Genomic DNA, 57,671 nt, shown 5'->3' on the forward strand with positions numbered 1-57,671 from the left:
CGTCCGTCGACGATGTCTGTGTCGATGAAGGGCGCTCAGCTCGGCCGGGCGCGCTTCGTGGGGGCGCTGGAGACCTTGGGGTCCACCAGCCGCTCCTTGCCCTGCAGGACGACGACGCGGGCGTTCACGGGCACGCGATCGTAGAGGTCGATGATGTCCTGGTTCATCAGGCGGATGCAGCCCGAGGAGGCCGCAGTGCCGATCGACTGCCATTCGGGCGTGCCGTGCAGGCGATAAAGCGTGTCCTTGTTGCCCTGGTAGAGGTAGAGGGCGCGGGCGCCGAGCGGGTTCATCAGGCCGGGCTCCATGCCCTTGCCGTCGCGGAAGCGCTCGAGGTCGGAGCGGCGGTCGATCATCTCCATCGGCGGAAACCATTTCGGCCAATGCTGCTTGTCGCCGATCTTGGCCTCGCCGGCCCAGGAGAAGCCCGCCTTGCCGACGCCGATGCCGTAGCGCATCGCCGTGCCGCCGCGCTCCAGCACGTAGAGGAAGCGGTTGGCCGTGTCGACGACGACGGTGCCGGGCTCGTAGTCGCCGGCATCGTAGACGACGCGCTGGCGCAGGAACTTCGGGTCGATCCGGGTGGCGGGAATGGTCGGAAGCTGGAAGCCGCCGTCCTCGAGAGCGGCATAGGCGGTGACCGGCGCCGCGCCGAACGTGCGGTCCTCGGCGGGCGAGGGCGAGGCATAGGCGGTGATGCGCGACATGATGGAGGGCGACACCTGGGACTGCGCGAGTTCCGCCCGGTTCGACGTCGATGCGCAGCCCGTCAGGAGGACGAGGGCGCCGAGCGCCAGGAACGAGGTCACGCGTCGAGATATCAAGGTCATAGTCGCCGGATCCAGCATTGCGGAGTGGGCGTCGGCCGGCGCTGCAAGGCACGGACGATCGCGGGAACTCCTTGAGAAGGCGTCCCCTTCGATAGGCCCCGCAGAGGCGGCTGACAACGCGAGCAATCTCTCCGAACATGGTTAATAAAATGCTTGTTGCGGAGGGGTCACAGTTGACGATGCCGCACCCCGCCGCATGTCCTTTGCGTGACATCGTTTCGTCCGACAGTGCGAGGACTTCTCATGAATATCGGGGAAGCGTCGCGGCGCTCCGGGCTGCCGCCCAAGACGATCCGCTATTACGAGGAAGTGGGTCTGGTCCGGCCGGCGCGGGCGCAGAACGGGTATCGCGACTATCGTGAGCGCGACGTGCATCTGCTCCGGTTTCTCCAGCGATCCCGGTCGCTCGGCTTCTCGATCGAGGAGGCGCGGCGTCTGCTCGCGCTCTACGCGGACGACCAGCGCCACAGCGAGGACGTCCGGCGGATGGCGAGCGGCCGGATGGCCGAGATCGACCGCAAGATCGAGGAACTGATGTCGCTGCGCAAGGCGCTCTCGGTCCTGGCCGAGCAATGTCCGGGCGACAGCGGTCCCGACTGCCCCATCCTGGAGGAGATCGCCGGCGGCGACACCGCCGCCTCCGCGCCCCTGCGCATCAAGACGCCGAAGTTCGACGGCTGAAGCCGCGAAAGGGTCTCTCCTTCATCAAGGCCGGCTTCCCGCAGGCCAGCCGGCGAGCCGATCCGGTGACGCCATCGGGGGTGACGGTCCCCGCGGTGAGACGACCCGCCGCGTCCTTCGTCGCCCTTTTGTTCTCGTTTTCTCTTGCGGCGAATCAAGCGGCGGCGTTACGACGTCCGCCATGCCGATCGTATCACCCTTCAAGCTCGAACCGCTCGTCGACGGCCGCCAGTCCGACCGGGCGATGCGGGTGCGCCGGGGCGTGCAGCGCCTGATGGCCGCCTGGCGCGTCGCTCTCCTGCCCGAAATGGCGCTCGCCTCCGGCCGTCGGGCCGATCTCGTGGGCCTGACCGACAAGGGCGAGGTGCTGATCGTCGAGATCAAGACCTCGATCGAGGACTACCGCGCGGACCGGAAATGGCCGGACTACCGCCAGCACTGCGACCGCCTCTATTTCGCGACCCATCCGGGCGTGCCCGTCGACATCTTTCCCGACGATTGCGGCCTGATCCTTTCGGACGGCTACGGAGCGGAAATGCTGCGCGAGGCGCCCGAGCACAGGATGGCCGGTGCGACGCGCAAGGCCTTGACCCTGCGGTTCGCCCGGGCCTCCGCCGACCGTCTGCAGCAGGCGGAATGGGCGGCCAATCCCTTCATGACGGCCCTGCCGGACGGGGAGATCGAGCCGGACGAAGGGACCTGATCGAAGGCCCGCCCCCGCCGTTCCCGCCAGGAGCGGACGGCGGAAGGCAGACGCTCTCGGCGTCCTCAGCGCGGGGCGCGCTTGGCGAGGATCCGCTGGAGCGTGCGACGATGCATCGAGAGGCGGCGCGCCGTCTCCGAGACGTTGCGCTCGCAGAGTTCATAGACCCGCTGGATGTGCTCCCAGCGGACCCGGTCGGCCGACATCGGGTTTTCCGGCAGTTCCGCGCGCGAGCCCGGAACGCGCATCAGCGCGGCGATGACCTCGTCGGCATCGGCGGGCTTGGCGAGATAGTCGATCGCGCCGAGCTTCACGGCCGTCACGGCCGTCGCGATGTTGCCGTAACCGGTGAGAACGATGACGCGGGCATCCGGGCGCGAGCGCTGCAGAGCCTCGATCACGTCGAGCCCGTTGCCGTCGCCAAGACGCATGTCGACGACGGCATAGGCCGGCGCCTTCGTGCGGATGGCGGCGAGGCCCTCGGCCACGCTGTCGGCGGTGCGAAGCTCGAAGCCCCGCTGTTCGAGGGCCCGCGACAGGCGCAGGAGGAACGGCTTGTCGTCGTCGACGACGAGAAGGGACCGGTCGCCCTCCGGGATGGCGATGCGGGACAGCGTGGTGGAATCGGTGTCTGCGAGCATGGGATCACATCCATCGGCCGCCGCGCCCCGGACGCCGAACGGCGGCCTCAAAGGGCGCGGACACAACCTTGCCCGAACGAAATGGCTCCGTTCCCGGTCCGTTCAAGCGCCCGCGGAGCCGCTGCCGGTCACTTCGTCGAGAGGACGCGGGATCGTCGTGGCGGACATCAGATCTCGCCGGGAGGCGTTCGGGACACGAAGGCCTCGCGCGGCCAGTGGATGGCGACCGATGCGCCGCTGCGGTCCTGCCGGTTGGTGACCGTGATCGTCGCGCCCGAACGCTCCAGGAGCGTCTTGGCGATGAACAGGCCGAGGCCCAGCCCGCCGCCGGCCTTGCGCTCCCGGTTCTCGCGCCGGCTCATATAGGGATCGCCGATCCGGCCGAGCATTTCCGGCGCGAAGCCCGGCCCGTCGTCGAGCACGACGAGATCGACCCCCTTCGCCGTCCAGCCCGCCTGGATCACGACCTCGCTCGCGGCGAAGTCCACGGCGTTCTCGACGATGTTGCCGAGCCCGTAGAGAACGCCGGCATTGCGGCGCATCACCGGCTCGGCATCCCCGCGCTCGCTCGCCTCCACCCGCACCGCGATGCCGAAATGGCGATGCGGCTCGGAAATCTCCTCGACCAGCGAGAGCAGCGGCAGGCGCGCCATGTGCTCCTCCGACGAGGACGAGAGCGAGGTCAACTGCCGAAGGATGTCGCGGCACCGCTCGCTCTGCTGGATCAGGAGCTCGACATCCTCGCGCTCCGGCGCGTCGGCCCGCGTCGTGCGCCCCATCTCCTTGGCGACGAGGGCGATGGTGGCGAGCGGCGAGCCGAGTTCGTGGGCGGCGGCGGCGGCGAGCCCGTCGAGGGCCGAGAGATGCTGCTCGCGCTGGAGGACGAGTTCCGTCGCCCCCAGCGCGTCGGCGAGCGCGCGCGATTCCGCCGCGACCCGGTAGACGTAGATGCCGGAGAACACGATCGTCGTCACGATCGCGTACCAGAGCCCGGCCACGTAGGAGGTCGGCAGCATCAGCTCGACGCCCGCCGGCCAGGGCAGGGGCAGGTGGAAGAAGGCCAGAAGGGTCGCGGCGAGGACCGCGAGGATGCCGAGCCCGATCGTGGTCAGCGGCGGCTGCGTCGCCGAAGCCATCAGGACCGGGACGATCAGGAACACCGCGAACGGGTTCTGGATGCCGCCGGTGACGTAGAGGAGCGCGGAGGGCTGGAGGATGTCGAAGGTGAGGATCCCGACGGCCGCCCAGGAGGAGATCCGCCGGCTTTTCGGATAGGTCAGTCCGAGCGCGACGTTGAGCGCGGCCGAGACGGCGATCAGCGCGAGGCAGATGCCGACGGGATAGGGATACCAGAGCGCCCAGGCGACGAAGACGCAGGCCGCCGTCTGTCCCGCGACGGACAGCCAGCGCAGGCGCGTCAGCGTCGCGAGCCGGAGCCGCTGGCTCTCGTGCATGGGAAGGTCGAGGCCCGGCAGCGCGAAGGAAAAGCCCGATCGCGTGATCTGTTCGCTCATGCCGTCTCCTTGGCGCGTCCGCTCCTGGCGACATCCGGCCGGGCGTACGGCCGGACCTCGTCGCAAGTCCTTGAAAGCATGTTGCCCTTTGGCGGATCGACCACCCTATAGCCGGCCCGTCCCAAGACAACTAGCGCGCAAGGCGTCCCGAGACATCGTGGCGCGGGTCATGCCGGTGGCATCAGCCGCCGCCACGCCGTTCGGCCTGGCCGGGGCCGCCGACATCAGCCGCGCGGTTTGGCTCTCGCCGTCGCTTCGGCCCGCGCGGGGTCTTCCGGCCAGACATGGCGGGGATAGCGGCCCCGGAGATCGGCCCGCACCTCCCGCCAGGAGCCCGCCCAGAAGCCGGGCAGGTCGCGGGTGATCTGGATCGGGCGGTGCGCCGGGGACAGCAGCTCCAGCGTCAGCGGCAACCGTCCCTCGGCCAGCGCGGGATGGGTGGTCAGCCCGTAGAGCTCCTGCACGCGAACGGCGAGAACGGGTCCGTCCGCCTCGTAGCGGATCGGCAGACGCGAGCCCGTCGGCGCCTCGTAATGCGACGGAGCGAGGGCCTCGATCCGCCGCGCGAACTCGGCCGGCACCAGCCCCGCCAGAGCCTCGCGCACCACGTCCGGCCGGATGTCGGAGAGCCGCACCACGCCGGGCAGGAACGGCATCAGCCAATCCTCCAGCGTATCGAGGAGGCGAAGATCCGAGAGGTCCGGCCAGGGATCGCCGAAGGCGTTCGCGAGGAACCGCAGCCGCAGAAGATAGCGCTCGCCGTCCGCGCCGAGCGGCAGGGATGAAAAGCCCTTCTCGCGAAGGCCGGACCCCAGGACCGCGGCGGCCTCGGGTCCGTGGGGCACGGGGATCGGCGCTTCGGAGAAGGTCGCGCGGCCGAGCCCCCGCCGCCGGCGCGCCCGCACTTCGCCGCTGCGGGCATCGAAGGCGAGACTGTCCTCGTCGACGATCCGTCCGGCGAAGATCGCCTCCAGCGATTCACGTGAAACGCGCGCGGCCGCCGCGATCTTCGCCGAGCGGGCCGACCCCAAGAGATCGGCGACGACGATGAAAGCTTCGGACGCGAGCCCCGACGAGGCGTCGAGCGCGCCGCCGCGCCCGTTCGCCAGCACGAAATGGCCCCGCGCGCCGCGCGCCGACGCGACCCGGTCGGGAAAAGCCAGGGCGAGGATGGCGCCGGGCTCGGCATCGCCGTCGATGCCGGGCGCCGGCGGAGCCTGGCGGCCTTGCCCCTCGATGCGCCGGGCGAGCGTCGCCGCGTCGCGGGCGCGCGGGCTTCGGTCGCTCCGCCAACGGCGCAGTCGATCCTCGAGATCGGGATCGGACCCGCCGAGGCCGCGCTCGGTGAGGAGGACGGCCAGGTCCGCGGCGAGGCGACGGGCGGGGCCGGCCTCCACCACCATCCGCGCCAGACGCGGCGCGAGGCCGACATCGCGCATGGCGGTGCCCGTGGCCGTCACCTGTCCCCGGGCGTCGAAGGCGCCGAGCGCCTGAAGAAGCGCGCGCGCCTCGGCCAAGGCCGGCGCGGGCGGCGGATCGAGGAAGGGCAGCGTGCCGGGATCGCCGACGCCGAAGCTCGCGCAGTCGAGAAGGAGGCCAGACAGATCGGCCGAGAGGATTTCCGGCCGGTCGAACGGCTCCAGTCCCTGTTCCTCGCGCCACAGGCGGATCGCGATGCCCGGCGCGGTGCGCCCGGCCCGGCCCGCGCGCTGGTCCGCGCCCGCCCGCGACACGCGCACGGTCTCGAGGCGCGACAGGCCCGTCGACGGCTCGAAGACCGGCTGCCGGCGCAGACCCGAATCCACCACGACCGTGATGCCGTCGATGGTGATCGAGGTTTCCGCGATCGAGGTCGCGAGCACGATCTTGCGGGTGCCCGGCGGCGCGGGCCGGATGGCGAGATCCTGCGCGGCTGCATCCATCGCGCCGAACAGGGGCGCGACGAGGAGGGAGGGGCCGGCGAGAGGGGCAAGGCGCTCGGCCACGCGCGCGATCTCCCCCTGACCGGGCAGAAACACGAGAAGGCTTCCCGTCTCCTCGGCGAGCGCCTCGCGCACGGCGCTCGCCACCGCATCCTCGATGCGCTCCGTGCCCGGCCGGTCGCGGTGCCGGACGTGGACGGGAAAGGCGCGGCCCGCGCTTTCGAGGATCGGCGTGCCCGGTCCCAGCAGTCCGGCGACACCGGCGCCGTCGAGCGTCGCCGACATCGCGAGGATGGAAAGATCCTCGCGCAGCGCGCCTTGCACGTCGAGGGCGAGCGCAAGACCGAGATCGGCGTCGAGCGAGCGTTCGTGGAACTCGTCGAAGATGACCAGGCAGACGCCCGGCAGGTCCGGCGCGCCGAGGATCTGGCGCTTGAAGACGCCCTCCGTCACGACTTCGATGCGCGTCCTCGCGGAGACCTTCGTGTCGAGCCGCATGCGCCAACCGACGGTCTCGCCGACCCGTTCGCCGAGGATCTCGGCCATGCGCCGCGCCGCCGCCCGCGCCGCGAGCCGCCGCGGCTCCACGAGGAGGATACGGCCCTTCTCGAAGCCGGGGGAGGCGAGGAGGTGCAAGGGCACGAGCGTCGTCTTGCCGGCGCCGGGCGGCGCGACGAGCACGGCATTGCGCGTGCGCGCGAGCGCTTCGGCCAGATCGGGCAGAATCGCGGTGACGGGAAGATCGGGGAGGAGGGGCGGGGTCATGTCCTGTCGAAGCGGCAGCCTGGGATGCCGAGGCATCCGCCTCTTCGAGGTTCAGCGCAAGTCTCCCCTGCCTCCCGGGACGCCGCAAAGACGCGAACGTCTGTGGCCTTCTCCCGCTTCGATGCTAAAGGAGAGGCTGAGAGGCGACTTTCGAAAGCGGCCTCGGGCGCGGCCGGCGGCACGGCTCGGCAGCGACGACAAAACCGACGATCGAGGATGGTGATGGCGATGGTAGAAGCGTCCGACACGCGCAAGACACTCGTCCTGACGGGCGCTTCGCGGGGCATCGGCCATGCCGCGGTCAAGCGCTTCTCGCGCGAGGGCTGGCGCGTCATCACCTGCTCGCGCCAGCCCTTCGCGGAGGACTGTCCCTGGCCGGCGGGTCCCGAGGACCACATCAAGGTCGATCTCGCCGATCCCGAGGATGTCGGCTTCGCGATCTCGGAGATCCGCCACCGGCTGGAGGCCAACGGCTCGCAGCTCCATGCGCTCGTCAACAATGCCGCCATCTCGCCGAAGGGCGAGGGCGGCTCGCGGCTCGATTCGATCCAGACGGCGATGCATCTGTGGCGCGACGTGTTTCAGGTGAACTTCTTCGCCCCGATCATGCTGGCACGCGGATTGTTCAAGGAATTGTCGAACGCCCAGGGGTCGATCGTCAACGTCACCTCGATCGCCGGCGGCCGCGTCCATCCCTTCGCCGGCACCGCCTATGCCACCTCGAAGGCCGCGCTTGCCTCGCTGACGCGCGAGATGGCCGCCGACTTCGGTCCCGCCGGCATCCGCGTCAACGCCATCGCGCCCGGCGAGATCGACACTGCGATCCTGTCGCCCGGCACCGACAAGATCGTCGAGAACATCCCGCTCCGCCGCCTCGGCAAGACCGCCGAGGTTGCCGACATCATCTTCTTCCTCTGCTCCAACCAGGCGAGCTACGTGACGGGTTCGGAGATCCACATCAACGGCGGCCAGCACGTCTGAGCCGCGCTCGCCGGGGGCCGGGGGCCGGGGGCGGCTTCGCGCCGACCGGGCGCGGGAAAGGCGGACGGCCTGTCTCGCGAACGTCCTCCAAACCCCACTTTTGCCGGCTTAGCTGCTCCATCCGCATTTTCGACGTGACGCCATGCAGTTCAAGCACTGGATTCCCGATCTTCCGCGCCTCAGCCCCCGCGAGCGCATCCGCTCGGCGGCGGGCGCGCTGATCGGCATTCTCGCCACGGGACTCGTCGCGCGCGCCGCGGTGGGCGAGGGCGCGGCGCTGCCCGTTCTGATCGCCCCGATGGGCGCTTCGGCGGTGCTGCTCTTCGCGGTGCCGGCGAGCCCGCTGGCCCAGCCCTGGTCGATCCTCGGCGGCAATCTCGTCGCCGCCTTCGTCGGCGTGACGGCGGCAAGGCTCGTGGCCGACCCGATGCTCGCGGCGGCGCTCGCGATCTCCGTCGCCATCGCCGCGATGATCCCGCTGCGATGCCTCCATCCGCCGAGCGGGGCCGTGGCCCTGACGGCCGTGCTCGGCGGGCCCGCGATCACCGGTCTCGGCTACGGCTTCCTCGCCTGGCCCGTCGCCGCCAATTCGCTTCTCCTCTTGGGAACGGCGCTCCTCTTCAACAACCTGACGGGGCGCACCTATCCCCATGTCCCGCCGCGCGAGGCCGCACGGCACGGCACGGCCGATCCGCCGCCCTCGACGCGCGTCGGGCTGGCCGCGGCCGATCTCGACGCGGTGCTGCGCGAGTTCGACGGCGTGCTCGACATCGGGCGCGGCGATCTCCTGTCGATCCTGAAGCTCGCGCAGATGCGGACCTACGGGCGCACGGCCGGCCGCGCGACCGCCTCGACGATCATGTCGCGCGACGTCGTCGCGATCGCGCCCGACGCCTCGCTCGGCGAGGCGCTGGAGCTCCTGCGCCGCCATCACATCAAGGCCCTGCCGGTGACGGACGAGAGCGCTCGGGTGATCGGCATCGTCACGCAGACCGACCTCCTGGACAAGGCGTCCTGGGACGGGAAGGGCCGGCCGCGCATCGGCCTGCGCCACCGTCTGCATCTCACGATGAGCCGGGCGCGGGCGCCCTACGGTTCGGTGGAGGACATCATGACGACGCCGGTCGAAACCATCCGGCCGGACCGGCCGATCGCCGAGATCGTGCTGCCGATGACCGATGCCGGCCTCCATCACCTGCCGGTGGTCGGCGCGGACGACCGCCTTCTCGGCATCGTCTCCCAGAGCGACCTCATCACGGCGCTCCTGGCGGAGGCTTCGGAGCGGGCGGAGGGCTAAGGCCGTCTGCCTTGGTCGATGAGAGCCATTCTCGGAATGTCGATGATTTCGGCTTGCTGCCCGTTGGCATAAACGAAATACTGAAGGTCGCTGCGGTTGAGGCCGACCTGTCGGAGCGCACGGCCGACAAAGGCTGTGCGGTTGGCGAATCTGAGGTCCTGGAAACTGTTAAAATGAGCAAAAAAGGGCAGCATGTCGTTCCGAACGGAACCAAATGGAGCGTACGTCGGACGGGTTCATCTCGGGCTTCAGGAACCTTCGAGACTCAAGGCGAAGCTATTCAACGCGCCAAGGATATCGCAAAAAACCAGAAGACCGAACTGTTCATACATGGGAGAGATGGGCGGATCCGGGAACGTAACTCTTTCGGCAGCGATCCGCATCCCCCCAAAGGATGACGCATGGCTTACGAGGAATGCGTTTTCATCAATTGTCCCTTTGACAAGGAATACGCCCCGCTGCTTCAGGCGATGCTGTTCTGCGTTATCTATCTTGGGTTTCGGCCACGACTTGCGACAGAGCGATCGGACGCAGCTGAAAACAGGCTTGCAAAGATATGTGAGCTGATCAAGGCCTCGAAATACTCCATCCATGATCTAAGCCGCTGCCAAGCTCTACAAGAAGGCGAACACTACCGTCTTAATATGCCGTTCGAACTTGGAATCGACTATGGCTGCCGGCAATTCGATGGCGGCGATAGAAGCGATAAGAAGATCCTCGTTCTTGAAGAAAAGCCTTATCGCTATCAGATTTCTTTGTCGGATATGGCCGGAAGCGACATTCAGGTGCATGGCGCGAAATTCGACGTCATCATCCGCAAAGTGCGGAATTGGTTGGTGAGCGAGGCCAGAATCGAGGCCGCAGGCGCCAGTCGGATATCCAATTCATATTTCGACTTTCAATCATGGTACTTCGAAAAGCAGATCGCTGCCGGATTTTCTGAAGAGGATATTCTCGACTATCCGACACATGAGCTGCTTGTTGCGATGACGGACTGGGTCGATCTCGGGCGGCCGGTCTAAGCGTCCGTACTCACAGTCACGGCACGTGGCGTCCCAGCGCTTGCGCGTGTTCCAGCAGCGTTTCCACGAGCCGGTCCAGCGCGAGGCGCGCGTGGTCGTCGGTAAGCGCGCCGTCCTCGGCGAAGGCCGTCGCGGCATCGCCGAGCGTCACCTGGGCCGAAAGAACCTCGGCGCCCAGCGACTGGCAGATCGGCCGGAGCGCCTGAAGGCCGCGAAGCCCGCCGAGACGACCGGGCGAGGCGGCGGCGAGGCCGACCACGAGCTCCTTGAAGGGCTGCACCGGTCGCCCCTTGATCTTGCGCACGCGGCTTGTCCAGTCGATCGCGTTCTTCAGGAGCGGCGAAACGGAAGCATTGTATTCCGGGCTGACGAGAAGCAGGCCATCCTGCATCTCGATCCGCTCGGCCAGTTGCACCGCCGCCGCCGGCACGCCCGCCGCCTCCTCGTGATCGCCGTCGTAGATCGGCAGCGCGTAGTCGGCGAGGTCGAGCAGCGTCACCTCGGCGGTCGTCAGCGTCAGGAGCCGCGCCGCCTCGTTGGCGAGGCGACGGTTGTGGGAGCCGGACCGAAGGGAGCCGGCGATGACGAGGATGCGCACGCTCATGGAGCCCGCGACCCCGAAGCCGCGGCCTGATCCTGCGCGTAGACCCAGACGCGGGCGGGCGGAATGTTCGACCAGACGATCGGCGAGGAGGTGACCGTGAAGACGCCCGGCACGGGCTTCACCGGCGCGGTCGGCAGATAGGAGAGCTGCGTCAGGTTTCCGCCGGGCAGGAGGTGGTCGAAATAGCGGGTGAAGAGCGCCTGGCGTTGCTCCTGCGACAGGTTGAGGATCGGAATCGCGAAGAGGATGGCGGCGAAGCGGCGGCGCGGCGTGGTGCCGAGCGTCCGGTCGAGATCGAAGCCGTCGCCCTCGACGACGTTCACCTCGGGGAACCGGCCCTTCAGGACGTCGGCGAAGCTCTTCTCGTATTCGATGGAGGTGATGCGGCCGGGCGAAACGCCCTTGTCGAGAAGCGCCCGCGTGACGACGCCGAGACCGGGACCGAGCTCGAGCACCGGCCCGTCGATGTCCGTCGTCGCCCGCTCCACCATTTCGCGGCAATAGGCCGGCGAGGAGGGCGCCACGGCGCCGAGCTTCAGGGGATGGCGGATCCAGGTCGCGAAGAAGCGCGCGACGTCGCCCGCATTGGAACTCTCCGACTTCATGGGGCGGTCCTTCGATAGACGATGACGCGGGCCGGCGGCAGGTTCAGCTTCACCCAGGGGCTGAGCTCCACCTGGGCGCCGAGACGTTCCGGCTTCACCGGCAGCGTCAGCGCGTAGGAAAACTGGATGAAGGGATGGCCCGGCGGGAGGGTGTCGAGGGCGCCGCCGATCAGCGTCTCGCGCATCGCGTCGGGCTTGGTGAAGAGCGGCAGGCTGGACACGATCGTGCCGAGCCGTCGGCCGCCGAGCGCACCCGGCTCCAAGGGCGCATAGGCATCGCCTTCCAGGATGGTCGCGCGGGGAAATCGCGCCTTGAGGAGGGCGCAGAATTCGGCCGAATATTCGACAAGGACGAGGTTCTCCTCGGCGACGCCGCGATCGATCAGCGTCTGCGTGACGACGCCCGTGCCGGGCCCGAGTTCCAGCACGACGTCTCCTGCCTCGACGACGCCATCCGGCACGAATCGCGACATGGCGCGCCCGAGCGCCCGGGAGGAGGGCGACACGGCGCCGGTGACGAAGGGGCGCTTCAGCCAGCCCTTGAAGAAGCGGGCGTCGTCGCCGGTTCGGTTGAGGGGATCGGCGGCGAGGCGTCGTTTGGAGGAGGCTGTCATGTCGCTGCGATCGAACTCCGTCACGCGGGCACGACGCCCTCTGCCTCTGTCCCGATCATCCCTTGGATCATCGAACCGAGCGATCCCTTTGAAGGATGACCGGGCCGCCGAACCTTCGCGAGGATCGCCATGCGCTCTTCCTAACGACGATCCGTGTCGGGAAAGCGACATTGTGACCGAACATCTAACGAAGGCGGGCGCGGAAGAGAACCTTCCGCGCCCGCATCCCGAAACCTTTTTGTCGCCGGCATCCGCGAGGAGGCCCCGTGCCGAGGGCACTCGGCTCCTCCCGGTCAGGTCTTGCTGAGGTCCTCGAAGAAATCCTTCATCCGGGCGAAGAAGCCGGTCGACTGCGGCGAATTCTCGGAGGAGGAGATCTGCTCGAACTCCTCCAGGAGCTCGCGCTGGCGCCGGGAGAGGCTTTGGGGCGTCTCGATCTGCACCTGGATGAAGAGGTCTCCCGTCTGCGGCGAGCGCAGCACGGGCATGCCCTTGCCCTTCACGCGGAACTGCTTGCCGGACTGCGTGCCCTCGGGAACCTTGACGCGCGTCTTGGCGCCGTCGAGCGTCGTGACCTCGAAGGACCCGCCGAGCGCGGCCGTCGTCATGGAGACCGGAATCTTGCAGAAGAGATCGGCGCCATCGCGCTGGAAGAACTCGTGCGGGCGCACGGAAAGGAAGATGTAGAGATCGCCCGCGGGGCCGCCGCGCAGGCCCGCCTCGCCCTCGCCGGCTAGCCGGATGCGCGTGCCGTCCTCGATGCCGGCGGGGATGTTGACCGAGAGATTGCGCTCCTCGGGAAGCCGGCCTTCCCCGTGGCAGGCGGTGCACGGATCGGCGATCATCTCGCCCCGGCCCTGGCAGGTCGGGCAGGTCCGCTCGATGGAGAAGAAGCCTTGCGCGGCGCGCACGCGCCCGACGCCGCCGCAGGTCGGGCAGGCCTTCGGCGCGGAGCCGGGCTTGGCGCCGGTGCCGTTGCAGGCCTCGCACTGGATCGTCGTGGGGACGCCGATTTCGGCGGTCTTGCCGCCGAAGGCCTCTTCGAGCGAGACCTCCATGTTGTAGCGAAGGTCCGAGCCGCGCTCGCGACCGCCGCCGCCCGAGCCCGCGCGGCCGCGCCGCTGACCCATCATCTCGCCGAAGATGTCGTCGAAGACATCCGCCATCGAGGATCCGAAATCGCCGCGGAACCCGGCCCCCCCGCCGCCGTTCTGGAAGGCGGCGTGCCCGAAGCGATCGTAGGCAGCGCGCTTCTGCGGGTCCTTCAGCACCTCATAGGCTTCGCCGAGTTCCTTGAACTTGGCCTCGGCATCGGCGTTGCCCGGATTGCGGTCCGGGTGGAACTGCATCGCGAGCTTGCGATAGGCGGTCTTCAGGACCTTCTCGTCGCAACCTTTTGCGACGCCCAGCATCTCGTAATAGTCGGCCTTCATCGGCGTTCGTGTCCGTCGTGTCTGGCGGTTCGGGTCGGGTCGGCGGCGGCTCGAGCCTTGCGGCGGCGCACCAGCCCCGATGTGGTGACGCATCCCGCGCGTTACCATAGCGAAACGCCCTTAGGAACCGCCGCTCTTCGAACCTGTCCAAACTGTGGTTTTCAAGCCGAAACGGCGCGGGGTCCCTCGGCGCCCCGCCCGGCGGATGCGAGGGCGGCGCCGAAGGGCCGCTCGAACCAGCGCTCGGAGGCGAGCGCGGCGAGGACCGTCGCTCCCATCGGCACCAGCCAGAACCAATAGAAGCCGGCCCCGTCCGCCGGCTGCAGCATCCGCTTCCAGACGATCGACAGGAAGATCGTCTCCATCACGGGATGGAGGAGATAGATGCCGAAGGAGACGCGGGCGAACGGCATCAAGGGCGCCAGCCGCCGCGTGGAGTCCGGCCGTGCCGTTTCGGCGAGCGCGGTGAGGAGCATGGCGAGCGCGAAGCCGAGAAGCGTCAGGTAGCCGTTCCACGAGAAGACCATGGAGAGAAACGCGAAGCCGAGGGCCAGAAGGCCGGGCCGATGCGAGACGACGGCGAAGGGCCGGCTGGCGACGAGGCTGGCCACGATCGCGCCGAGCGTGAAATCGGCGAAGGCCCGGTAGGCTCCCTGCGTGTCCGCCGCCATCCAGTTCCCGCCGGGAAAGAACCCGGACCGGCCGGCGATCTCCAGTCCCGAGACCCAGAGCACCAGAAGCGCCACCAGTCCCGCCAGACCCGCCCGCTTCGCGGCGAGGACGACGAGCGGAAAGAGCGCATAGCAGAAGAACTCCGCCCCGATCGACCAGGAGGGATAATTGAAGGCGAGCACGTCCTGAAGCCCGAGCGCATGGAGCGCCAGGAGATGCAGGGGCAGAAGGGCGAGGTTCCATCGCTCCGGATCGCTCGCCTGGATCCATCCGAGCGCGACGGCGAGGCCGATCGCGGCGAAGACGGCGAGCGTCGCCAGATGCAGCGGATAGAGCCGCGCGACGCGGCGCTGAAGGAAGAGCCCGTAATCCCCGAGCGTCGAGACCCGGCCGGCATAGCGCCCGGCGATCAGGAAGCCCGAGATCATGAAGAACATGTCGAGGAGCGGCAGGAGCCGATGCAGCGCCTCGATATAGGCCTCGCGGCCCGGCGGCGCGAAGTAGAGGAAGTGGTAGGCCATGATGAGAAGGGCGGCGGCGAGGCGCCAGCAGTCGAAGATCCGATAGTGCATCGCCGGGATCCCTCGAACTCGCTTTGTCGGCCGCATCGACGGGGAAACGAGGCGGTTCCCGCTGTCTATCGGAGAACCGTTAAAACGGGATGATCGGCTTGGGAGCCGTCGATCATCCGATCGTCCACCGGGCTCGAGGATGTCGACCGGCATGAAAAAGGCCCCGGCGGTGTCCGCCGGGGCCTCGTACCTGTCGGTCCTGAACCGATCAGGCCGACTTCTTGCGCTCGTCGTCGACCTCTTCGAAATCGGCGTCGACGACGTCGTCCTTGTCGCCGGTCGGCTGGGCGGCGTCGTCCGCCTGCTGGTTCTGGGCCGACTCGTACATGGCCTGACCGAGCTTCATCGAGGCTTCGGCAAGGGTCTCGCTCTTGGCCTTGATGGCGTCCACGTCCGGCTCGGGGGCTTCGAGCTCGGTGCGCAGGGCCGCGATCGCCACCTCGATGGCGCCGCGGTCATCCGCCGAGACCTTGTCGCCGTAGTCCTTGAGGGACTTCTCGGCCGAGTGGACGAGGCTTTCCGCCTGGTTCTTGGCCTCGACGCCCGCGCGGCGGCGCTTGTCGGCATCCGCGTTCTGCTCCGCCTCCTGGACCATCTTCTCGATGTCGGCATCCGACAGGCCGCCCGAAGCCTGGATCGTGATCCGCTGCTCCTTGTTGGTGCCCTTGTCCTTGGCCGAGACATTGACGATGCCGTTGGCGTCGATGTCGAAGGTCACCTCGATCTGCGGAACGCCGCGCGGTGCCGGCGGAATGCCTTCGAGGTTGAAGCGGCCGAGCGACTTGTTGTCCTGCGCCATCTCGCGCTCGCCCTGGAAGACCTGGATGGTCACGGCGTTCTGGCCGTCCTCGGCGGTCGAGAAGACCTGGCTCTTCTTGGTCGGGATCGTCGTGTTGCGGTCGATGAGACGCGTGAACACGCCGCCCAGCGTCTCGATGCCGAGCGAGAGCGGGGTCACGTCGAGAAGGAGCACGTCCTTCACGTCGCCCTGGAGCACGCCGGCCTGGATGGCGGCACCCATGGCCACGACCTCGTCGGGATTGACGCCCTTGTGGGGCTCCTTGCCGAAGAGCTGCTTCACGACCTCCTGGACCTTCGGCATGCGGCTCATGCCGCCGACGAGGACCACTTCGTCGATATCGGCCGCGGTAAGGCCGGCATCCTTGAGAGCGGACTTGCAGGGTCCGACGGTGCGCTGCACGAGATCGTCGACCAGCGCCTCGAACTTCGAGCGCGTCAGCTTCATCGTGAGGTGCTTGGGACCGGACGCGTCCGCCGTGATGAAGGGCAGGTTGATCTCGGTCTGCGCCGACGAGGACAGCTCGATCTTGGCCTTCTCGGCGGCTTCCTTCAGGCGCTGAAGAGCGAGCTTGTCGTTCTTCAGGTCGATGCCCTGATCCTTCTTGAACTCGGCCGCGAGGTAGTCGACGAGGCGCATGTCGAAGTCCTCGCCGCCGAGGAACGTGTCGCCGTTGGTGGACTTCACCTCGAAGACGCCGTCGCCGATCTCGAGCACGGACACGTCGAACGTGCCGCCGCCCAGATCGTAGACCGCGATCGTCTTGCCGTCGTTCTTGTCGAGGCCGTAGGCGAGAGCGGCCGCCGTCGGCTCGTTGATGATGCGCAGCACGTCGAGGCCCGCGATGCGGCCGGCATCCTTGGTCGCCTGGCGCTGGGCGTCGTTGAAGTAGGCGGGAACGGTGATGACGGCCTTCTCGACCTTCTCACCGAGATAGGCTTCCGCCGTCTCCTTCATCTTCTGCAGGATCATGGCGGAGATCTGCGAGGGCGAATACTTGTCGCCGTCGGCTTCCACCCAAGCGTCGCCATTGTCGGCGCGCACGATCTTGTAGGGCACGAGGCCCTTGTCCTTGGCGACGGTCGGATCGTCGTAGCGACGGCCGATCAGGCGCTTGACGGCGAACAGCGTGTCCTCCGGATTGGTCACGGCCTGACGCTTGGCCGGCTGGCCCACGAGGCGCTCCTCGCCGTCCGTGAAGGCGACGATGGAGGGGGTCGTGCGCGCGCCTTCCGCGTTCTCGATGACCTTCGCGGTCTTGCCGTCCATGACGGCGACGCAGGAATTCGTCGTGCCGAGGTCGATGCCGATAACCTTAGCCATTGGGCTCTCCTTCTTGAGCGAACCACCCGGACCCTCATCGAGGCGTTGACGGGGCGGTCCCTGGAAACTTGGAAAAATCACCATGGCGGCGAGCGGTGCCGGGAACCGGGGCTCGTCGCGACTGCGGGGTATATATGAAGACCCTCGGAGGCGCGCAAGACGGCGGATGACACGAGCATCGCAGGACGTTTTCGCGTCGACCGGTCGCAGGCCCGGTCTCGTTAGGCGCGACCGGGTTCTCGCCGGAACCCTTGGTCCGCAGGACTCCTTAACGATCCATCACGGCGCCGGCATCGATTCACGATCCGCCGGTGCCGCATCCGGGAGACCCTCATGAACAGCATCATCTATCTGATCGGGCTGATCGTGGTCGTTCTCGCCATCTTGTCCTTCCTGGGAATCGGCTGAGGAGACCGTCATGACATCCGACTTCGAAAGAAAACCCAATCCCTACGGCACGACCGGCGGCACCACGGGCCAACCCGCCGAGATCACGGTCGGCGGCACGTCCTCGGGCGCCGCGCAGAGCGGCTTCGGCAACAACACGTCGATCCATGAGGCGAGCACCGCTTCGGGCCAGCGGGCAGGCTCGGCCACGCCGGGCTCCGACGCCGATCGCGCCAAAGGCGTGATCGACCGCGAGACCGGCGCCGCCAAGGCCGAACTCGGAAACGCGGCGCGGGAGATCAAGGACGGCGCAGCCAGCCTCGCCGCGACCGCCCGCGAGAAGGCGAGCGAGAGCGTCGAAGCCGGCAAGTCGCAGCTGACCTCCAGCCTCGGCGACTTCGCCGCCGCCGTGCGCAAGGCGTCCGACGAGCTCGGCGAGCGCGACCAGTCCATGGCGGCCGGTCTCGTGCGCGAGGTCGCCAACGGCCTCGAGCAAGCCACGGGTTCGATCGAGGGCCGGAGCGTCCAGGATCTGACACGCTCCGTCGCCTCCTTCGCGCGTCGCCAGCCGACGACCTTTCTGATCGGCGCGGCGCTGGCCGGCATCGCGCTCGGTCGCTTCGCACGGGCTTCCGGCGACCACGCGGCGACACCGGGCGACGGCCCGCGCGGCTATGGCGACGACGACCGCTACGGCTCGGCCTACGACCGCAACCGCGGCCGCGAATCCATGACGCCCGGTCGCAGCGCGGCGTCCTCGGCGGGATCGTCCTCCGCGTCGTCCGGGCTCCAGGCGTCTACGGCCTCGCGTCCCGTGACGCCGCCGGTTTCGGCCGGCACGAGCGCGCCGCGCACGTCCTCGACCGCCGATACGCCGGTCTCCTACGCCAACCCCGCACGCCCGTCGTCGGCAGGCGCCTCGGCGGGATCCTCGATCTCCGGCGGATCGCTCTCGACCGGTGCGACCGCGTCCGGCACCGCGCCGGCGGAGGGGCCGAGCGGGGCTGCGCTCGGACACGGTTCGGGCTCCTTCAATCCGCAGGGAGGCCGCGATGACCGTTGAGCCGCGTGACAACAAGTCGATCCCGGATCTTCTGGCCGATCTCATGCGGGAGGCGACCGACCTCTTCCGCAGCGAAGGCCAGCTGATCCGTTCGGAACTGTCCGACAAGCTGACCCAGCTCCAGGTCGGCGGCGGCTCGATCGCGGCCGGCGCCATCTGCCTTCTCGTCGCCTTGCTCACGTTGACGGCGGCGCTCGTCACCGCCGTCTCCAAGATCGGCGAACCCGACATCGGGCCCGGCTGGGCCGCCTTGATCGTCGGGGCCGTCATCGCGGTGATCGGCGTCCTTCTTCTCGCCAAGGGCAAGAAGGATCTCGAGCCGTCCAATCTCACGCCCACCCGCACCGCCCGCCAGCTCGGCGAAGACGGCAAGCTCGTGAAGGAGCAGATCCGATGAGCATGGAAACCGACAAGCTCGAACGCGAGGTCGAGACCCGCCGCTCCAATGTCGAGAGCACGATCGACGCGCTGCGCAACCGCATGTCGGTCGGCCAGATCTTCGACGAGGTGCAGGGCTACATGAAGGAGGGTCAGGTCACCGAGCTGACCCAGAATCTCGGCCGTCAGGTCCGCGACAATCCGCTGGCGCTCGGTCTCGTCGGCGCCGGCATCGCATGGCTCCTGATGGGCCAAGGCGTGCGCGACACCGGCCGGCGCGTGGCCGAACGCTTCGAGCACGACGAGGATCCGGCACCCTATCCGGACTATTCGTCCGTTTCCGGTCGCGACTCGCGCTATGCCGAAACGCAGCCCTACCGCGTCGGCGGCTCCGGCCAGCTGGAGCGGGCCGGCTATGAGGACGACGGCCCCGGCCTCGCCGATCGGGTGCGCGATGCCGCCTCCGGCATCGGCGACCGGCTGTCGGACGCCGCCTCCGGCGTGCGGGATGGGGTGTCCTCCGGCGCGTCCTCGGCATCGTCGGGCCTTGCATCCGCATCCGAGCGCGTGCGCGGCTCCGCCTCGAGCCTCGGCAGCACCGCGCGCTCCTATGGCAGCGACGCGGCCGATGCAGCATGGCGTGCCGAGCGCGCGGCGATGGATCAGGCCCGCCGGGTGGGGTCACAGGCGCAACGCTACGGCCGCCAGGCTCGTCGGACCTTCCTCGACACGCTGCAGGACGAGCCGCTGGTGGTGGGTGCCGTCGCTCTCGCCATCGGCGCGGCCATCGGTGCCTCGCTGCCGTCGACGCGGATCGAGGACGAGTATCTCGGCGATGCCCGCGATCGGCTGCGCGATCAGGCCGTCGACTACGGCAAGGGTGCCGTCGAGAGCGCCAAGCACGTGGCGGAAGAGACCTACCGCGCGGCCAGCGAAGAGGCCGACGCGCGGGGGCTGAAGCCGTCGAACGAAAGCGAGACGATCGTGGAAAAGGTGTCCGGCGTCGTTCGCACCGCGGCCGACACGGCCCGCTCGGAAGCCAAGAAGGAAGGCCTCGTCTGAGACGAGCGTTCCCGTGGGATCATGACGAAGGGCGGGTGCCGGACTGGCGCCCGCCCTTTCTCGTTGCGGAACATCGACGAGACGGAGCGCCGCGCAGGCGTTCCGTCTCGAACGCGGATCATCCGCCGAAGAAATCGTTGAACAGCGATCGGTCGCTCGCCCGGCCGCCCGGAGCCGGACCTTCCAGAATCGCCCCGTCCGGTACCCGGCCCTCCAGGATCGCGCCCTCGGGAAGCTGGTTCTGGCGAACCATGCGGGTCGGGGTGCGGCGCGGCGCGATCTCCTCGGCGGGGCGCATCGCGCCCTCGTCGACATAGCCGGGATCGCCCGGCAGGGGTTCGACGCCGTAGATGTCGTCCTCCGGCGGAATGTCCCGCCGGGCGACGGGCGGAAGCGGGTCTTGCGCGAAAGGATCGGCCGAACGCGGCGGCGGTTCCGCGCCGGGTTCGATCGCCGCGGCCCTCGATCTGCGCTCGATCGGCGGGGCTTCGCCGGGCACCGGTTCCACGACCGGTCCGCCGGCCAACGGATCGGCGTCGGCATAGGGATCGGCCGACGGCGGCGCCTCGCCGGGCAGGCCGGCGGCCTCCTGCGGTATCTCGGCATCATCGTAGAACCCACCCGAAGACTCGCCCGTGGAGGCGGTGAGCGGCGCGGGCTCCTCGGCTTCCGGACCGGTGCCGGGCAGCGGCATGGCGGGCAGGCCTTCATGGGCGGCGGCCATGAAGCTGTGCCAGGCGACGGCCGGCAGCGTGCCGCCGGTGACCTTCTTCATCGGCGCGCCGTTGTCGTTGCCGAGCCAGACGCCGGTCGTGAGATTGGCCGTATAGCCGACGAACCAGGCATCCTTGAAGTCCTGCGTCGTGCCCGTCTTGCCGGCGGACTGCCAGCCGTCGAGCGCCGCCCGGCGGCCGGTGCCGGAGGTGACGGTGCGCGTCAGCATGGCGTTCATCATGCCGACGATCTCGGGCGCCACGATCACCGGCGGAACCTCCGCGCCGCGCTCGTAGAGCACCGTGCCGTCGACGTCCGTGATGCGATTCACGAGATGGGGCTTGGCGAGATAGCCGCCATTGGCGAAGGGCGCGAAGGCGCCCGTCAGTTCGAGCAGGGACACTTCGGACGTGCCGAGCGCGATCGAGGCATTGTCGATGATCGGCGAATGGATGCCCATCTTCACCGCCGTCTCGATGACGGCGGCCGGCGTCACCGAGACGGTCAGCTGCGCGGCGATCGTGTTCAGCGAGTGGGACAGCGCGTCGGCGAGCGTGACGGGTCCGCGGAACTTGTTGTCGTAGTTCTGCGGCGACCAGTTGCCGATCCGCGTCGGCGCGTCGTTCACCACCGTGTCCGGCCGCCAGCCGCGTTCGAGCGCGGCCTCGTAGACGAACGGCTTGAAGGCCGAACCCGGCTGGCGCTTGGCGTCGACGGCCCGGTTGAACTGGCTCGTCGCATAGTCGCGTCCGCCGACCAGCGCGCGGATCGCGCCCGTGCCGTCGATCGCGACCAGCGCGCCCTGGCTGACATTCTGCCTGGCGCCGTCGATCGTTGCGGAGATCGCTGTCTCCGCGTCCTTCTCGAGGCCGAGGTCGATCGTGGTCTCGACGACGACGTCGCTCTTCACCTCGCCGACGAGCTCCTTGATGTCGCGCATCACGAGATCGGCGGCATAGTGCTCGGCGCCCGTCCAGTAGGATTTGGCGCGCGTCGCCTTCTGCGCCTTGGCCGCGTCGAATTCGGCCCGGTCGATCAGCTTCTCCTCCAGCATCGCCTGGAGAACCACGTCGGCGCGCGCCTTGGCGGCTTCGGGATCGTTGGCGGGGGAGAGGCGCGAGGGCGCCTTCAGAAGGCCGGCCAGGAGCGCTGCCTCGCCGAGCGTCACTTCCTTGGCGGACTTGTTGAAATAGCGCCGCGCGGCGGCCTCGACGCCCGTCGCGCCCGAACCGAAATAGACCCGGTTCAGGTACATTTCGAGAATCTGGTCCTTAGTGAAGCGCGTCTCCAGCCACAGCGCGAGGATCGCCTCCTGGATCTTGCGCTCGATGTTCTGGTCGGGCGTCAGGAAGATGTTCTTGGCGAGCTGCTGCGTCAGCGTCGAGCCGCCCTGCACGGTCGCGCCGGCCTGCGCGTTCTCGACGGCGGCGCGCACGATGCCGACGGGATCGACGCCGAAATGCGAATAGAAGCGACGGTCCTCGATCGCCATGACCGCCTGCGGGATGTAGGGGCTCATCTCGTCGAGGGAGACGGCCTGTCCGCCGGTCAGGCCGCGATTGGCCATCAATTCGCCCGCGACCGAGACGATCCGCACGTTCGGCGGCCGGTCCGGAACGGCCCAGGCCTCCTGCGGCAGCTTGATCGCGAAATAGGCGAGGATGCCGACGAGCGCGATGCCGCCCCAGACCACGCCGAGGACGGCCAAGCGCACGAAGGGGCCGAAGATGCCGCGCCGGCGGCGCCGCGCCGACTTGCCGCCGCCGGTGCCGCCATCGTCCCCGCCGCCACGCCGGCCGCCGCCGCCGAAGAAGGATCGACGGGCGGTTTCGGCTTCACGACCCGCATGCGCATCGGCCCGCTGCGCCGTGCGCCGGCGCGGCGGTTCGGAACCGCCGCCGGCGACGGCCCGGTCCTCGCCGGAGATCCGAAGCCCGGAGCTTTCGTCCCGGCCGCCGCCGAAGCTCGGTTCGATGCGTTCGCCCTTGCGCCGTACGGCCATGCAGTCCATCGCCCCTCAGGAGGCCCGGACCTGCCGGAAACCTCGTCTCGTCGCCCGCGTCCCGATGCCAGCGCGCCGTGCCGGACGCCGTCCGCCGTCCGTCCGTGCGGCTTTCGCCGCCGTGTCCGCACGATCCGCCAGGAAATCCGCAAAACCGCGACAACCCTTGCGCCGAGTGCAGTCTAAATGCGGCGATTTAACGGGACTTGAACGAAGCCGGCACCGACCGACCCTCACCGGGCGCGACGCGGCGCGCCCGGTCTCGTCCGGCGACTGCGATGGACGCGGCCGGTCCTCCCGAGGAGGCGCTGCGGCCGCTTTGCGGCCCAATCAGATCCGCGCGAAGGCGGCGAGATCCTCGGTGAGCTTCTGCTTGTCGGTGACGTTGAGGGCGTGCGGCGATCCTTCGTAGACCTTCAGTTCGGCGCCGGGCAGCATGGCCGGAATGCGCTTGCCGGACGCCTCGAAGGGCACGGTCTGGTCGGCATCGCCATGGATGACGAGCGTCGGCACCGTGAAGTGGCGGAGGTCTCCTCGAAAATCGGTTCGGCCGAAGGCCTCGACGCAGTCGATCGTCGCCTTGGCGCTGGCCTTCAGGCCCTCGATCATGAACTGCTGGCGGGTCTCGTCCGAGATCTGGAAGTTCAGCATCCCCGCGTTGAAGAAGCCCTTCGAGAACGTGTAGAGGAAGTGCGGCCGGTCGGCCTTCAGACCTTCGATCATGCCCTCGAAGATCGAGCCGTCGACGCCGTCCGGATTGTCCGGGCCCTTCAGGAGGAAGGGCGTCACCGCCGAGACCAGGGCGACCTTGCCGACGCGCTGACCCTCGTGCCGCGACATGTAGCGGGCGACGTCGCCGCCGCCCATGGAGAAGCCGACCAGCACGGCGTCCTCGAGATCGAGATGGTCGAGCACGCAGGCCAGATCGTCGGCGAGCGTGTCGTAATCGTATCCGGAATAGGGCTGCGAGGACTTGCCGAAGCCGCGCCGGTCGTAGGCCACGACCCGGAAGCCGGCCTCGACCAGGGGCGCGGCCTGATACTCCCACATCGACGACGAAAGCGGCCAGCCATGGATCAGCACGACGGGGCGGCCCTGGCCCCAGTCGGTGTAGTGGAGTTCGGTCTTGTCGGCAGTCTGGACGAAGGGCATCGGGAGGCTCCGGAAACGGGCGGGACCGCAGAGGGCCCGGTCCCGTTCCGAATGCTCAGCCGACCATAGCGTTCCGGGGCGCGCCTTCCTTAGAAGTCCAGCGTGAAGCGCTTGGACAGGCCGAGGCCGACGGTGAACTGGTCCGCGGAGCCGGCCTTCACGATCGGCGAATCCTCGGCATCGCCGACGAGGCGCTCGTAGGAGCCCTGGGCGTTGAGGAACCAGTCGGGACGGAATTCGTAGCGCGCCGAGGCCGCCGCGCCGACCGTCTTGAAGCCGCCGTCGGCGTCATAGGCCGAGAAGCGCCCCCGCGAGGCGACGGCTTCGAGCGCGGTCACGCCGAAATAGGTGTCCATGTAGTCTTCCGACGCGAAGGTCGCGCGCGGACCGGCCTTCAGTTCGAGCTCTGGCGTCGGGCGCGCGATCGCATTGGCGCCGACCGCGCCGACGAGACCGTCCGCGCCACCGAAGGCATAGCGCGCCTCGCCGTAGACTTCCGCATAGGTCCACTCGTAGCCGACCCGGATACCTGCCTCGTAGGTCGCGTCGACGTCGCGAAGGCCGAAGAGCTTGGTGTTCTCGTCGCGCTCGCTCGTGTAGCCGAAGGACGGTCCAATCGAGAAGCCGCCGGCGGTGTTCGGGGTCGGGCTGCCGATCGTGAAGAGGCCGGGCAGGTTCAGGTAGTCGAGCGAGATGATCGGATAGGGCGAGACCTCGTAGTCGTCGGAGCCTTCGTAGGTGGGCGAGACGAGGCCACCGAGGCCGAACTCGAAGACCATCGAGACGCGCTCGTCGGGCGTCATGACGGGCGCGGCGTCCTCGACATAGACGTCGGCGGCGAATGCGGGGGCGAGCGACGCGCCGAGAGCCGAGCCGAGAAGGAGAGCGGAGACTGCGAGGCGAAGCGTCGTCGGGCGGGCCATGGTCGGGTGTCCTCGAGAGGGGCGTCACACGCGAAGCGTGCGAGATCATGGGCTAGCCATAGCCCGCTCATGGTGAGGAACAAGTTATCTTCGCCCGTTCCGCCGCCTCGAAGGGGCCATGGCGGGCGGTTGGCGGCGCGTCGTTGCGGGGCGGCAACAGAATCGGCGGCCCGGAGCGCCTTGCGGGTGCGCCGCCGGGAAAAGAGGGATGCGCGGCTCGCGCAAGGCGAGACTTTCCGCGTTCTTTCCGTAGGATGGCGTCACGACGCCTCGTTGCGTCCCGATCGTTCTGGGAGGAAACCGATGAAACGCAGAACCCTTCTGGCGGCCTTGGCCGCCGCCACCGTCCTGTCCGGCATCGCCGGGCCGGGCTCGGGCGAGGCCCGGGCGCAGGACGGCTATCCCCAGCAGCCGGTGCGGCTCGTCGTGCCCTTCGCGGCGGGCGGCTCGACCGATCTCGTCGGACGCGTGATCGCGCAAGGGATGGGCGAGCGGCTCGGCCAGCAGGTCGTCGTGGAGAACAAGGGCGGCGCCGGCGGCAATCTCGGCGCGACCGCGGTCGCTCAGAGCGCGCCCGACGGCTACACGATCCTGATGGGCACGATCGCGACCCATGCCCTGTCGGCCTCGCTCTATGCCAAGCCGCCCTTCGATCCCGAAAAGGACTTCGCGCCGATCGTCCTCCTCGTCACCGTCCCGAACGTCCTCACCGTGAACAAGGACTATCCGGCGAAGGACGTGAAGGAACTGATCGCACGTCTGAAGGAAAAGCCCGGCGAGGAGGTCTGGTCGTCCTCGGGCAACGGCACGCCGCTCCACCTGTCCGGCCAGCTCTTCATGACCATGACCGGCACCGACATGATCCACGTTCCCTATCAGGGCTCGGGCCCGGCTCTCGTCGATGCCTTGTCCGGCGCCGTGCCGATCAACTTCGACAATCTTCCCTCCTCGTCCGGCCACATCAAGGGCGGCGCGCTCCGGGCGCTCGCGGTGACGACGAAGACGCGCGTGCCGCTCTTCCCGGACGTGCCGACCATGGAGGAGGCAGGGGTTCCCGGCTACGAGACCAACACCTGGAACGCGCTCTTCGCGCCGGCCGGCACCCCGCCCGAGGTGGTCGCCAAGCTGAACGCGGCGGCGAACGAGGCCCTGAAGGACCCGGCCGTCGTCGAAAGGCTCGCCGGGGTCGGCGCGACGGTGGTCGGCGGCACGCCGGAGCAACTGGCGGCGCACGTGACGAGCGAGATCGCGAGGTGGAGACCGGTGATCGAGGCGGCCGGCGTCCGGATGGACTGAGCCGGTCCGTCCCCCCGCTCGCGTCCCGCACGTCGTCGGCGGCGGCCGAGGTCGTCTGGCCCGAAATGCCTCGGGCGAGACGACCATCGGCGGGTCGTCGCTTCACCGGCCGACCCTGCCGCTCGGACGATCCCGCACGGACCATCCGGTTCCAGACGAGTTTCCCGCCCGGGATGTTTCGCGCGTCGATCGTTTCCAGGCTATGGTTCCGTTCGGGCAGGTGGTTCTGCCCACGGTCCGTCGACCGGATCGGCACCATCTCCTCTTTCGTTCGGGAATGCGTCCTTGAAGAGACTTTCCATCCTGACGGTCCTGGCGGCCGTCCTCCTCGGCGCCGCGGCGCGGGCCGAGACCCTTTCCTTTCCGGAAGCGGCGCCGGTCGCGAGCGTCACCTTCCCCGACGACTGGGACTCCGAGGAAACCGATTCCGGCGTCGCCTCGACCACACCCGACGGCTCGATCTCGTTCTACCTCGACGTCGCCGACGGCAAGTCGATCGAGACGGTGCTGAACGATGCGTTCACGTTTCTCGGCTCCAACGGCGTGACCGTCGAGGAAGCCTCGCAGCAGGCGCGGAGCGGCGAGATCAACGGCATGCCGCTGCAATCCATCATCTTCGACGGCAAGGACGAGGACGGGCCGGCCACGATCCAGGTCGGCTTCCTCGTCACCGCGCCCGACAAGGCGCTCGTCTTCACCTATTGGGGCACCAAGGGCGACGAGGACGCCCATCAGGGCCAGCTCGAGACCGTCGTGGCGTCGATCAAGCCGGCCGGCTGATCCGCGTCTTTCATCCCCGCGACGCCGCAAAGGGGCGACCGGCGAACCCGCCGGTCGCCCCTTCGTGTTTCAGGCGACGCCGTCGCGGCCGATCGCGTCGAGGATGCGGGCCCAGGACCGCTGGCCCTTGGCGTAGGACGACAGCTCGTATTTCTCGTTCGGCGAATGGATGCGGTCGTCGCCGAGTCCGAAGCCGACGAGGAGCGAGCCCATGCCGAGCCGGCGCTTGAACTCGCCGACGACGGGGATCGAGCCGCCCATGCCGATCATGACGGCCGGCTTCGGCCATTCGTCGGAGAGCGCCTCGCGCGCGGTCCGGAGCACGGCGGAATCGAAGGGCAGCTGAATGGCGGGGGAACCGCCATGCTCGTGGAACTCGACCGAGCAATCGGCTGGAAGCCGTTCGCGGACGAAGGCGCGAAAGCTCTCGCGAATCCTCGCCGGATCCTGGGAGAAGACGAGGCGGAAGGAGATCTTGGCGAAGGCTTCGGCCGCGATCACGGTCTTGAAGCCCTTTCCGGTATAGCCGCCCTCGATGCCGTTGACCTCCGCGGTCGGGCGCGCCCAGACCTGTTCGAGCACCGTGCGGCCCCTCTCGCCCGCGGGCACGGACAATCCGACCTGCCCGAGGAAGGCCGCCTCGTCGAAGCCGAGCTCGTCCCAGATCGTCCGGACGTCGTCGGGAAGCTCCTCGACGCCGTCGTAGAAGCCCGGCAGCGTCACGCGCCCGTCGGCATCGTGGAGATCCCCGATGATCTTTGAGAGGATCCGGATCGGATTGGCGGCGGCACCGCCGAAATAGCCGGAATGGAGATCCTTGTCGGCCGCGCGCACCACGACCTCCTCGCCGACGAGGCCGCGAAGGCCCGTGGAGATCGCGGGCGTGTCCCGGTCCCACATGTTGGTGTCGCAGATCAGCGCGACGTCGGCGGAAAGCTCCTCGCGATGCGCGTCGAGGAAGGGCAGGAGCGAGGGCGAGCCGGACTCCTCCTCGCCTTCGAGGAAGATCGTCACGCGGCAGGGCAGCGAGCCGGTTTCCGCGATATAGGCCCGGCACGCCTCGACGAAGGTCATGAGCTGGCCCTTGTCGTCCGCCGAGCCGCGCCCGACGATGCGCCTCGTGCCGTCCGGCATGGTCTTCAGCGCGGGCGAGAAGGGTTCCGTGTCCCAGAGCTCGATCGGATCGACCGGCTGCACGTCGTAATGACCGTAGAAGAGGACATGCGGCACGCGCCCCGCCACCCCGGAGGGACCGGCATGATGGGCGATGACCATGGGATGGCCCGCGCTGTCGGCGACGCGCGCGGAAAAGCCGATGGCGGAAAGATCGCCGGCCAGCCATTCCGCCGTCTTGCGGCACTCGCCGGCATAGTCCGGATCGGTCGAGATGGACTTCAGCCGCATCAGCTCGAAGAGCCGCTCCACGGATCGGTCGAGATTGAGGTCGAGGCAGGCGAGCACGCTGTCGAGCTGGGCCATGGCGGCAGTCTCCCGGAAGGGCGGTCCTCGAGGCGCGCAAGAGCACCGAACCGCCGGAACAGTCAGGAGGAGGGTTTAGAACATCGACCCGATGCCGGTCGAGGCAGGAAAAGCGAAGCCGCCGCGGCCAGGGGGACTGCCACGACGGCTTCAACCTTTTCAGGCAACGCCCGGTCCGCGAGGGGGGATCGGAATCCGAGGCGTTCTCTCCACCGGGGGAGGCGGGGGGACGAGCCGTCCGCCGGCGTCGGCGATCATCTCTGCCGATGGGTGAGATCTGGCTGCGGGGACCTCGCCTTTCAAGCGTCCGGACCGGGCGAAACGTCACATGGCCGTGAGATCGGGATGACAAATCGGACAGGTTCGAAGGGCCCGCGACGAACGGGTCTCCGTCGCTTCCCGAGGGCCGGCGGCGGCGGTCGCCTGCACGGTTTACTCCGACGTGTCGGCGCGATACGGACAACCCCATGCAAAAGGGCGATCACCTCTTCCTCGTCGACGGCTCGGCCTACATCTTCCGTGCCTATCACGCTCTGCCGCCGCTGACGCGAAAGTCCGACGGCGCGCCGGTCGGCGCGGTCTCCGGCTTCTGCAACATGCTGTGGAAGCTCGTCGAGGAGTCGCGGGACACCTCCGTCGGCGTTGCGCCCACGCATTTCGCGGTCATCTTCGATCACTCCTCGACGACCTTCCGCAACGAACTCTACGACCAGTACAAGGCGAACCGCGTCGCCCCGCCCGAAGACCTCAAGCCCCAGTTCGCGCTGATCCGCGAAGCCGTGCGCGCCTTCGACCTGCCTTGCATCGAGAAGCAGGGCTTCGAGGCGGACGACCTCATCGCGACCTACACGCGCCTCGCGGTCGAGGCCGGCGGCGACGTCACGATCGTCTCCTCCGACAAGGATCTGATGCAGCTCGTCGGTCCCGGCGTGATCCTCTACGACCAGATGAAGGACAAGCGCCTCGGTCCGGAGGAGGTGAAGGAGAAGTTCGGCGTCTATCCCGAGAAGATGATCGACCTCCAGGCGTTGGTCGGCGACTCATCCGACAACGTTCCCGGCGTCCCCGGCATCGGCCCGAAGACGGCGGCCGAGCTTCTCGACGTCTACGGCGACCTCGAAACGCTTCTGGAGCGCGCGGGCGAGATCAAGCAGGCCAAGCGCCGCGAGAACATCCTCGCCTTCGCCGAGCAGGCGCGGCTGTCGAAGAAGCTGGTGACGCTGGAGCAGCACATGCCGCTCGACACCGGCCTCGACGACCTCTTCATCCACGAGCCCGACGGCGACAAGCTGATCGCCTTCCTGAAGGCGATGGAGTTCACGACGCTGACCCGCCGCGTCGCCGCCAAACTCGGCGAGGATGCGAGCGCGATCCCGTCCGCCGACATCAAGGTGGCCGGAGCCGCGCGCGGGCCCGATCTCGATCCCAAGGCCGCCGCGACGCCGCGCGGCGACGGCGAGGCCGCGCTGCCGATGACGCCGGGCGCCCTGGTGGCGGCGCGTCGCGACGCCGCCGCCGGCGAGACCTTCGACCGCTCGGCCTATGCCACGATCCGCGATGCCGAGACGCTCCATCAGTGGATGGACCGCGCCCGCGAGACGGGGCTCCTCGCCTTCGACACCGAGACGACCTCGCTCGACGCCAACCGCGCCGATCTCGTCGGGGTTTCCTTTGCCGTCGCGCCGGGCGAAGCGGCCTATGTGCCGCTCGGCCATGTCGCGGACGGCGCGGGCGACCTCCTGGCGAGCGACGAGACCCGCGCCGGGGTCGGAGCGCAACTCTCCGAGGGCGAGGCGCTCGGCATCCTGAAGGACGTTCTCGAAGACGCCTCGATCCTGAAGATCGGGCAGAACGTCAAATACGATTATCTCGTCATGCTCCGGCACGGCGTCGCGGTCGCTCCCTTCGACGACACGATGCTGATCTCCTACGTGCTCGACGCCTCGTCCTCGCTCGACGGACACGGCCTCGATGAACTCTCCCAGCGCTTTCTCGGACACACGCCGATCACCTACAAGGAGCTCTGCGGCTCCGGCCGGTCCGCAAAGCCCATCGCGGCCTGTCCGATCGACAAGGTGACCGAATACGCCGCCGAGGATGCCGACGTCGCTCTGCGTCTCTGGCGCGTCCTGAAGCCGCGTCTCGCCGCCGAGGGCCTGTCGTCGGTCTACGAGCGCCTGGAGCGCCCGCTCGTTCCGGTGCTCGCCCGCATGGAACGGCGCGGCATCCGCACCGACCGGCAGATCCTCTCGCGTCTGTCCGGCCGCTTCAGCCAGAAGGCCGCGGGACTCGAAGCCGAGATCGCGGAGCTCGCGGGCGAGGCGTTCAATCCGGGCTCGCCGAAGCAGCTCGGCGACATCCTCTTCGGCAAGCTCGGCCTGCCCGGCGGCAAGAAGACCAAGACCGGCCAGTGGTCGACCGATGCGCGGGCCCTCGAAGAGCTGGCCGCCGAGGGTCATCAACTCCCCCGCCGCATCGTGGACTGGCGCCAGCTGACCAAGCTGAAGGGTACCTATACCGATGCTTTGCCGGCTTATATGGATGCCGACGACCGCATCCACACGTCCTATTCCATGGCTTCGACGACCACGGGTCGCCTGTCCTCCTCCGAGCCGAACCTCCAGAACATCCCCGTCCGCACCGAGGAGGGCCGCGCGATCCGAACGGCGTTCGTCGCGCCGGAGGGCCACAAGCTCCTGTCGGCCGACTACAGCCAGATCGAGCTGCGGCTCCTCGCCCACATGGCCGACATCCCCCAGCTGACCGAGGCCTTCCGGCAGGGCACGGACATCCATGCGATGACGGCGTCGGAAATGTTCGGCGTGCCGGTCGAGGGCATGCCCTCCGACGTCCGGCGACGGGCGAAGGCGATCAATTTCGGCATCATCTACGGCATCTCGGCCTTCGGCCTCGCCAACCAGCTGTCGATCCCGCGCGAGGAGGCCGGCCTCTACATCAAGCGCTATTTCGAGCGCTTCCCCGGCATCCGCGACTACATGGATTCGACCAAGGCCTTCGCCAAGCGCCATCTCTATGTCGAGACGCTGTTCGGCCGGCGCGCGCATTATCCCGACATCGCCCATGCCAATCCGTCCGTGCGCGCCGCCGTCGAGCGCGCCGCGATCAATGCGCCGATCCAGGGTTCGGCCGCCGACATCATCCGGCGCGCCATGATCCGCATGGAGGATGCCCTGAAGGCCGAGCGCCTTTCGGCGCGCATGCTCCTCCAGGTTCACGACGAGCTCGTCTTCGAGGTTCCCGACGACGAGGTCGAGGCGACCATCCCCGTTGTCGAGCGGATCATGACCTCCGCCGCCGAACCCCGCATCGCCCTGTCCGTCCCCCTCCTCGTCGACGCCCGCGCCGCCCAGAACTGGGACGAAGCGCATTGAGGACGCCGTCTTTCCAAGCGCTGGCAGACATCTTAGATGTTGAAGGGAAGGACGGAGATCGCCCCATGGAGACGCAGACCAGGATCGTCAGCGACGAGCGCATTCTCGGTGGAATGCCGGTGGTGAAGGGAACGCGCGTGCCCGCCGACAACGTCCTTGCCGAAGTGCGGGCCGGCAAGAGTCGGATGGAGGTTTTTCGGCACTATCCGTCCTTGCCGACGGACAGCATCGAAGCGTGTCTGGAATGGGAGAGATCGGGCCGTCCCGTTTGAACGACCCGATTCTTATCGACGAGTGCCTGTCGCCGGACCTTGCCGCCCTCGCGCAATCCCGCGGATACAACTCGATCCATGTCCTCCATCGCGGCCGGCGAGGCGCGAAGGACCCGGACCTGATGCCGCTCATACGGGCGGAAAGCTTCGTCTTCGTCACGGCGAACGGGAAGGATTTCCTCAAGCTCTACGCGAGGGAGACGCTCCATCCCGGTCTCATCATCATCGTCCATGGCAACGGTACGGCCGAACGGCAGATCGAACTCTTCGCCCTGGCGCTGGATGAGATCGAGCGCAACAGCGACATCACCAACAAGCTTCTGGAAGTGTTCGCCGATGGCAGCGTTGTCATTCGCGACTATCCGGAGGATCCCGGTGGATCGCATGCCTAACGCCTCCTCTTGCCCTCATCCCGGAGCCTTCCATGCGTGATCGTCTGATCGTCGGCCTCGACGTGTCCAGTCGGGCCGAGGCCGAAGCCGTGGTGGAAGAGCTCGGCGAGACCGTCTCGACCTACAAGATCGGCTATCAGCTCGTCTTTTCCGGCCACGGCCTGCCGATGGTGGAAGAGCTCAGCCGGGCGGGAAAGCGCGTCTTCCTCGACGTGAAGCTCCTCGACATCGCGAACACGGTCGAGAAGGGGATCGAGCAGATCGCCAGGCTCGGTGCCGCGATGGTCACGATCCATGCGCAGGGCCATGCGATGCGCGCGGCGATGAAGGCCGCGGCCGGGTCGGATCTCCTGGTGCTCGGCGTAACGGTGCTGACCTCGCTCGACGACGCGGATCTCGCCGACGACGGCTACGCGTTCGGCGTCGCCGATCTGGTGCGCCGGCGGGCCGAGATGGCGCGGGAGATCGGCATCGGCGGGCTCGTCGCCTCCGCTTCCGAAGCCCGCGACCTTCGCGCGATCCTCGGACCTGCCCTGGCGCTGGTGACGCCGGGCATCCGGCCGGCCGGTTCGGCGGCGGGCGACCAGAAGCGTGTCGCCACGCCCGCCGAGGCGATCCGCGACGGCGCGTCGCATCTCGTCGTCGCCCGTCCGATCGTCGGCGCGGCCGATCGCAAGGCCGCGGCCGAAGCGATTCTGGCGGAGATGGCGGCAGCCTGACGCGAGCGCCCTATATGAGGGCGCATTCCGGCGGGACGGCCGGCCGAATGGAGAAGCCCTCATGCCGAAAGCCTATTGGATCGCCCATGTCGACGTCCGCGATCCCGAGCGCTACCAGGATTACGTGACGACCGCCGCGCCGGCCTTTGCGCAATACGGCGCGAAATTCCTGGCGCGGGGCGGGCCGATGATCGGCCTCGAAGGCATCGCGCGCCGCCGCAACGTGGTCATCGAATTCCCGAGCCTGGCGGCGGCCCAGGACTGCTACGAAAGCCCGGCCTATGCCGAGGCCCGCGCGATCCGGGCCGAGGTCGCCGAGGCCGACATCGTCATCGTGGAAGGCGTCGAGGCTTAGGGGCCGGCGTGGCGAAGCCGGACAAGCGGCGAGCCGCCTTCATGGGGATGGCGCCGGACGGCCATCACATCCGGATGATGGAGCCGGGCGAGGCGGAACGGCTCCTCCTCCTCGGGACGAACGCCGGCCTCTTCGGCGCGGTCGAGCCGGACATCGGCGACGTCGTGCGCTGGCTGGTTCGTCACGAGGTTTTCGTCGCCGAGACCGCCGCAGGACGGGACGGGGCGCGCTTGTCCGGATTTGCCGCAGGGCGCGATGCCACCGACCTCTACTGGATCGCCGGTCTTGCCGTCGATCCAGCCTTCCGCGGCATCGGCCTGCGCAAGTCGCTTCTGGCGGCCGTCGTCGCCCGGGCCGGCTGGTTCTTCCACCGCGCGGTGGGTCTCGCCGCCACCAAGGGCGAGGAGGCGGATTGGTTCCGCCGGCGCCGGTTCCTCGCGGTGTCGGCCGACGATGGACCGGAGCATCTGCAGCGGCTGCGACGCGAACGGCCGGGATTTGATTCCCTTGCGTCAGATCCGGCGGGGACAGACGATCTTGTCGGAAGCGAAAGGATTGTCATGATCCACTGGCTGTGAGGACGCGCAGGCCATGCGCGAGCGGAAGCATCGGTCGCCCCGTGGCTGCGCCGCGACGGAGTCGATCCGGTTCCGGTCCGGCCGGACGCGGACCGAGGCGTGATTTTGGCGGTGACGACGGAGCCGAACGGCCGTTTGTGCATTGCAGCATTTGGTGATAGGTTCGGAGAAACGGTTCCGGGAGCGAATGTTGTATCATTTCTACGAATGGAATCATGCCGCCATCGCGCCTCTGCGCGCTTTCGCCGACGCCACGCGGATGTTCTATGAGAGTCCGCTCAATCCCTTTGCGGGGACGGAGGCGGCGCGCCGGATCACGGCGATGGCCGAAGTCTTCGAGCGATCGACGCGCGTCTACGGCAAGCCGCAGTTCGGGCTGAACGAGACGGTCGTGAACGGTCTGCGGGTTCCGGTGGTCGACAAGCCGGTCTGGCAGAAGCCGTTCGCCAGGCTGCTGCATTTCGAGCGCGAACTGCCGAAGACGCACAAGAAGGACCCGCGCTTCCTGATCGTCGCGCCTATGTCCGGCCATTATGCGACGCTTCTGCGCGGCACGGTCGAGGCGCTGTTGCCCTATGCCGACGTCTACATCACCGATTGGGAGGACGCCCGGAAGGTTCCCGCCGCCGTCGGCCGCTTCGATCTCGACGATTACGTCGACTACGTCGTGGAGATGCTGCACTTCCTCGGTCCCGACACCCACGTGATCGGCGTCTGCCAGCCCGCGGTTCCCGTCTTGATGGCGGTCGGGGTGATGTCGGCGAAGGGCGATCCCTGCGTGCCCGCCACGATGACGCTGATGGGCGGCCCGATCGACACGCGGATCAACCCGACCGGCGTGAACAAGCTGGCCATGGACAAGGGCATCGGCTGGTTCCGCGACAATGTCGTGATGCCGGTGCCGTTTCCGCAGCCCGGCTTCATGCGGATGGTCTATCCCGGCTTCCTGCAGCTGTCCGGCTTCATGTCGATGAATCTCGACCGGCATGTGACCGCTCATCGCGAATTCTACAGTCATCTCGTCAAGAACGACGGCGATTCCGCCGAAAAGCACCGCGAATTCTACGACGAATACATGGCGGTGATGGATCTCACCGCGGAATTCTATCTCCAGACGGTGGAAGAGGTGTTCATCAAGCACTCCCTTCCAAAGGGCGAGATCACCCATCGCGGCGTTCGGGTGGACCTCACGACGGTCAAGCACACCGCGCTGCTGACCGTCGAAGGCGAGAACGACGACATTTCCGGCCTTGGCCAGACCAAGGCCGCCCAGGATCTCTGCTCCTCGATTCCCGAGGAGATGCGGGTTCACTACATGCAGCCGAAGGTCGGCCATTACGGCGTCTTCAACGGCTCGCGGTTCCGTGCCGAGATTGCGCCGCGGATCGTGGATTTCGCCCTGACCCACGGCACGACGCATGCCGCGGCCGCGCTTCCCCGCAAGGCCGGCAAGGCGGTCCTGCCCGAGGCGGAAGCCCGTCCGTCGGCGCCCGAGATCTCGTCCGATCCCATCGCCGCGCTCGCGGGGCCGATGGCGGAGATCGTCGAGGCCGCCGCCATCGCGCAACTCGACGCGATCGACGCCGTCGAGGCGTTCGTTCTCGACGCAGCCCAGCCGATCGCCATCGCGCCGTCGGAGGGTGTGGACGAGGAGACGGCGGACGAAGCGGCGCAAGGCACGGAGCCCGACGCCATCGCCGAGGCCGAGCCGCAGTTGCGGGCAGCCATCGACGAGGTCGCCGCTTCCATCGGTCTCGAGCCCGCCCCGACCCTGCTCGGCGAAACGCTGCCGGCGGGGAGCCCGGTCATCGGTTCGGCACCATTGGCCGATCCCGCGCCGGAGGCGGGCATCGTCGTCGACGCCGAATTGGCTCTGACGGCCTCGGCCGCCCGCGCGACCGCCGCCCTCACGGAGAACGTGGGCGATCCCGCTCCGGTGCTGGCCTCGAACAAGCCGAAGCGCTCGGGCTCCTCGCCGCGTCGAACGCGCCAGCGCTGAGCGCGTCCGGCGGCTGGCCGTTCCGGCGGTCGGCGCGGGGTGACGATGAGGATGCCGCCGAACGGGCCGCCCTCTTGGGCGGACCGAATGGAGTGCGCCCGCCGAACGGGCCGCCCGCATGGGCGGACCGAATGGGTGCGCCCGCAATGGGTTCCGCGGCGCAGCTGTGCGGATGTTGCGAATGTCTCGGGATCTTCGCTCCCGCCGGTGACGCGGCCCTCCGAGCGGCCTCCCTCGCCGACACTCCGGACGATCTCCGACGGGGCGAGACCGATCGCTCCGGGTTGAGAGCCGTTTTGACGGCCATATCTTGAACCGCCATTTTTCGACGCCCATGTCATCGTCAAGAAGCGGCGCAATTCGCGCCGCTCGTTGGGAAAGGGCCCTTCGAAATGACGTCTCATGCCTTGATCCGCCCGGCCTGGACGCCGGCGACGATCGCCATGATGGTCGGCGGCTTCATGCTGTACTGGCCGCTCGGCCTCGCCGTCCTCGCCTACATCCTCTGGGGCGAGCGCCTCGAGGGATTTCGCCGCGACGTCAACCGGTCCACAGACCGCTTCGCGGCCTTCTGCCGCTCCAGCGGCGGTGGACGGGCCATGCCCTTCGCGACGGCCCGCACCGGGAACGTCGCCTTCGACGACTGGCGCGAGCGCGAGTTGACGCGCCTCGACGAGGAGCGCCGCAAGCTGAACGAGGCGCATGCCGAGTTCGAGGCCTATGCGCGCGAGCTTCGCCGGGCGAAGGACCAGGAGGAGTTCGACCGCTTCATGGCCGCCCGCCGCGACAAGGGCGCCGGCCGCGACCGCTCGGGCGCCAGCGACGCGACGATCATCGACGCCTGACCCAGGCTTCGCCGACGGTGACGAGACGGCGGCCTCCGGGCCGCCGTTTTCGCGCCCGGACCATCGCGTTCACCGGTGGAAAGTGGTTTGGTGACGCGGTTCCAACCGGTATCGACCGCTCCATGCCTCTACCCTCCCTTCCCAAGCTGAAGCGCTTTCTGAAGCCGCCCCGCCCATCCGCGCCTCGTCTTCCCGATACGGTCGAACTCGCCGCCGGCAGCATCGCTCTGCTCGTGCGGCGCCATCCCCGCGCGCGGCGGCTGACGATGCGGCTGACCCCCGGCGGCGGCGCCCTGTCGATCACGGCTCCCCCGCGCATGTCGGACGCCGCGATCCTCGACTTCCTGGAGCGCCACCGCGGCTGGGCCGACGAGCGCCTGACGGCCGCGCCGCGGCGCATCGAGGTCGCCGACGGCGCCGTCCTCCCCTTCCGTGGCGCCCATCTGACGATCGCTCACGAGCCGGCGCGTCGCGCGACGCGGCTGGAGAGCGGGCCGGACGGCCCCGTCCTCCATGTCGGCGGAGAGGCCCGGCATCTCCCCCGCCGGGTGATGGACGCGCTCCGCCGGGAGGCGCGCGCCGATCTCCAGGCCGCGGTCGATCGACACGCCGCCCATGTGGGACTGAAGCCCGCCGCACTGTCCCTGAAGGACACGCGCAGCCGCTGGGGGTCCTGCACGCGCGACCGCCGTCTCGCCTTTTCCTGGCGGATCGTGATGGCGCCGCCGGACGTCCTCGACTATCTCTGTGCCCACGAGGTCGCCCACTTCCGGGAGATGAACCACGGTCCCGATTTCTGGGCTCTGTGCCGTCGTCTCTGCCCCGGAATGGACGCAGGGCGCGATTGGCTGAAGCGGAACGGCGCATCCCTGCATGCGATCGATTTCGGAGCGCCGTCGCAGGGCCGCGGATAGGCCCGCGGAAGAGGAGAGAGCCGTGGCGCTCGACGTGAAGATCTGCGGCCTCTCGACGCCGGATACGCTGGACATCGTCCTGGCGCGTGGAGCGAGCCATGTCGGCTTCATCCATTTTCCCAGAAGCCCCCGCCATCTCGAGCTGTCCGCCATGGCAGACCTTGTCGGACGGGCGCGGGGCAAGGCGCTGACGGTCGTCGTCGTCGTCGATCCCGACGATGCCACCCTGGATGCGATCGAGGACGAGGTCGGCCCCGACATCGTGCAGCTCCATGGACAGGAGACGCCGGAGCGCGTGGCTGCGCTGCGCGAGCGAACCCGCTCCCGAACCCGTTCCGCGATTCCCGTCAGGCTCATGAAGGCGATCTCGATCGGCTCGGCCGAGGATGTCGCGCGCGTGTCGGCCTACCGTGATGCGGCAGATCATCTCCTTCTCGACGCCAAGCGGCCGGCGGGCTCGGTCCTTCCCGGCGGCAACGGCGTGTCCTTCGACTGGCGGCTTCTCGAGGCGCTTGACCCGTCCGTGCGTTACATGCTCTCGGGAGGTCTCGATCCCGACAATGTCGAGGCCGCGCTCGGGCTCGTCTCGCCCGCCGGGATCGACGTATCCTCGGGCGTGGAGCGTGCGCCGGGCATCAAGGATGCGGAGCGGCTGCACCGCTTCTTCGACGCTCTCGATCGCGCCGGATCGAACGAGGCACCGGCGGCTGGAACGGCCCTTTTGAATCGGAAACGCTCGTGAATCAGGTGATCGCCCCCAATTCCTTCCGTGCCGGTCCCGACGAGGACGGCCGCTTCGGCCTCTTCGGCGGACGCTTCGTCGCGGAGACGCTGATGCCGCTGATCCTGGAACTGGAGGCGGCCTGGAAGAGCGCGCGCACCGATCCGGCCTTCCAGGCCGAACTCGGCCACCTCAACACCCATTACACGGGCCGGCCCTCGCCCCTCTATTTCGCCGAGCGGCTGACCGCCCATCTCGGCGGCGCGAAGATCTACTTCAAGCGCGACGAGCTGAACCACACCGGTTCGCACAAGATCAACAACTGCCTCGGCCAGATCCTTCTCGCCCGCGTCATGGGCAAGACCCGCATCATCGCCGAGACCGGCGCCGGCCAGCATGGCGTCGCCTCGGCCACCGTCGCGGCGCGCTTCGGCTACCCTTGCGTCGTCTACATGGGCGCGACCGACGTCGAGCGCCAATCGCCGAACGTCTTCCGCATGAAGCTCCTCGGCGCCGAGGTCGTGCCGGTCACCTCGGGCCACGGCACGCTGAAGGACGCCATGAACGAGGCGCTGCGCGACTGGGTCACCAATGTCGACTCGACCTATTACATCATCGGAACGGCCGCCGGTCCCCATCCCTATCCCGAGATGGTGCGCGAGTTCCAGTCGGTCATCGGCCGCGAGACGCGCGAGCAGATCATGGCCGCGGAAGGGCGACTGCCCGACATGCTGGTGGCGGCCGTCGGCGGCGGGTCGAACGCGATCGGCCTCTTCCACCCCTTCCTCGACGACAAGGACGTTCAGATCGTCGGCGTCGAGGCCGGTGGGCGCGGGCTGGAGGGCGAAGAGCACTGCGCCTCGCTGACGGCGGGAACGCCCGGCGTCCTCCACGGCAACCGGACCTATCTTCTGCAGACGCCGGACGGGCAGATCAAGGAGGGCCATTCCATCTCGGCCGGCCTCGACTATCCCGGCATCGGCCCCGAGCATTCCTGGCTGAAGGACGCCGGTCGCGTCGACTACGTGCCGATCCTCGACACCGAGGCGCTGGAGGCCTTCCAGCTCCTGACGCGCACGGAGGGCATCATCCCCGCGCTGGAGCCGGCCCATGCGCTGGCCGAAGTGATCAAGCGCGCGCCGAAGATGGGCCGCGACCAGATCATCGTCATGAATCTGTGCGGGCGCGGCGACAAGGACGTGTTCACCGCGGCGAAGGCGCTGGGGGTGGATCTTTAGGTTCCAGCCGGAACGTCGGCTAGACTGGGCTCGGAACGGTTCAGGAGAGTGTGATGGGCGTGGCATCTCTTTTGATCGACGACGGGGTGAAGCGCGAACCCGATCGGGAAGCTCGGTTGGCCGGCGAGTCGCCCGCCGAAGTCGCGACGACGGCGATCAGCCTGTTTCTGCAGGCCCGCAACGCAAAGCGGGCCGCCATCGCGGAAGCAGCCGCGGAGGCCGACAAAGGCGTCTTCATATCGAGGGAGCCGATGGATCGCTGGGTGGCTTCCTGGGGAACCGACGACGAACTCGATCCGCCGGAGCCCGATATCTTCCCCGAACGATGAAACTGTCGTTCCAGCCTCGAGGGGCCGCCGACCTCAGAGGGTTTCGGCGCTATTTCGCATACGCCCACGACGCGGCCAGCCAGACGTATTTTAGGACCTTGGGTCGGCTTCTCGAAACGCCATATTTGGGCCGGCCCATCGAAGGGGTACGATGCGCGAGGATGTCATACCGCGGATTCCGTTTTCGGTGATCTACCGGATCGAAGGGGATACGATCGTGGTCCCTGCGCATCTGGGATCAACGCGCGGACCGGGCGGCACTCTGGGACGGCGCTTGACGACGCGAACTCTCCCGCCCTTTGACCTCCCGCCCCCGAAAATGCCAAGACTGCGCCTCGCAGAGCCCGTGACGAAAGCCCCGACATGACCAGCCGCATCGACCAGCGCTTCGCCGACCTCAAGGCCGAGGGGCGTCCGGCGCTCGTGACCTTCCTGATGGCGGGCGATCCCGACGGGGAGACCGCCTTCGAGATCATGAAGGGCCTGCCCGCGGCAGGCGCCGATCTCATCGAGCTCGGCATGCCCTTTTCCGATCCGATGGCCGACGGTCCGGCGATCCAGAAGGCGGGCCTGCGCGCGCTGAACGGTGGGGAGAGCCTGACGAAGACGCTCGCCACCGTCCGGCGCTTCCGCAAGAGCGATCCGGCGACGCCGGTCATTCTCATGGGCTATTTCAACCCGATCTATGTCTACGGCGTCGAGCGCTTCGTGGCGGCGGCGCTGGAAGCGGGCGTCGACGGGCTGATCGTCGTCGACCTGCCGCCGGAAATGGACGACGAACTCTGCCTGCCCGCGCTGGAGAAGGGCCTCGCCTTCGTGCGTCTCGCGACGCCGACGACCGACGACAAGCGGCTGCCGGCCGTTCTCAAGAACACGTCCGGCTTCGTCTACTACGTGTCGATCACCGGCATCACGGGCGCCGCCGCGCCGGACGCGGGCAAGGTCGGCGTGGCCGTCCAGCGCATCAAGCGCCACACGGATCTTCCCGTCTGCGTCGGCTTCGGCGTGCGCACGCCCGAACAGGCGCATGAGATCGGCCACAGCGCGGATGGCGTGGTGGTGGGGTCGGCCCTCGTCGGTGCGATCGAGGCGACGCTCGTCGACGGCCGGGCGGGCGCGGGAACGGTGGAGGCCGTGCATTCGCTCGTGCGCTCGCTTGCGGCCGGCGTTCGTTCGCCGCGCCTTGCACCGGCCTGATTTTCACGCCATGTGACGCCCGAACGAGAGCCGTTTTCCGTCGACCTGCGCGTCCTTCGCCGACCGGATCTCGCGCCCCGAACCGTCTGCCCGACGCGGCCCGCTCGCCGAGCCTTGCAAAGGAAGAGCCCGTGAACTGGATCACCGACTTCGTCCGCCCGAAGATCACCAGCCTCCTCACCCGTTCCGAGGTGCCGGAGAATCTCTGGATCAAATGTCCCGAAACGGGCGAAATGGTCTTTCACAAGGATCTCGAGGCGAACCAGTGGGTGATCCCGGCCTCGGGTCACCACATGCGCATCTCCGCCAAGGAGCGGCTGAAGGCCTTCTTCGACGGCGGCGAATACCTGTCGATCGAACTGCCGAAGGTCGCGGTCGATCCGCTGAAGTTCCGCGACGAGCGCCGATACACGGATCGGCTGAAGGACTCGCGCGCCAAGACCGGCATGGAGGACGCCGTCCTCGTCGCCACGGGTACGATCGAGGCCCTGCCGATCGTCGCCGCGGTGCAGGACTTCTCCTTCATGGGTGGTTCGCTCGGCATGGCGGCGGGCGAGGCGATCGTCACCGCCGCCGAAACCGCGATCTCGGAGTCGCGCCCGCTCGTGCTCTTCGCCTCCTCGGGCGGCGCGCGCATGCAGGAGGGCATCCTGTCTCTGATGCAGCTGCCGCGCACCACGGTGGCGGTCGAGCTCGTGAAGGAAGCGGGTCTTCCCTACATCGTCGTCCTCACGAACCCGACGACCGGCGGCGTCACCGCCTCCTATGCCATGCTCGGCGACGTCCACATCGCCGAGCCCGGAGCGCTGATCGGCTTTGCCGGTCCCCGCGTCATCGAGCAGACGATCCGCGAGAAGCTCCCCGAGGGCTTCCAGCGGTCCGAATACCTGATGGAGCATGGCATGGTGGACATGGTCGTCCATCGCCACGAGCTGAAGGGCAAGATCGCGACCCTCCTGAAGCTCCTGACGAAGACGCCGGCGGTTCTGGCCGGCGACGCGGAGACGCTCGGCTCCGACATGTCGTCGCCGGACACGTTCCGGTCGGCCGAGGCGGAAGGCAGCGCCCTTTCCAACGAGGCGGCGTGACGCCCGTTCGATCCCCTCGTCGGCGGCGGACCGCCCTGGCATGACCGCGACCCGGCAAAGTCTCGCCGATGCCGCGATCGAACGCCTGATGCTGGTTCATCCCAAGGGCTTCGATCTCGCGCTCGATCGCATCCGCCGGCTGCTGGCGAGCCTCGGCGATCCCCAGAGGCGCCTGCCGCCGACGCTGCACGTCGCCGGCACCAACGGCAAGGGCTCGGTGGTGGCCTTCGCTCGGGCGGTGCTGGAAGCCGATGGCAAGGCCGTTCACGCCCACACCTCCCCCCATCTCGTGAATTGGCACGAGCGCTACCGTCTCGGTGTCTCCGGCGCCCGCGGGCGGCTCGTGGACGACGCGCTGCTCGCGGCCACCGTGGAGCGCGTGGCCCGGGCGAACGAGGGACAGCCCATCACGGTCTTCGAGATCCTGACGGCGGTCACCTTCGTGCTCTTTTCCGAGCATCCGGCCGATGCGGCGCTTCTCGAAGTCGGTCTCGGCGGGCGCTTCGACGCGACCAACGTCATCGACAAGCCGGCGGCGAGCGTCATCACGTCGATCTCGCTCGACCACCAGCCCTATCTCGGCGACCGGGTGGAACTGATCGCGGCGGAAAAGGCCGGCATCATCAAGCGCGGCGTTCCCGTCGTGGTCGGGCAGCAGAGCCAGCCGATCGTGATCGACGTCATCCGCGCCGCGGCCGAGCGCGCCAAGGCGCCGCTCTTCCTCTACGGCGAGGACTTCTTCGCCTACGAGGAGCACGGGCGGATGGTCTACCAGGACGAGCACGGCCTGCTCGACCTCGCCGTTCCCCGCCTCGTCGGCCGGCATCAGATCGCCAATGCCGCGACCGCGGTGGCCGCCCTTCGAAAGGGTGGCTTCGAGCCGTCCGAGGCGGCGGTGGCCAAGGGCGTCGCCAGCGCGGAATGGCCGGGGCGCATGCAGCGCATCACGGCGGGGCCGCTGGCGGCGGCGGCCGCCAAGGGTTCCGAGATCTGGCTCGACGGGGGACACAATCCCGGCGCCGGCGCCGTCATCGCCGAGGCGATCGCGGAGATGGAGGACCGCGTCCAGCGGCCGCTCTTCATCATCGCGGGCATGCTGAACACCAAGGATCCCATCGGCTTCTTCGAAGCCTTCGCGGGCATGGTGCGCCATGTCTTCACGGTGCCCATCCGATCGTCGGACGCGGGAACCGATCCCGACAGCCTCACGGACGCCGCGATGGAGGCCGGTCTCGATGCCGAGCCCTGCGACAGCGTGGAGGAGGCGATCCGGCTGGTGTCGACGGGTTGGCAGAGCCAGCCGGCGCCGCGCTTCCTCATCTGCGGCTCGCTCTATCTGGTGGGCGAGGTGCTGGGGGACAGCGGGCTGGCGCCCACATAGGCGTCCGCGAACCCTCTTCGCCTGTCGCTCCCACGAAAAAAGCCCGGGCGCGTCACCCGGGCTCTTCGAACATCGAACGCCGTGGCGCGATCAGGCCGCGGCGGAGTTCTTGATCCAGTCGACCAGCTTCGACTTGGCGGCGGCGCCGACCTGAACCGATGCCGGCTCGCCATTCTTGAAGAGCATCAGCGTCGGGATCGAGCGGACGCCGAACTGGGCCGCGATATCGGGATTCTCGTCGATGTTCACCTTGACGATGTCGACATCGGTCATCTCGTCGGAGATTTCCTCGAGGCTCGGGCCGATCATCTTGCAGGGGCCGCACCACTCCGCCCAGAAGTCCACGACGACGGGCTTGGAAGCCTCCAGGACGTCGGACTTGAAATTGCTGTTGTCGATCTTCTTCGTGGCCATGCTCGGCTCCTGATCCCTGAGGGTCCCTCCTAGGTAGAAGTGGCGGAGGGTGAAATCAAGCAAGGTCCGCGTTCCGTGAACGAGGTGTTCGCGTCCCGCCGACGACCTCGGCGGCGCCACCCGTGCGCGGGCCGACCCGCCGCTCCAGCGCGGCGACCAGGACGTCGACGGGAAGCTCGATCAGATGGGGCCCCTCGGTGAAGAGGAGCGCCGCCCGGATCTCGCGGCCGGGATAGAGGGGCTGCAGTAGCGCTCGGTAGAGCGCGAGCTGCAGCACGTAGGCTTGCGGCACATCGGACAGCTGCGTTGAACCCGGCCGGTCGGTCTTGAAGTCGACGAGCCGGATGGCGTCCGCCGCCTCGACCAGCCGGTCGACCGTGCCGGAGACCTCGTAGCTGCGACCGCCGAGCTCGATGCGTCCCGATACCGAGACCTCGGCGCGTCCCCCGGCGGCGAAGATCGGGGCGAAGCCGGGATCGCGAAGTAGCGCGAGCACCGAGTCCAGCACGGCTCCCCGCGTCTCCGGCGGCAGATCGGCCGACGCGGCCGAGGCCAGATAGCGGCGGGCAGCGGCTTCGCGATCGGCTTCGGGCAGCGCCGGCAGCGCCTGCAGCAGGCGGTGGACGACGATCCCGCGCCGAATCGCGCGCGAGGGCGCGGGACCACCGGACAGGACCGGCGAGACGAAGGCGCGGGGCTCCTCGGGGGACAGGCCGGTCTCGCCGTCCGCCTCGATGTCGTGCACGGCGCCCGCCGCGGAGGGGGCGAGGGGGCGAGGGGGCAGGGCCTCGGGCGCCAGGCGCGAGAGGTCGATCCTGCGGCGCGGCCGTGGTGCTTCGGGCACGGCGGGGCGCAGTTCGCCCGCCTCGCGCGTGCCGATGCGAAGGCCGAGGAGATCTCCCGCCTCGTCCTCGATCCGCTCGGCCACGGGCGACAGCGCCAGCTGCACCCGCGACAGCCAGCTCTCCTCGTGTGGGCCGGTCACGCCCGCCGTGCCGCAGACGACGAGCCGGTCGGCCGCGCGCGTCATGCCGACATAGAGGAGCCGCCGGTATTCCTCCTCCGCGCGGCGGCGCTCCGCGGCCTTGAGCTCGGTCACGACATGGGTCTCGATGTCCTTGCCCGCGCGCCAGAGGAAGCCCGGCGGCTCGTCCGGATGGAGGCCCGGCATGGTCTCGAAGGCGAGGAGCCGGGCGCCGTGCGTGGGGCTGAAGGGCGCGGAGCCGGGATCGACGAGGAAGACGACCGGCGCTTCCAGGCCCTTGGAGGCATGGACGGTGAGGATGCGCACCTCCCCCTTGCCGTGTTCCATTTCGCGCCGAAGCTCGGGCGGCGAGGCCGCGAGATCGGCGAGGAAGGCGTCGAGGCCGGGCTGGGCCTGTTCTTCCTCGGCGAGCGCGAGATCGAGGAAGGCGTCGATGACCTCGCCGGCATCGCGGCCGAGCCGGGCCGTCAGCAGCGCCCGGCCGCCCTCGGGGCCGAGAATGCGGGCATAGAAGGCAAAGACGCTCTCGAAGCCCGCGCGGTCGCGAAGCTCTTCCAGTCGCTCGAAGGCGGCATGGGCCTTGGCAAGCAATTCCGCCGCCGCGTCCGCTCCGACGAAGCCGGGCAGGCGCTCGGGGCCGTTCGGCCCCGCGAGGCGGCGAAGCGCCAGATAGAGCGGCTCGGAGCCTTCGCGAATGCCCTCGCCGCGGGAAAGGGCGAGCGCCATCAGCTCGTCGTCGGAAAAGCCGAAGAGCGGGCTCTTCAGCACCGCGGCCAGCGACAGCTCGTCCTCGGAATTGGCGACGATCCGGCCGAGCGCCATCAGGTCCTGGATGGCGATGTGGTCGGTGATGACGAGACGGTCGGCGCCCGCCACGGGAATGCGGACCTCGCGCAACGCCTTGCCCATGGCCTCGACGAAGCCGGAGCGCTTGCGCACGAGCACGATGACGTCGCCGGCCCCGAGCGCCCGGCGGCCGGTCTTGGTCTCGATGGGATCGCCGATCCAGTCCCGGATCGTCGCGGCGATGCGGCGCGCGAGCCGGTTGGCGGGGGAGGCTTCGGGCTCGACGTCGACCGGTCGGAGCCAGTCCTCGGGCTCCGCGACACGGGCGGCCACCACCGCCGGCCAGACCTCCACGAGCCCGGTCTCGCCCGGACGCGCGCTTTCATGGATCGGCGCCTCGTCCTCGGAGGACAGGCCTTGGCGATTGAGCGGGTCGGCGAAGACGCGGTCGACCGCGCCAAGCACGGTCTCGACGGTGCGGAAGGATTGGCGCAGCCGCACCTCCGCGAAGGGAAGATCGGCCTGGCCGGCGCGTCCGGCGAGACTGCGCCGCTCGGTCGCGAACATCTGCGGCGAGGCGCCCTGGAAGGAATAGATCGACTGCTTCTCGTCGCCGACGGCAAACAGCGTTCGTGGTCCCGGCCGCGCCGACGCGCCGGCGAAGAACTCGTCGACGATCTGGCGCATCACCTGCCACTGGCGCGGGCTCGTGTCCTGCGCCTCGTCGATGAGGACGTGGTCGATGCCCTGGTCGAGCTTGTAATGGACCCAGGCCCCGGCCTCCGAGCGCTGGAGGAGATCGGCGGTGCGCACGATCAGGTCCTCGAAATCGAGCCGTCCCCGGCGCAGCTTCAGCCGGCTGTAATCCTGCTCCAGCCGGTCCGCGACGACGAGCGCGGCGCGCGTCGCGCGAAAGAGGCGCAGCGAGCGCAGCGCGTCCTCGATGGCGGCGAGGTGGTCCTGCAGCGCGGCGAGGCGTTCGGGAAAATCCGGGAGTGCGTCGGCGACGGCCTTGGTCGCCACGCCCGAACTCTTGCGCGGCTCGCCCTTCTGCGTCAGCGCGAGCGCCCGGTAGAGCGAGAGCTTCTCGGTCGGATGTCGGGCCTTCGCGATCGCGACGAGCGCCTCGACGAGCTTGGCGTCGGTCTTGGCCTTGCTGGCGAGGCCGAGCGAGAGAAGCCGCTCGCGGAACGGAGCGTCGAAGCCCGGCACCGGCTCGACCCGCGCGGCGATGGCCGCCTCGTCGTCCCCGCCGTCCAGGCCGAGCGCCGCGGCGAGGCGCGCGATCGCCGCATCGAGGCCGCCGCAGCTTTCCACATGAGCGCGGATCGGATCGCGCTTGCGCACGATCTCGGCGAGCAGGAGGTCGAGGCCCCATTCCCCGCCGAAGGACAGAGCCTCCGCGAAGGCCTCGCCGACGCCGCGCCCCGCTGAGGCGTCGGGTGCGCCGGTGACGAGGAGCCGCCGCGCCTCGGATAGGAGCAGCGCGCTTTCCGCGTCGTCCAGCACCGCGAAATGGCCGGGCACGTTCGCCTCCAGCGGAAACTGGTGGAGGATCGCCTCGCAGAAGGCATGGATCGTCTGGATCTTCAGCCCGCCCGGCGATTCCAGCGCTTCGGCGAAGAGCCGGCGCGCCCGGGAGAGATCGCGCGCGGCGGGTTCGCGGCCGAGAAGGTCGCGGAGCGTTCGGGACAGTTCGTGCTCCGGCGCGGTCGCCCAGGTCGAGAGCGTGGAGAAGACGCGCGTCGCCATCTCCGCGGAGGCGGCCTTGGTGTAGGTGAGGCAGAGGATCTTCGAGGGCGAGGCCCCCGCGAGCAGCAGCCGCACGACGCGGAGCGCCAGGACATGCGTCTTGCCCGAGCCGGCATTGGCCGCCACGAAGACCGACGAGGCGGGATCGGACGCGTCGGACTGCGCCTTGATCGTAGCGGCAGACGGCGGCGGACGGCTCATGCCGCGCCCTCCTCGGCGACGCCGGGTTCCTCGCCGACCGACCATTCCCGCGCCCGCGCCAGATGATCGTAGGGCCCGTCGTAAGCCCCGGCCATGAAGGGCCGGGCGCGCGAGACGAAGGCCGTCTCGGGCTTGCGGTACTCGGCGAAGAGCCCGCGCACCTTGTCGAGCGCCCGGTCGGAGAGATCGTCGGCCGTCACCTCGGCGCCGGTCTTGCGGTCGACATGCGACAGGCGCTCCTCGTCGAGCGAGAATTCGCGCAGGCGGAGATAGACGAGGTCGGCGACGGAGGTGGGCTTCCCCGCATCGGCGAAGCCGCCGAGCCGGACCATCGCGCCTTCCAGCGGCAATTGCGGCGCGAGCAGCGTCCGCGCCTGCCGCACCGACGGAGTGGAGCCGGTCTTGAAATCGATGATCTCGACCGAGCCGTCGGTGCGCCGGTCGATGCGGTCGGCGAAGCCCGACAGGATCGTGCCGACGTCGGGGAAGGCGACCTCGCCCCGCGCTTCCGCGAAGCGGGCGGCAATGCCGGGGCCCCGCTCCCGCTCCCAGGCGACGTAGCGGCCGGCGAGCGCTTCCATGCGGGGCCACCAGACCGCCTCGACCTCCGGCGGGAGCCGCTCGGCCTCGAACAGCCCGGCGGCGATGTCGATCAGCCGGCGCTCGGCCTCGGGCTCGGCGGCGTCGATGCCGCGGCGCACGAACTCGGCCAGAATCTCGTGAAAGAGATTGCCGCGATCGGCGGCGCCGGGTGCGCGGATCAGTTCGGGAAGCGGCTCCAGCCGCATGATACGCCTGGCATGGACGGCGTAGGGATCTCGCACCAGCGTCTCGATCTCGGTGATCGAATAGCGCTCGGGTCGCGCGGCGAGCGGCGGCCGCGGCGTCGGCCGTTCGGCAGGAGCGCTCTCCGCCACCGCGTCGAGGCTCCGCGCATGCTCGAGATAGACCGCGCCTTCGTCCCGCAGGCGTGCGGCGCCTTCCCGGCCGGCCAGCGTCAGGAGCCGCTGAAGCCAGCGCGAGGCGATGGCCGGGGCGCCGCCCGCGCGCATGGCGCGGGCGAGGATCACACGCGGGGTCCCGAGCGCCATCAGGACGTCGTGCGCGGCCAGGCCGATCAGCCGCTCCGGGGGATCGAGCGCGATCTCGGTGCGCATGGTGCGCGACAGGAAGGCGTCGTTCGTGGCGCGCTGCGGCCAGGTGCCCTCGTTGAGGCCGCCCAGAATCATCACGTCGACCCGCTGCAGCCGCGCCTCCAGCGCGCCCCAGACGAAGGCGCGCGTGGAAAGCCCGCCGCGCGGGCGCACCGTCTTGCCCGCGACCAGCGCCTGGACCACGTCGGGCAGCTCGGCAGGTTCGAAGGCGAAGCCGGTCTCGCCGCAGGCCACCAGCGTCTGCAGGAATTCAGCCATCGCGCGTCCCGCCTCCGCCGCGTAGAGCCCGGACGCATCACCGCCCGCATCGGCGGCGAGCGCTTCGAGCGTTTCGGTCAAGGCACGGGCGAAGGGCGCGATCTCGCAGGCCGGACCCCCGCGCAGGCGCGTAAGCGGATGCAGCGCCGTCTCCAGGCGCTTCAGAAGCGCGTCCGCCCGTTCGAGCTCCTCCTCGCTGAGAAGGCGCACCGAACGCGGCACGCGCGCGCCGGGCACGTCGCGCGCGGCCAGAGCCCGCTCGAAGAGGAGCGACAGTCCGCTTGCATCGGCGACGCCGACCTGCCCGCGCAGGGCGACCAGCTCCACCGCGCGTGCCGCGTTGCGCGCCTCCACCGCACCGGATCGAAGCCGGAGCAGCGGGTGCTTCAGAAGCCCGAGCAGGACCACCGGATCGCCCGGCCGGAGCGCGGCTTCCAGCGTCAGCGCCATCAGCGTTCCCGGCGCCGTCGCCGACAGGGGACGGCCGGCGGAATCGTTCGCCGCGATCCCGAAACGGGCGAGCTCCGAGACGACGCGGCGCGCAAGGCTCCGGTCGGGAGTCGTCAGCGCCACCGTGGCGGCGGGATCGCTGAGGGCGTCGCGCATCGCGACCGCGATCGCCAGCGCCTCCTCGCGCTCGTCCACCGCCTCGACGAGGGCGAGCCCGTCCAGCGCTTCGGGAGGATGGGTCGTGGCCGTCTCTCCCCAGGCATCCGTCGTCTCCGCCGGCCGGAAGGCATCGGAGAGGAAAGCCTCGCGAAACGCCTGCGCCGTGCCCTCGGCGGGCGCGATGTGGTCCACGGCCTCGCGCGGCAGGAGAAGCCCCGTCAGGATCCGTTTCAATCCGTATTGCGGATGGCCGGGCGCCGCGCCGGTGCGGCCGGGACCGCGCCCGAGATGGATCGCGTCGAAATCCTCCGTGCCGAGATGGCGGTCGAGCCCCGGCAGCACCACCGCGCCGTTCGGCCGGTTCGCCACCGCCCGCATCAGCGCGACGGTGGCCGGCGCCGTCGCCGTCGAGCCCGCCACGATCACCGGATCGGTCCCGCTCCCCGCGGCGAGCCGAGCCGCCTCGCGCGCCAGCGCCGCGTTTCGCGCGACGAAGGCATCGGAGACGCCGCGCTCGGCGAGGACCTCCGGCCAGTGCCGCGTCAGGATCTCGAGAAAGGTGAGGGTCAGCTGCCACCACTGCGCGAGCCGTTCGGGCGCCAGCGTCGAGAGCGCGGTGAAGGCGACGCCCTCGGTCTCGGCCTCGTCGAGCAGCGTGCAGAGATCGCGCGCGAGCCAGAGCGCGTCGGCGGCGGAAGCCGGCGGGTTGATCGTCTCGCCCGTCATCGCCTGAAGCGCGGCGGCTTCGGCCGCCGTCTTCCACTGGCGCACGAAGCGCGCGATGAGGAGCCGCCGTTCCAGAGGCTCGATCACCGGCTCCAGCCCGCTCGGCGCGCCGTCCTCGAAGAGCCCGGCATCCTCGGCTTCACCGAGGGTCCGGATCGCGGGCAGGATCGCGGAAGCCCCGCCGAGCGCGGCGGCGAACTCGGCCCGGAGCGCCGTCGCCGCGCGCCGCGTCGGCACGTAGATCGTCACCCCGGCAAGACCCAGCAGGTCCCCCCGATAGGACCGGCCGGACAGGAGCGTCCCGTCGAGCACGCGCAGGGCGAGGGTCCGGAGAAAGGGCAGTCCCGGCGCGATCGAATGGACATGGGCTGGCATGGCGGCAACTTAGGGCCGGGCGGCGCGGAGTGCCAGATGCCGCGATCGCCGGCGAGGCCGATCCGCAGATCGATCCGCCGGCTTTCCTCAAGCCGCGCTGGCGCTGGCGCTCGCCCGGAAGGCGGTCTCGGCCTCGCCGATGGCGGCGGGCGTGCCGACGGTCAGCCAGAGGCCGTCGAGGCGCACGCCAAAAAGGCGGCCGGCCTCGATGGAAGCGTCGAAGAGACGGTTCAGGGAGAAGGGTTCGGCGGCGAGGCCGTCGAAGAGCGAGGGCTTCAGGATCATCGCGCCGGCGTAGATGTAAGGGCTCATGTCGCGCTCGCCGACGCGCGACAGCCGGCCCTCGACATCCATCACGAAGTCGCCGCGGCCCTCGTAGCCGGTCGCCTGGCGCATGTCGGCGATGAGGAGGAGCATGTCCATGGCCTCGGGCCGCCAGAGATCGGCCATGAGGTCGAGATTGTCGCGATAGCCGTCGATCCAGAACGTGTCGGCATTGATGAGGTAGAAGGGCTCGGTCCCGAGAAGCGGCAGGGCCTTGACCACGCCGCCGCCGGAATCCAGCAGCCGCTCGCGCTCGTCGGAGACGAGGATCTCCATGTCCTTGCGCTTGCGCAAATGCGCCTGCATGAGGTCGGCGAGGTAATGGACGTTGACCACGACCGTCTCGACGCCGTTGCGCGCCAGCGCGTCGAGGCCGTAGTCGATGAGCGCCTTGCCGCGCACCTCCACGAGGGGTTTGGGGATGGTCGAGGTGATCGGCCGCATGCGCTTGCCGAGGCCGGCGGCGAGCATGATGGCGCGCTTGGGCTTGAAGCGGGTGCGGCGCGGTCCGGTGCGGTCCATGGCGGTTTCCTGTGGGCGGGACGTCCGAGGCCGGGCGATCAGCCGGCGAGGAGCCCGAACTTGGCGTAGAGGCCGCGCAGCGAGGCGAGCGCGGGATGGGCGAGCGTGCGCTCGATATAGGTCTTAAGCCGAGGGATGTGACGCAGGTATTGCGGTTTGCCGTCGCGCTCGTCCAGACGCACGAAGATTCCGAGAATCTTGGAGACGCGCTGCGCCGCCATGATCGCATAGGCTTCCTCGAAGGCGAAGGCGTCGAAGGGCCCGCTCGCGCGCCGCGCGGCGTGATAGGCGGCGACGAGGCGCATCTCCAGCTCCGGCGCGATGTCGACGCGGGCGTCCTGCGCGAGGGAGGCGAGGTCGTAGGCGGACGGACCGATCATGGCGTCCTGGAAGTCGATGAGGCCGATCCGGTCGGTGCCCGCCCAATCGCCGCGCCAGATGACGTTCGGCGAGTGGACGTCGCGCAGGACGAGCCCGGTTTCGGCGGCGCGCAGGCGGTCGAAGAGCTCGCTCCAGATGGCCGCGAAGTCCTCGCGCTCGACCGAGCTTGCAGCCGTGCCCCGCATGCGCGGCAGATACCAGTCGAGAAGAAGCGCGACCTCGATGCCCATGGCGCGCCGGTCGAAGTCGGGGATGACGTGGACGATGCCGGGCGCGACGGTAAGTTCGGCCTCGACCGGCGTCGCGTGGAGTGCGGCGAGGCAGAGGGCGGCCGCCTCGTAGCGCTCGGCCACCGGTACGCCCCCGGCATCGAGCATCGTTGCGGAGCCGAGATGCTCGATGAGAAGCAGGCCCGCCGCGAGATCGGCCGAAAGGATCTCCGGAGCCGCGAAGCCCTTCGCCCGCAGCAGCTGGGCAATCGCCACGAAGGGCCGCACGTCCTCGGCGATGTGGGCGAGGCGCGTGTAGGGCAGGCCGTCGCGCAAGATCGGTCCCGGCGCGAGTGCAGGTGAATCCATGAGGACGGCGGTCGTGCCGGCGATCTCCACGGTCTCGTAGCGACGCGCCGAGGCATCGCCGAAGAAACGGCGGCGCCGGGCGGGGGCAAGGCCGGACCGATCGAGAAAGGCGCGGATGGCGAGGCTGCGCGCGACCCGCGACAGGGCGGCCGGCGTTCCCGAGAGCGTCGCGCGGCGGCCGGCGCCCGCGATCTCGAGGCCGACGTGAAGCGTGGCGCGTTCGATCACCTCGGGCGAGCGCTCCGGCCATTCGCAAAGGACGATCCCGGTCTCGGCCGCCTCCTCCAAGCCGAGTTCGTCGAGCGGCGCGTCGTCGCCGAGACGATAGAGGTCGACATGGGCGATCGGCGGCTCGGTCTCGTAGGTCTGGACGAGCGTGAAGGTCGGCGAGGGCACGTCGAGATCGGCGTCGGCGGCGTGGGTGCGCACCATGGCCCGGGCGAGGGTCGACTTGCCGGCGCCCAGATCGCCCGACAGCGCGACGATGTCGCCGGCCCGGCAGGCGAGAACGAGATCCTCGGCCAGACGCTGCGTGGCGGCCTCGTCCGGCAGATCGAAGACGAGCGTTCCGGCATCGGGCGTCGGCGCCGCGACGGGCATCATTCCGCGGCCTCGCGATGGCTCTCGGCCTCGATCGGGAAGCGGCAGATGATCGTCGTGCCCCGCGTCGCGCCGGACTGGACCTCGACCGTGCCGCGATGCAGTTCGACGAAGCTCTTGACGATGGACAGTCCGAGGCCGGCGCCGGAATGCCGCCCTCCGACGGGATTCGATTCGAAGCGCTCGAAGATCTTCGTCACCTGATCGGGCGCGATGCCCGGTCCCTCGTCGCGCACGCGGAAGACGATCGAATGGGTTTCGCGCGACGCCGAGAGGGTGACGGTGGATCCCGACGGCGCGAAATTGGCGGCGTTCGAGAGGAGATTGAAGAGGACCTGCATCACGCGGTGCTCGTCGGCCCGGAAGCTCGCCCCGGCGGCGACGACGTCGACCTTGAGGCCGATCTCGTGCTCGCGCAGGCGGTCGCGGATCGCATCGGCGGCATGCTCGGCCGTCGCGGCGATGTCGACCTCGGACAGTTCCAGCTCCATGATCCCGGCATCGATCGTGGCGAGATCGAGGATGTCGTTGACGATCGTCATCAGCGCCGAGGTCGAGGTCGAGATGTAGTCGAGATACTCGCTCTGGCGCTCCGTCAGCGGTCCGGTCTCCGGCGAGCGCAGGAGGGCGGAGAAGCCGATGATGTTCGTCAGCGGCGAGCGGAGCTCGTAGTTCACGTGCTGGACGAAGTCGGTCTTGATCCGGTCGGCCATTTCCAGCGCCTCGTTGCGCTGCAAGAGCATCTGCTCCGCGCGTCGTGCGTCCGAGACGTCGGAGAAGGTCAGCATGGTCTGCCCGTTCGGCAGGGGCACGATGCCGTAATGGTGGATCGTTCCGTCGGCGAGGATCACTTCGCCGCCGGTGGCCTCGCGCGCGCCCTCGTCGAAGGCGGTGACGGCCCGGCTGAACGTCGTCCAGTCGATCGGCGAGGCGCCGTCGGGAGCGATCCCGATCGAGATGCTGTCCTTCAACGCCTTGATGTGCGGCTTGGTGTCGAGGAATTCGGAGTTGAGGCCCCACATCTCGGCGAAGGCCGGGTTCGACAGGCGCAGGCGCCCGTCCTGCCCGAACACGGCGACGGCCTCCTGGAGATAGTCGAGCGTTTCGCCCTGCAGGCGCACCAGCGCGTTCAATCGGCTTTCCAGCGCGAGCTTCTCGGTGAGGTCCTCGTAGACCCAGGTCGTTCCCCCGGTCGGCTGGGGGCTGGCGAAGACGCGCAGCGTGCGGCCGTCCGCCAGGTGCCAGAGCGCGTCCGTCGGCTCCGTCGCGCGATAGGCGGCGAGGATCTCGGCCTTGAGGTCGCGAAGCGGGCGGTCCTCGGGAAGGATGCCGCGCGAGCGCAGCTGATCGAGGATCGAGACATGGTCCGGCGCCTTGTCCAGATAGGCCGCGGAGAGGTCGAAGAGCTTGGCGAAGGCGGCGTTGTGATAGGTCAGCTGCGTCTTCTCGTCGAAGCGCGCGACGGCGGTCGTCAGATGGTCCAGCGTCTCGCCGTGGCTGCGCATGGTCTGGAGAAGCTCGCGGCGCACGGACTCGGCCTCCGACACGTCGACGGCGACGCCGGCCGAGCCGAACGGGCCGGCGGCCTCGATCACGCTGAAATTGCGCCGGTCGGCATCGACGACCGTCGTCAGGCGCTCGCGGTAGACGCTGGACTCCAGGAGCGCATGCGCGATGGCGGCGCGGTCCTGCTCCTGCAGGAACTCGACCTGCGCCGTCGTCGCGGCCTCGACGTCGGCCGCGTCCACCGCGGCGCAGTAGGCGCGGTTCATCCAGACGAGCCGGCGCTCGCGGTCGCGCAGCCAGAGCGGCATCGGCAGCGAATCGCAGAGCGCCTGGATCGTATCGATCATGGCCCGGGTGCGCAGGTGCTCGGCGCGCAGGGTGGAGAGCTCCTCGCGGACGCCGGACAGCGGCGAGAAGCGCACGACGGCGAGGGCGCCATGCGTGGTTCCCGTCGCCTCGACCGGCTGTCCTTCGAGGTGGTCGATCGTCATGCGGAACGGCTCGGCGAGACTGCAGAGGCGTTGTACGGCGGCTTCGAGGCGCTGAGCGGCCTCGCGCGGCATCCAGTCGCCGTAGCACAGGAAGCGCCGCTCGTCGGCGGGCGCGCCGGTCGCAGCGGGGAGGGCGCCGAGAATCTCGGGTTGATCCGTGCCGGCATAGACGAGAAGCCGGTGATCGATCTGCGACAGCAGGGCGGCCCGGCGCTCGGCCTCCAGCCGCGCATCGCTGAGGTCGGCCTTCAGCCGCTCGTTCTCATCCGCGACCACGGTGCGCTCGCGGATCAGCCAGACCGCGACCAGCATCGCGGTCCCGATCGCAAGGGCGAAGAGGGCGAGATAGAGGATCTCGTTCGGCGCGATGCCGAGACTTTCCTCCAGCTCCTCGGCCATGGCGGGGCCGCCCGACAGGACGAGGGCCAAGGCCGTCCAGCCGCTTTTGCGCGGCGCCGAGACGGCCCGCTTCTCAAGGTTCGACACTGAAGTGGCCCTCGCTCGTTTCCGCCGCTGATCGAGAAACGCCCTGCAACGCGCCGACGGCCGCCCGTCCCCCGGGCCACCATCGCGATTCGAACAACTTAACTCAAAGGAGCCGCGATCGGAAACGCTCCGAGGGCGCCGCGCAAGCCTCGCGCCAGCCTGTTGCCGATGTGCAAAAGGCCGCCGGACATGCCGGCGGCCTTGCAAGATCAGAGGCTTGACGACCGGCCCGTGGGGGCCTTCAGCCGATCAGTAGCGGTAATGTTCGGCCTTGAAGGGACCTTGCGGCGAGACGCCGATATAGGCGGCCTGCTCGGACGAGAGCTCGGACAGCTTGGCTCCGAGCTTGGCCAGATGCAGGCGGGCGACCTTCTCGTCGAGATGCTTGGGCAGGACGTAGACCTCGTTCCCGTATTTCTCGCCCTTCGTGAAGAGCTCGATCTGGGCGAGCGTCTGGTTGGTGAAGGAGGCCGACATCACGAAGGAGGGATGACCCGTCGCGTTGCCGAGATTGAGGAGACGGCCTTCCGACAGAAGCAGGATGCGCTTGCCATCGGGGAAGCTCACCATGTCGACCTGCGGCTTGATGTTCGTCCACTTGAGATTGCGCAGGGACGCGACCTGGATCTCGTTGTCGAAATGGCCGATGTTTCCGAGGATCACCATGTCCTTCATGAGGCGCATCGTGTCGAGCGTGACGACGTCCTTGTTGCCGGTCGTGGTGATGATGATGTCGGCGGTGGGGGCGGCGTCCTCGAGCGTCACCACTTCGAAGCCGTCCATGGCGGCCTGCAGCGCGCAGATCGGATCGACCTCGGTGACCTTGACGCGGGCTCCGGCGCCCTGGAGCGAGGCGGCCGAACCCTTGCCGACGTCGCCATAGCCGCAGACCACGGCGACCTTGCCGGCCATCATCACGTCGGTCGCGCGGCGGATGCCGTCGACGAGGGATTCCTTGCAGCCGTACTTGTTGTCGAACTTCGACTTGGTCACGCTGTCGTTGACGTTGATCGCGGGGAAGGGAAGGAGCCCCTTCTTCTGCAGTTGATAGAGCCGGTTCACGCCCGTCGTCGTCTCTTCCGTCACGCCCTTGATGGCCTCGCGCTGGCGCGTGAAGAAGCCCGGCGTCGCCGCCATGCGCTTCTGGATCTGGGCGACGAAGATCTCCTCCTCCTCGTTGCCGGGGCTGGACAGGACGTCCTCTCCGGCTTCGGCGCGCGCGCCGGTGAGGATGTACATCGTGGCGTCGCCGCCATCGTCGAGGATCATGTTGGAGGGCTTACCGTCCTGCCACTGGAAGATGCGGTCGGTGTAGTCCCAGTACTCCTCGAGGCTCTCGCCCTTGACGGCGAAGACCGGCGTGCCGGTGGCCGCGATCGCCGCGGCGGCATGGTCCTGCGTGGAGAAGATGTTGCAGGAGGCCCAGCGGACGGTCGCGCCCAGCGCCTGCAGCGTCTCGATGAGGACGGCGGTCTGGATCGTCATGTGGAGCGAGCCGGTGATGCGCGCGCCGGTCAGCGGCTTGTCGGTGCCGAACTCCTCGCGGCAGGCCATCAGGCCCGGCATCTCGGTTTCGGCGATCTCGATTTCCTTGCGGCCCCAGGAGGCGAGTTCGGGATCCTTGATGACGCAGTCGTTCAAAGCAACCATGGCTCTGTCCTCGATCGATGGGATGGTCGGGTGGAAAAGGCGGGGGTGGCGGCGCCCGCTTCATGTCCTCTCCTTAGCAGGGACGCCATATCGGGACAAGCGGATATAAAGATCCCTTTATATGATGGTGGATCGGAAGATAATTTCGATCGGGCCGGTTCCTCCGGTGTCGTCCGTCCCCTCCCTTTTCGCAGGCGGAGAAGATCGGCTACACCAGCAAACGCGGCCATGGCCGCCAC

Annotated in this window: 47 protein-coding genes; 26 read left to right on the forward strand and 21 right to left on the reverse strand. The window is 68.8% G+C overall.

The window, feature by feature from the left end:
* Positions 1-35: 35 nt before the first annotated feature.
* Positions 36-830 (reverse strand): L,D-transpeptidase, encoded by a 795-nt coding sequence (locus ASG43_RS20375; RefSeq protein ID WP_082491083.1) that lies wholly within the window; start codon positions 828-830, stop codon positions 36-38.
* A 243-nt stretch (positions 831-1,073) separates the two neighbouring features.
* On the opposite strand from ASG43_RS20375, the gene cueR reads away from it, so the two are divergent.
* Both cueR and ASG43_RS20385 read left to right on the forward strand, forming a co-directional pair.
* Positions 1,074-1,511: a Cu(I)-responsive transcriptional regulator gene (cueR, locus tag ASG43_RS20380; protein WP_056508780.1), complete on the forward strand. Its 438-nt coding sequence runs from the start codon at positions 1,074-1,076 to the stop codon at positions 1,509-1,511.
* A 181-nt stretch (positions 1,512-1,692) separates the two neighbouring features.
* Positions 1,693-2,214 (forward strand): MmcB family DNA repair protein, encoded by a 522-nt coding sequence (locus ASG43_RS20385; protein WP_056508782.1) that lies wholly within the window; start codon positions 1,693-1,695, stop codon positions 2,212-2,214.
* A gap of 65 nt (positions 2,215-2,279) precedes the next feature.
* Here ASG43_RS20385 and ASG43_RS20390 read toward each other — a convergent pair whose 3' ends face one another.
* The 3 genes from ASG43_RS20390 to hrpB all read right to left on the reverse strand — a co-directional run bounded on the left by ASG43_RS20390 (position 2,280) and on the right by hrpB (position 7,056).
* Positions 2,280-2,855 carry an ActR/PrrA/RegA family redox response regulator transcription factor gene (locus ASG43_RS20390; RefSeq protein WP_056508783.1) on the reverse strand — a complete coding sequence of 192 codons (576 nt, stop codon included), beginning with the start codon at positions 2,853-2,855 and terminating at the stop codon, positions 2,280-2,282.
* 167 nt (positions 2,856-3,022) lie between these two features.
* Positions 3,023-4,309, reverse strand: coding sequence for an ActS/PrrB/RegB family redox-sensitive histidine kinase (locus ASG43_RS20395; RefSeq protein ID WP_056509216.1), 1,287 nt, complete (start codon positions 4,307-4,309; stop codon positions 3,023-3,025).
* 284 nt (positions 4,310-4,593) lie between these two features.
* The gene (gene hrpB, locus ASG43_RS20400) at positions 4,594-7,056 is read right to left on the reverse strand and encodes an ATP-dependent helicase HrpB (protein ID WP_056508785.1); all 2,463 of its coding nucleotides are present in this window, start codon (positions 7,054-7,056) and stop codon (positions 4,594-4,596) included.
* Between the two features lie 228 nt (positions 7,057-7,284).
* Here hrpB and ASG43_RS20405 point away from each other — a divergent pair, with 228 nt between their 5' ends.
* The 4 genes from ASG43_RS20405 to ASG43_RS20420 all read left to right on the forward strand — a co-directional run bounded on the left by ASG43_RS20405 (position 7,285) and on the right by ASG43_RS20420 (position 10,356).
* Positions 7,285-8,037 (forward strand): SDR family oxidoreductase, encoded by a 753-nt coding sequence (locus tag ASG43_RS20405; protein WP_056509219.1) that lies wholly within the window; start codon positions 7,285-7,287, stop codon positions 8,035-8,037.
* Positions 8,038-8,179: 142 nt separating this feature from the next.
* Entirely contained in the window at positions 8,180-9,334 is a 1,155-nt protein-coding gene (locus ASG43_RS20410) for an HPP family protein (protein ID WP_056508786.1), read from the forward strand.
* An 11-nt stretch (positions 9,335-9,345) separates the two neighbouring features.
* On the forward strand, positions 9,346-9,732 hold the full coding sequence (locus tag ASG43_RS23820) for a DUF2188 domain-containing protein (protein ID WP_348271098.1): 387 nt from the start codon (positions 9,346-9,348) through the stop codon (positions 9,730-9,732).
* Positions 9,733-9,735: 3 nt separating this feature from the next.
* Positions 9,736-10,356 carry a hypothetical protein gene (locus tag ASG43_RS20420; protein WP_056508791.1) on the forward strand — a complete coding sequence of 207 codons (621 nt, stop codon included), beginning with the start codon at positions 9,736-9,738 and terminating at the stop codon, positions 10,354-10,356.
* A 16-nt stretch (positions 10,357-10,372) separates the two neighbouring features.
* On the opposite strand, the gene ASG43_RS20425 is transcribed toward ASG43_RS20420, so the two are convergent.
* The 6 genes from ASG43_RS20425 to dnaK all read right to left on the reverse strand — a co-directional run bounded on the left by ASG43_RS20425 (position 10,373) and on the right by dnaK (position 16,978).
* Positions 10,373-10,960 (reverse strand): NAD(P)H-dependent oxidoreductase, encoded by a 588-nt coding sequence (locus ASG43_RS20425; protein WP_056508793.1) that lies wholly within the window; start codon positions 10,958-10,960, stop codon positions 10,373-10,375.
* The gene (locus tag ASG43_RS20430; RefSeq protein WP_056508795.1) at positions 10,957-11,565 is read right to left on the reverse strand and encodes a methyltransferase domain-containing protein; all 609 of its coding nucleotides are present in this window, start codon (positions 11,563-11,565) and stop codon (positions 10,957-10,959) included. Before ASG43_RS20430 ends, ASG43_RS20425 begins: the two co-directional genes overlap by 4 nt.
* On the reverse strand, positions 11,562-12,203 hold the full coding sequence (locus ASG43_RS20435) for an rRNA adenine N-6-methyltransferase family protein (RefSeq protein ID WP_244488175.1): 642 nt from the start codon (positions 12,201-12,203) through the stop codon (positions 11,562-11,564). The genes ASG43_RS20430 and ASG43_RS20435 overlap by 4 nt, the downstream gene beginning before the upstream one ends.
* 269 nt (positions 12,204-12,472) lie before the next feature.
* Positions 12,473-13,612, reverse strand: coding sequence for a molecular chaperone DnaJ (gene dnaJ, locus ASG43_RS20440; RefSeq protein ID WP_056508797.1), 1,140 nt, complete (start codon positions 13,610-13,612; stop codon positions 12,473-12,475).
* A 161-nt stretch (positions 13,613-13,773) separates the two neighbouring features.
* On the reverse strand, positions 13,774-14,856 hold the full coding sequence (locus ASG43_RS20445; protein ID WP_056508799.1) for an acyltransferase: 1,083 nt from the start codon (positions 14,854-14,856) through the stop codon (positions 13,774-13,776).
* A 208-nt stretch (positions 14,857-15,064) separates the two neighbouring features.
* Entirely contained in the window at positions 15,065-16,978 is a 1,914-nt protein-coding gene (gene dnaK, locus ASG43_RS20450; protein ID WP_056508801.1) for a molecular chaperone DnaK, read from the reverse strand.
* Positions 16,979-17,396: 418 nt separating this feature from the next.
* On the opposite strand from dnaK, the gene ASG43_RS20455 reads away from it, so the two are divergent.
* The 3 genes from ASG43_RS20455 to ASG43_RS20465 are packed head-to-tail and all read left to right on the forward strand — an operon-like array spanning position 17,397 to position 19,868.
* Positions 17,397-18,428: a hypothetical protein gene (locus ASG43_RS20455; RefSeq protein ID WP_056508802.1), complete on the forward strand. Its 1,032-nt coding sequence runs from the start codon at positions 17,397-17,399 to the stop codon at positions 18,426-18,428.
* Positions 18,418-18,825, forward strand: a complete 408-nt coding sequence (locus tag ASG43_RS20460) for a phage holin family protein (RefSeq protein WP_056508804.1) — start codon at positions 18,418-18,420, stop codon at positions 18,823-18,825. Before ASG43_RS20455 ends, ASG43_RS20460 begins: the two co-directional genes overlap by 11 nt.
* A complete protein-coding gene (locus ASG43_RS20465) occupies positions 18,822-19,868 on the forward strand; it encodes a DUF3618 domain-containing protein (RefSeq protein WP_156386811.1) in 1,047 nt (348 codons plus the stop codon). The genes ASG43_RS20460 and ASG43_RS20465 overlap by 4 nt, the downstream gene beginning before the upstream one ends.
* Before the next feature lie 118 nt (positions 19,869-19,986).
* On the opposite strand, the gene ASG43_RS20470 is transcribed toward ASG43_RS20465, so the two are convergent.
* From ASG43_RS20470 to ASG43_RS20480, 3 genes are all read right to left on the reverse strand, one after another.
* The gene (locus tag ASG43_RS20470; RefSeq protein WP_056509227.1) at positions 19,987-22,584 is read right to left on the reverse strand and encodes a transglycosylase domain-containing protein; all 2,598 of its coding nucleotides are present in this window, start codon (positions 22,582-22,584) and stop codon (positions 19,987-19,989) included.
* A gap of 330 nt (positions 22,585-22,914) precedes the next feature.
* On the reverse strand, positions 22,915-23,736 hold the full coding sequence (locus tag ASG43_RS20475) for an alpha/beta hydrolase (protein WP_056508808.1): 822 nt from the start codon (positions 23,734-23,736) through the stop codon (positions 22,915-22,917).
* An 89-nt stretch (positions 23,737-23,825) separates the two neighbouring features.
* Positions 23,826-24,659, reverse strand: coding sequence for a MipA/OmpV family protein (locus ASG43_RS20480; RefSeq protein WP_056508809.1), 834 nt, complete (start codon positions 24,657-24,659; stop codon positions 23,826-23,828).
* A gap of 303 nt (positions 24,660-24,962) precedes the next feature.
* Here ASG43_RS20480 and ASG43_RS20485 point away from each other — a divergent pair, with 303 nt between their 5' ends.
* Positions 24,963-25,955 (forward strand): tripartite tricarboxylate transporter substrate binding protein, encoded by a 993-nt coding sequence (locus ASG43_RS20485; RefSeq protein WP_056508812.1) that lies wholly within the window; start codon positions 24,963-24,965, stop codon positions 25,953-25,955.
* 285 nt (positions 25,956-26,240) lie between these two features.
* Positions 26,241-26,735: a hypothetical protein gene (locus ASG43_RS20490; protein WP_056508813.1), complete on the forward strand. Its 495-nt coding sequence runs from the start codon at positions 26,241-26,243 to the stop codon at positions 26,733-26,735.
* A gap of 69 nt (positions 26,736-26,804) precedes the next feature.
* Here the strand turns inward: ASG43_RS20490 and ASG43_RS20495 are convergent, their stop codons facing one another.
* A complete protein-coding gene (locus tag ASG43_RS20495) occupies positions 26,805-28,214 on the reverse strand; it encodes a M20/M25/M40 family metallo-hydrolase (protein WP_056508816.1) in 1,410 nt (469 codons plus the stop codon).
* A 467-nt stretch (positions 28,215-28,681) separates the two neighbouring features.
* On the opposite strand from ASG43_RS20495, the gene polA reads away from it, so the two are divergent.
* The 15 genes from polA (at position 28,682) to ASG43_RS20570 (ending at position 43,634) form a co-directional block, all read left to right on the forward strand.
* Complete coding sequence (polA, locus tag ASG43_RS20500) at positions 28,682-31,606, forward strand: DNA polymerase I (protein WP_056508817.1); 2,925 nt, start codon at positions 28,682-28,684, stop codon at positions 31,604-31,606.
* A gap of 65 nt (positions 31,607-31,671) precedes the next feature.
* Complete coding sequence (locus ASG43_RS20505) at positions 31,672-31,878, forward strand: DUF433 domain-containing protein (protein WP_056508819.1); 207 nt, start codon at positions 31,672-31,674, stop codon at positions 31,876-31,878.
* Positions 31,851-32,270 (forward strand): DUF5615 family PIN-like protein, encoded by a 420-nt coding sequence (locus ASG43_RS20510; protein WP_244488176.1) that lies wholly within the window; start codon positions 31,851-31,853, stop codon positions 32,268-32,270. The genes ASG43_RS20505 and ASG43_RS20510 overlap by 28 nt, the downstream gene beginning before the upstream one ends.
* Positions 32,271-32,302: 32 nt before the next feature.
* Positions 32,303-32,989 (forward strand): orotidine-5'-phosphate decarboxylase, encoded by a 687-nt coding sequence (pyrF, locus tag ASG43_RS20515; protein ID WP_056508823.1) that lies wholly within the window; start codon positions 32,303-32,305, stop codon positions 32,987-32,989.
* Between the two features lie 61 nt (positions 32,990-33,050).
* Entirely contained in the window at positions 33,051-33,344 is a 294-nt protein-coding gene (locus ASG43_RS20520; RefSeq protein ID WP_056508827.1) for a DUF1330 domain-containing protein, read from the forward strand.
* A gap of 8 nt (positions 33,345-33,352) precedes the next feature.
* Positions 33,353-33,922 (forward strand): GNAT family N-acetyltransferase, encoded by a 570-nt coding sequence (locus tag ASG43_RS20525; protein ID WP_056508828.1) that lies wholly within the window; start codon positions 33,353-33,355, stop codon positions 33,920-33,922.
* A 187-nt stretch (positions 33,923-34,109) separates the two neighbouring features.
* Positions 34,110-35,921: a polyhydroxyalkanoate depolymerase gene (phaZ, locus tag ASG43_RS20530; protein WP_082491086.1), complete on the forward strand. Its 1,812-nt coding sequence runs from the start codon at positions 34,110-34,112 to the stop codon at positions 35,919-35,921.
* 392 nt (positions 35,922-36,313) lie between these two features.
* Entirely contained in the window at positions 36,314-36,766 is a 453-nt protein-coding gene (locus ASG43_RS20535) for a DUF2852 domain-containing protein (RefSeq protein ID WP_056508829.1), read from the forward strand.
* Positions 36,767-36,888: 122 nt separating this feature from the next.
* Positions 36,889-37,680, forward strand: coding sequence for a SprT family zinc-dependent metalloprotease (locus ASG43_RS20540; protein WP_056508830.1), 792 nt, complete (start codon positions 36,889-36,891; stop codon positions 37,678-37,680).
* A gap of 22 nt (positions 37,681-37,702) precedes the next feature.
* Positions 37,703-38,422: a phosphoribosylanthranilate isomerase gene (locus ASG43_RS20545; protein ID WP_056508833.1), complete on the forward strand. Its 720-nt coding sequence runs from the start codon at positions 37,703-37,705 to the stop codon at positions 38,420-38,422.
* A complete protein-coding gene (trpB, locus tag ASG43_RS20550; RefSeq protein ID WP_056508834.1) occupies positions 38,419-39,639 on the forward strand; it encodes a tryptophan synthase subunit beta in 1,221 nt (406 codons plus the stop codon). Before ASG43_RS20545 ends, trpB begins: the two co-directional genes overlap by 4 nt.
* 53 nt (positions 39,640-39,692) lie before the next feature.
* Entirely contained in the window at positions 39,693-39,968 is a 276-nt protein-coding gene (locus tag ASG43_RS23345) for a hypothetical protein (protein ID WP_056508838.1), read from the forward strand.
* Between the two features lie 363 nt (positions 39,969-40,331).
* Positions 40,332-41,165 (forward strand): tryptophan synthase subunit alpha, encoded by an 834-nt coding sequence (gene trpA, locus ASG43_RS20560; RefSeq protein WP_056508840.1) that lies wholly within the window; start codon positions 40,332-40,334, stop codon positions 41,163-41,165.
* 131 nt (positions 41,166-41,296) lie between these two features.
* Positions 41,297-42,253 carry an acetyl-CoA carboxylase, carboxyltransferase subunit beta gene (gene accD / locus ASG43_RS20565; protein ID WP_056508842.1) on the forward strand — a complete coding sequence of 319 codons (957 nt, stop codon included), beginning with the start codon at positions 41,297-41,299 and terminating at the stop codon, positions 42,251-42,253.
* A 40-nt stretch (positions 42,254-42,293) separates the two neighbouring features.
* The gene (locus tag ASG43_RS20570) at positions 42,294-43,634 is read left to right on the forward strand and encodes a folylpolyglutamate synthase/dihydrofolate synthase family protein (RefSeq protein ID WP_056508845.1); all 1,341 of its coding nucleotides are present in this window, start codon (positions 42,294-42,296) and stop codon (positions 43,632-43,634) included.
* 90 nt (positions 43,635-43,724) lie between these two features.
* Here ASG43_RS20570 and trxA read toward each other — a convergent pair whose 3' ends face one another.
* The 7 genes from trxA to ahcY all read right to left on the reverse strand — a co-directional run bounded on the left by trxA (position 43,725) and on the right by ahcY (position 57,432).
* Positions 43,725-44,168 carry a thioredoxin gene (trxA, locus tag ASG43_RS20575; RefSeq protein WP_348271099.1) on the reverse strand — a complete coding sequence of 148 codons (444 nt, stop codon included), beginning with the start codon at positions 44,166-44,168 and terminating at the stop codon, positions 43,725-43,727.
* On the reverse strand, positions 44,104-47,772 hold the full coding sequence (gene addA, locus ASG43_RS20580; protein ID WP_082491087.1) for a double-strand break repair helicase AddA: 3,669 nt from the start codon (positions 47,770-47,772) through the stop codon (positions 44,104-44,106). The genes trxA and addA overlap by 65 nt, the downstream gene beginning before the upstream one ends.
* Positions 47,769-50,894 (reverse strand): double-strand break repair protein AddB, encoded by a 3,126-nt coding sequence (gene addB, locus ASG43_RS20585; protein ID WP_056508848.1) that lies wholly within the window; start codon positions 50,892-50,894, stop codon positions 47,769-47,771. The genes addA and addB overlap by 4 nt, the downstream gene beginning before the upstream one ends.
* Positions 50,895-50,981: 87 nt before the next feature.
* A complete protein-coding gene (locus tag ASG43_RS20590; protein ID WP_056508854.1) occupies positions 50,982-51,740 on the reverse strand; it encodes a nucleotidyltransferase family protein in 759 nt (252 codons plus the stop codon).
* 38 nt (positions 51,741-51,778) lie between these two features.
* Positions 51,779-53,302 (reverse strand): tRNA (adenosine(37)-N6)-threonylcarbamoyltransferase complex ATPase subunit type 1 TsaE, encoded by a 1,524-nt coding sequence (tsaE, locus tag ASG43_RS20595; protein ID WP_244488177.1) that lies wholly within the window; start codon positions 53,300-53,302, stop codon positions 51,779-51,781.
* Positions 53,299-55,782 carry a PAS domain-containing sensor histidine kinase gene (locus tag ASG43_RS20600; protein WP_244488178.1) on the reverse strand — a complete coding sequence of 828 codons (2,484 nt, stop codon included), beginning with the start codon at positions 55,780-55,782 and terminating at the stop codon, positions 53,299-53,301. Before ASG43_RS20600 ends, tsaE begins: the two co-directional genes overlap by 4 nt.
* A gap of 249 nt (positions 55,783-56,031) precedes the next feature.
* Positions 56,032-57,432 carry an adenosylhomocysteinase gene (gene ahcY, locus ASG43_RS20605; RefSeq protein ID WP_056508857.1) on the reverse strand — a complete coding sequence of 467 codons (1,401 nt, stop codon included), beginning with the start codon at positions 57,430-57,432 and terminating at the stop codon, positions 56,032-56,034.
* Between the last annotated feature and the right edge of the window lie 239 nt (positions 57,433-57,671).

It is taken from the genome of Aureimonas sp. Leaf454 (assembly GCF_001424685.1).
Taxonomy (GTDB): domain Bacteria; phylum Pseudomonadota; class Alphaproteobacteria; order Rhizobiales; family Rhizobiaceae; genus Plantimonas.

Excerpts from the sequence above, each read along its gene's own strand:
- ASG43_RS20395 (WP_056509216.1), bottom strand. The coding sequence starts at position 4,309 with ATGCACGAGAGCCAGCGGCTCCGGCTCGCGACGCTGACGCGCCTGCGC.
- ASG43_RS20470 (WP_056509227.1), bottom strand. The coding sequence starts at position 22,584 with ATGGCCGTACGGCGCAAGGGCGAACGCATCGAACCGAGCTTCGGCGGC.
- ASG43_RS20430 (WP_056508795.1), bottom strand. The coding sequence starts at position 11,565 with ATGAAGTCGGAGAGTTCCAATGCGGGCGACGTCGCGCGCTTCTTCGCG.
- ASG43_RS20480 (WP_056508809.1), bottom strand. The coding sequence starts at position 24,659 with ATGGCCCGCCCGACGACGCTTCGCCTCGCAGTCTCCGCTCTCCTTCTC.
- hrpB (WP_056508785.1), bottom strand. The coding sequence starts at position 7,056 with ATGACCCCGCCCCTCCTCCCCGATCTTCCCGTCACCGCGATTCTGCCC.
- addA (WP_082491087.1), bottom strand. The coding sequence starts at position 47,772 with ATGAGCCGTCCGCCGCCGTCTGCCGCTACGATCAAGGCGCAGTCCGAC.
- ASG43_RS20375 (WP_082491083.1), bottom strand. The coding sequence starts at position 830 with ATGACCTTGATATCTCGACGCGTGACCTCGTTCCTGGCGCTCGGCGCC.
- dnaJ (WP_056508797.1), bottom strand. The coding sequence starts at position 13,612 with ATGAAGGCCGACTATTACGAGATGCTGGGCGTCGCAAAAGGTTGCGAC.
- ASG43_RS20460 (WP_056508804.1), top strand. The coding sequence starts at position 18,418 with ATGACCGTTGAGCCGCGTGACAACAAGTCGATCCCGGATCTTCTGGCC.
- ASG43_RS20520 (WP_056508827.1), top strand. The coding sequence starts at position 33,051 with ATGCCGAAAGCCTATTGGATCGCCCATGTCGACGTCCGCGATCCCGAG.
- polA (WP_056508817.1), top strand. The coding sequence starts at position 28,682 with ATGCAAAAGGGCGATCACCTCTTCCTCGTCGACGGCTCGGCCTACATC.
- ASG43_RS20425 (WP_056508793.1), bottom strand. The coding sequence starts at position 10,960 with ATGAGCGTGCGCATCCTCGTCATCGCCGGCTCCCTTCGGTCCGGCTCC.
- pyrF (WP_056508823.1), top strand. The coding sequence starts at position 32,303 with ATGCGTGATCGTCTGATCGTCGGCCTCGACGTGTCCAGTCGGGCCGAG.
- ASG43_RS20465 (WP_156386811.1), top strand. The coding sequence starts at position 18,822 with ATGAGCATGGAAACCGACAAGCTCGAACGCGAGGTCGAGACCCGCCGC.
- ASG43_RS20535 (WP_056508829.1), top strand. The coding sequence starts at position 36,314 with ATGACGTCTCATGCCTTGATCCGCCCGGCCTGGACGCCGGCGACGATC.
- ASG43_RS20540 (WP_056508830.1), top strand. The coding sequence starts at position 36,889 with ATGCCTCTACCCTCCCTTCCCAAGCTGAAGCGCTTTCTGAAGCCGCCC.
- phaZ (WP_082491086.1), top strand. The coding sequence starts at position 34,110 with ATGTTGTATCATTTCTACGAATGGAATCATGCCGCCATCGCGCCTCTG.
- ASG43_RS20590 (WP_056508854.1), bottom strand. The coding sequence starts at position 51,740 with ATGGACCGCACCGGACCGCGCCGCACCCGCTTCAAGCCCAAGCGCGCC.
- ASG43_RS23345 (WP_056508838.1), top strand. The coding sequence starts at position 39,693 with ATGGGCGTGGCATCTCTTTTGATCGACGACGGGGTGAAGCGCGAACCC.
- addB (WP_056508848.1), bottom strand. The coding sequence starts at position 50,894 with ATGCCAGCCCATGTCCATTCGATCGCGCCGGGACTGCCCTTTCTCCGG.
- ASG43_RS20570 (WP_056508845.1), top strand. The coding sequence starts at position 42,294 with ATGACCGCGACCCGGCAAAGTCTCGCCGATGCCGCGATCGAACGCCTG.
- ASG43_RS20385 (WP_056508782.1), top strand. The coding sequence starts at position 1,693 with ATGCCGATCGTATCACCCTTCAAGCTCGAACCGCTCGTCGACGGCCGC.
- tsaE (WP_244488177.1), bottom strand. The coding sequence starts at position 53,302 with ATGATGCCCGTCGCGGCGCCGACGCCCGATGCCGGAACGCTCGTCTTC.
- trpA (WP_056508840.1), top strand. The coding sequence starts at position 40,332 with ATGACCAGCCGCATCGACCAGCGCTTCGCCGACCTCAAGGCCGAGGGG.
- ASG43_RS20455 (WP_056508802.1), top strand. The coding sequence starts at position 17,397 with ATGACATCCGACTTCGAAAGAAAACCCAATCCCTACGGCACGACCGGC.
- ASG43_RS20445 (WP_056508799.1), bottom strand. The coding sequence starts at position 14,856 with ATGCACTATCGGATCTTCGACTGCTGGCGCCTCGCCGCCGCCCTTCTC.
- ASG43_RS20505 (WP_056508819.1), top strand. The coding sequence starts at position 31,672 with ATGGAGACGCAGACCAGGATCGTCAGCGACGAGCGCATTCTCGGTGGA.
- cueR (WP_056508780.1), top strand. The coding sequence starts at position 1,074 with ATGAATATCGGGGAAGCGTCGCGGCGCTCCGGGCTGCCGCCCAAGACG.
- ASG43_RS20420 (WP_056508791.1), top strand. The coding sequence starts at position 9,736 with ATGGCTTACGAGGAATGCGTTTTCATCAATTGTCCCTTTGACAAGGAA.
- ASG43_RS20485 (WP_056508812.1), top strand. The coding sequence starts at position 24,963 with ATGAAACGCAGAACCCTTCTGGCGGCCTTGGCCGCCGCCACCGTCCTG.
- ASG43_RS20390 (WP_056508783.1), bottom strand. The coding sequence starts at position 2,855 with ATGCTCGCAGACACCGATTCCACCACGCTGTCCCGCATCGCCATCCCG.
- ASG43_RS20510 (WP_244488176.1), top strand. The coding sequence starts at position 31,851 with ATGGGAGAGATCGGGCCGTCCCGTTTGAACGACCCGATTCTTATCGAC.
- ASG43_RS20475 (WP_056508808.1), bottom strand. The coding sequence starts at position 23,736 with ATGCCCTTCGTCCAGACTGCCGACAAGACCGAACTCCACTACACCGAC.
- ASG43_RS20410 (WP_056508786.1), top strand. The coding sequence starts at position 8,180 with ATGCAGTTCAAGCACTGGATTCCCGATCTTCCGCGCCTCAGCCCCCGC.
- ASG43_RS20405 (WP_056509219.1), top strand. The coding sequence starts at position 7,285 with ATGGTAGAAGCGTCCGACACGCGCAAGACACTCGTCCTGACGGGCGCT.
- dnaK (WP_056508801.1), bottom strand. The coding sequence starts at position 16,978 with ATGGCTAAGGTTATCGGCATCGACCTCGGCACGACGAATTCCTGCGTC.
- ahcY (WP_056508857.1), bottom strand. The coding sequence starts at position 57,432 with ATGGTTGCTTTGAACGACTGCGTCATCAAGGATCCCGAACTCGCCTCC.
- ASG43_RS20495 (WP_056508816.1), bottom strand. The coding sequence starts at position 28,214 with ATGGCCCAGCTCGACAGCGTGCTCGCCTGCCTCGACCTCAATCTCGAC.